Annotated in this window: 53 protein-coding genes and 6 pseudogenes (1 of these 59 cut by a window edge); 31 read left to right on the top strand and 28 right to left on the bottom strand. The window is 59.6% G+C overall.

The window, feature by feature from the left end; genetic code table 11:
* Window positions 1-68 precede the first annotated feature (68 nt).
* Complete coding sequence (locus U5A08_RS08215; protein WP_253394135.1) at window positions 69-1,532, bottom strand: glyceraldehyde-3-phosphate dehydrogenase; 1,464 nt, start codon at window positions 1,530-1,532, stop codon at window positions 69-71.
* 340 nt (window positions 1,533-1,872) lie between these two features.
* On the opposite strand from U5A08_RS08215, the gene mfd reads away from it, so the two are divergent.
* From mfd to U5A08_RS08200, 3 genes and pseudogenes are all read left to right on the top strand, one after another.
* Window positions 1,873-5,322, top strand: a complete 3,450-nt coding sequence (gene mfd, locus U5A08_RS08210; protein ID WP_321851090.1) for a transcription-repair coupling factor — start codon at window positions 1,873-1,875, stop codon at window positions 5,320-5,322.
* 11 nt (window positions 5,323-5,333) lie between these two features.
* Window positions 5,334-5,900, top strand: coding sequence for a CsiV family protein (locus U5A08_RS08205; RefSeq protein ID WP_321851088.1), 567 nt, complete (start codon window positions 5,334-5,336; stop codon window positions 5,898-5,900).
* Window positions 5,901-5,909: 9 nt separating this feature from the next.
* Window positions 5,910-8,602, top strand: a pseudogene (locus tag U5A08_RS08200) (DEAD/DEAH box helicase).
* A 49-nt stretch (window positions 8,603-8,651) separates the two neighbouring features.
* Here U5A08_RS08200 and nagZ read toward each other — a convergent pair.
* On the bottom strand, window positions 8,652-9,662 hold the full coding sequence (nagZ, locus tag U5A08_RS08195; protein WP_321851086.1) for a beta-N-acetylhexosaminidase: 1,011 nt from the start codon (window positions 9,660-9,662) through the stop codon (window positions 8,652-8,654).
* A 143-nt stretch (window positions 9,663-9,805) separates the two neighbouring features.
* Window positions 9,806-10,513 carry a TetR/AcrR family transcriptional regulator gene (locus U5A08_RS08190; protein ID WP_253394130.1) on the bottom strand — a complete coding sequence of 236 codons (708 nt, stop codon included), beginning with the start codon at window positions 10,511-10,513 and terminating at the stop codon, window positions 9,806-9,808.
* Between the two features lie 263 nt (window positions 10,514-10,776).
* Between U5A08_RS08190 and lexA the strand changes: the two genes are divergently transcribed.
* Together lexA and sulA are read left to right on the top strand one after the other, a co-directional pair.
* A complete protein-coding gene (lexA, locus tag U5A08_RS08185) occupies window positions 10,777-11,385 on the top strand; it encodes a transcriptional repressor LexA (RefSeq protein WP_003172575.1) in 609 nt (202 codons plus the stop codon).
* Window positions 11,386-11,395: 10 nt separating this feature from the next.
* Window positions 11,396-11,869 carry an SOS-induced cell division inhibitor SulA gene (gene sulA, locus U5A08_RS08180; protein WP_253394126.1) on the top strand — a complete coding sequence of 158 codons (474 nt, stop codon included), beginning with the start codon at window positions 11,396-11,398 and terminating at the stop codon, window positions 11,867-11,869.
* 117 nt (window positions 11,870-11,986) lie between these two features.
* On the opposite strand, the gene U5A08_RS08175 is transcribed toward sulA, so the two are convergent.
* The 6 genes from U5A08_RS08175 to fadB all read right to left on the bottom strand — a co-directional run bounded on the left by U5A08_RS08175 (window position 11,987) and on the right by fadB (window position 19,533).
* Window positions 11,987-12,220 (bottom strand): hypothetical protein, encoded by a 234-nt coding sequence (locus U5A08_RS08175; protein WP_053255041.1) that lies wholly within the window; start codon window positions 12,218-12,220, stop codon window positions 11,987-11,989.
* A gap of 177 nt (window positions 12,221-12,397) precedes the next feature.
* The gene (locus U5A08_RS08170; RefSeq protein WP_253394124.1) at window positions 12,398-12,919 is read right to left on the bottom strand and encodes a DUF6586 family protein; all 522 of its coding nucleotides are present in this window, start codon (window positions 12,917-12,919) and stop codon (window positions 12,398-12,400) included.
* A gap of 191 nt (window positions 12,920-13,110) precedes the next feature.
* Window positions 13,111-15,732 (bottom strand): type I DNA topoisomerase, encoded by a 2,622-nt coding sequence (gene topA / locus U5A08_RS08165; RefSeq protein WP_247402001.1) that lies wholly within the window; start codon window positions 15,730-15,732, stop codon window positions 13,111-13,113.
* A gap of 114 nt (window positions 15,733-15,846) precedes the next feature.
* Entirely contained in the window at window positions 15,847-16,083 is a 237-nt protein-coding gene (locus tag U5A08_RS08160; protein WP_010563748.1) for a DUF1653 domain-containing protein, read from the bottom strand.
* Between the two features lie 97 nt (window positions 16,084-16,180).
* Window positions 16,181-17,356 carry an acetyl-CoA C-acyltransferase FadA gene (fadA, locus tag U5A08_RS08155; protein ID WP_253394122.1) on the bottom strand — a complete coding sequence of 392 codons (1,176 nt, stop codon included), beginning with the start codon at window positions 17,354-17,356 and terminating at the stop codon, window positions 16,181-16,183.
* A gap of 29 nt (window positions 17,357-17,385) precedes the next feature.
* Entirely contained in the window at window positions 17,386-19,533 is a 2,148-nt protein-coding gene (fadB, locus tag U5A08_RS08150; protein WP_017848773.1) for a fatty acid oxidation complex subunit alpha FadB, read from the bottom strand.
* A 17-nt stretch (window positions 19,534-19,550) separates the two neighbouring features.
* On the opposite strand from fadB, the gene U5A08_RS08145 reads away from it, so the two are divergent.
* A complete protein-coding gene (locus tag U5A08_RS08145) occupies window positions 19,551-19,916 on the top strand; it encodes a hypothetical protein (protein WP_321851082.1) in 366 nt (121 codons plus the stop codon).
* Window positions 19,917-20,027: 111 nt separating this feature from the next.
* Here U5A08_RS08145 and U5A08_RS08140 read toward each other — a convergent pair.
* Window positions 20,028-20,464 (bottom strand): annotated as a pseudogene (locus tag U5A08_RS08140) (hypothetical protein).
* A 105-nt stretch (window positions 20,465-20,569) separates the two neighbouring features.
* Here U5A08_RS08140 and U5A08_RS08135 point away from each other — a divergent pair.
* Entirely contained in the window at window positions 20,570-21,007 is a 438-nt protein-coding gene (locus tag U5A08_RS08135) for a universal stress protein (protein WP_253394115.1), read from the top strand.
* A 118-nt stretch (window positions 21,008-21,125) separates the two neighbouring features.
* Here U5A08_RS08135 and U5A08_RS08130 read toward each other — a convergent pair whose 3' ends face one another.
* On the bottom strand, window positions 21,126-23,045 hold the full coding sequence (locus tag U5A08_RS08130) for an ATP-binding cassette domain-containing protein (RefSeq protein WP_253394114.1): 1,920 nt from the start codon (window positions 23,043-23,045) through the stop codon (window positions 21,126-21,128).
* Window positions 23,046-23,258: 213 nt separating this feature from the next.
* Here U5A08_RS08130 and U5A08_RS08125 point away from each other — a divergent pair.
* A pseudogene (locus U5A08_RS08125) lies at window positions 23,259-25,185 on the top strand (transglycosylase SLT domain-containing protein).
* Between the two features lie 147 nt (window positions 25,186-25,332).
* Here U5A08_RS08125 and U5A08_RS08120 read toward each other — a convergent pair.
* The 4 genes from U5A08_RS08120 to U5A08_RS08105 all read right to left on the bottom strand — a co-directional run bounded on the left by U5A08_RS08120 (window position 25,333) and on the right by U5A08_RS08105 (window position 27,974).
* Complete coding sequence (locus U5A08_RS08120) at window positions 25,333-25,854, bottom strand: hypothetical protein (RefSeq protein WP_321851127.1); 522 nt, start codon at window positions 25,852-25,854, stop codon at window positions 25,333-25,335.
* Window positions 25,851-26,879 (bottom strand): hypothetical protein, encoded by a 1,029-nt coding sequence (locus U5A08_RS08115; RefSeq protein WP_321851125.1) that lies wholly within the window; start codon window positions 26,877-26,879, stop codon window positions 25,851-25,853. The genes U5A08_RS08120 and U5A08_RS08115 overlap by 4 nt, the downstream gene beginning before the upstream one ends.
* Window positions 26,880-26,990: 111 nt before the next feature.
* Window positions 26,991-27,431 (bottom strand): hypothetical protein, encoded by a 441-nt coding sequence (locus U5A08_RS08110; protein WP_321851123.1) that lies wholly within the window; start codon window positions 27,429-27,431, stop codon window positions 26,991-26,993.
* Window positions 27,432-27,557: 126 nt separating this feature from the next.
* Entirely contained in the window at window positions 27,558-27,974 is a 417-nt protein-coding gene (locus tag U5A08_RS08105) for a helix-turn-helix domain-containing protein (RefSeq protein WP_321851122.1), read from the bottom strand.
* A gap of 101 nt (window positions 27,975-28,075) precedes the next feature.
* Between U5A08_RS08105 and U5A08_RS08100 the strand changes: the two genes are divergently transcribed.
* Window positions 28,076-28,324, top strand: a complete 249-nt coding sequence (locus U5A08_RS08100) for a hypothetical protein (RefSeq protein WP_321852193.1) — start codon at window positions 28,076-28,078, stop codon at window positions 28,322-28,324.
* A gap of 40 nt (window positions 28,325-28,364) precedes the next feature.
* Window positions 28,365-28,838: a YmfL family putative regulatory protein gene (locus tag U5A08_RS08095; RefSeq protein WP_321851121.1), complete on the top strand. Its 474-nt coding sequence runs from the start codon at window positions 28,365-28,367 to the stop codon at window positions 28,836-28,838.
* Between the two features lie 10 nt (window positions 28,839-28,848).
* Here U5A08_RS08095 and U5A08_RS08090 read toward each other — a convergent pair whose 3' ends face one another.
* Window positions 28,849-29,064 (bottom strand): hypothetical protein, encoded by a 216-nt coding sequence (locus tag U5A08_RS08090; protein ID WP_321851120.1) that lies wholly within the window; start codon window positions 29,062-29,064, stop codon window positions 28,849-28,851.
* Between U5A08_RS08090 and U5A08_RS08085 the strand changes: the two genes are divergently transcribed.
* The 11 genes and pseudogenes from U5A08_RS08085 to U5A08_RS08035 all read left to right on the top strand — a co-directional run bounded on the left by U5A08_RS08085 (window position 29,063) and on the right by U5A08_RS08035 (window position 34,876).
* Window positions 29,063-29,254, top strand: coding sequence for a hypothetical protein (locus U5A08_RS08085; protein ID WP_169921912.1), 192 nt, complete (start codon window positions 29,063-29,065; stop codon window positions 29,252-29,254). The genes U5A08_RS08090 and U5A08_RS08085 overlap by 2 nt on opposite strands.
* 12 nt (window positions 29,255-29,266) lie before the next feature.
* Window positions 29,267-29,560 (top strand): Ogr/Delta-like zinc finger protein, encoded by a 294-nt coding sequence (locus U5A08_RS08080; protein ID WP_141605783.1) that lies wholly within the window; start codon window positions 29,267-29,269, stop codon window positions 29,558-29,560.
* Entirely contained in the window at window positions 29,557-29,931 is a 375-nt protein-coding gene (locus U5A08_RS08075) for a hypothetical protein (RefSeq protein WP_321851113.1), read from the top strand. The genes U5A08_RS08080 and U5A08_RS08075 overlap by 4 nt, the downstream gene beginning before the upstream one ends.
* 70 nt (window positions 29,932-30,001) lie before the next feature.
* The gene (locus tag U5A08_RS08070) at window positions 30,002-30,247 is read left to right on the top strand and encodes a hypothetical protein (protein ID WP_079443088.1); all 246 of its coding nucleotides are present in this window, start codon (window positions 30,002-30,004) and stop codon (window positions 30,245-30,247) included.
* 11 nt (window positions 30,248-30,258) lie between these two features.
* Window positions 30,259-33,056: pseudogene (locus tag U5A08_RS08065) on the top strand (toprim domain-containing protein).
* 62 nt (window positions 33,057-33,118) lie between these two features.
* Window positions 33,119-33,430, top strand: a complete 312-nt coding sequence (locus U5A08_RS08060) for a hypothetical protein (protein ID WP_321851111.1) — start codon at window positions 33,119-33,121, stop codon at window positions 33,428-33,430.
* Between the two features lie 58 nt (window positions 33,431-33,488).
* Window positions 33,489-33,752 carry a hypothetical protein gene (locus tag U5A08_RS08055; RefSeq protein ID WP_321851109.1) on the top strand — a complete coding sequence of 88 codons (264 nt, stop codon included), beginning with the start codon at window positions 33,489-33,491 and terminating at the stop codon, window positions 33,750-33,752.
* On the top strand, window positions 33,752-33,961 hold the full coding sequence (locus U5A08_RS08050; protein ID WP_321851107.1) for a hypothetical protein: 210 nt from the start codon (window positions 33,752-33,754) through the stop codon (window positions 33,959-33,961). Before U5A08_RS08055 ends, U5A08_RS08050 begins: the two co-directional genes overlap by 1 nt.
* Window positions 33,962-34,023: 62 nt before the next feature.
* On the top strand, window positions 34,024-34,341 hold the full coding sequence (locus U5A08_RS08045; protein WP_321851106.1) for a hypothetical protein: 318 nt from the start codon (window positions 34,024-34,026) through the stop codon (window positions 34,339-34,341).
* The gene (locus tag U5A08_RS08040; protein WP_321851105.1) at window positions 34,338-34,589 is read left to right on the top strand and encodes a hypothetical protein; all 252 of its coding nucleotides are present in this window, start codon (window positions 34,338-34,340) and stop codon (window positions 34,587-34,589) included. The genes U5A08_RS08045 and U5A08_RS08040 overlap by 4 nt, the downstream gene beginning before the upstream one ends.
* Window positions 34,590-34,600: 11 nt before the next feature.
* Window positions 34,601-34,876: a pyocin activator PrtN family protein gene (locus tag U5A08_RS08035; protein WP_126589590.1), complete on the top strand. Its 276-nt coding sequence runs from the start codon at window positions 34,601-34,603 to the stop codon at window positions 34,874-34,876.
* Here the strand turns inward: U5A08_RS08035 and U5A08_RS08030 are convergent.
* Complete coding sequence (locus U5A08_RS08030) at window positions 34,851-36,002, bottom strand: tyrosine-type recombinase/integrase (RefSeq protein WP_321851102.1); 1,152 nt, start codon at window positions 36,000-36,002, stop codon at window positions 34,851-34,853. The two genes, U5A08_RS08035 and U5A08_RS08030, sit on opposite strands and share 26 nt — an antisense overlap.
* Window positions 36,003-36,105: 103 nt before the next feature.
* On the opposite strand from U5A08_RS08030, the gene dusA reads away from it, so the two are divergent.
* Complete coding sequence (dusA, locus tag U5A08_RS08025; RefSeq protein WP_321851101.1) at window positions 36,106-37,116, top strand: tRNA dihydrouridine(20/20a) synthase DusA; 1,011 nt, start codon at window positions 36,106-36,108, stop codon at window positions 37,114-37,116.
* A 208-nt stretch (window positions 37,117-37,324) separates the two neighbouring features.
* Entirely contained in the window at window positions 37,325-38,251 is a 927-nt protein-coding gene (gene tal / locus U5A08_RS08020; RefSeq protein ID WP_253394150.1) for a transaldolase, read from the top strand.
* A gap of 162 nt (window positions 38,252-38,413) precedes the next feature.
* Here tal and rssC read toward each other — a convergent pair whose 3' ends face one another.
* The gene (gene rssC / locus U5A08_RS08015; protein WP_017848891.1) at window positions 38,414-38,896 is read right to left on the bottom strand and encodes an anti-sigma factor antagonist RssC; all 483 of its coding nucleotides are present in this window, start codon (window positions 38,894-38,896) and stop codon (window positions 38,414-38,416) included.
* Window positions 38,896-40,076, bottom strand: a pseudogene (gene rssB / locus U5A08_RS08010) (two-component system response regulator RssB). The gene rssC and the pseudogene rssB overlap by 1 nt, the downstream one beginning before the upstream one ends.
* 277 nt (window positions 40,077-40,353) lie before the next feature.
* On the opposite strand from rssB, the gene U5A08_RS08005 reads away from it, so the two are divergent.
* Window positions 40,354-40,650, top strand: coding sequence for a PilZ domain-containing protein (locus U5A08_RS08005; protein ID WP_253394148.1), 297 nt, complete (start codon window positions 40,354-40,356; stop codon window positions 40,648-40,650).
* Window positions 40,651-40,710: 60 nt separating this feature from the next.
* Here the strand turns inward: U5A08_RS08005 and U5A08_RS08000 are convergent, their stop codons facing one another.
* A complete protein-coding gene (locus U5A08_RS08000; protein WP_425262844.1) occupies window positions 40,711-41,349 on the bottom strand; it encodes an MlaA family lipoprotein in 639 nt (212 codons plus the stop codon).
* 238 nt (window positions 41,350-41,587) lie between these two features.
* Here U5A08_RS08000 and pcrP point away from each other — a divergent pair, with 238 nt between their 5' ends.
* Window positions 41,588-42,196, top strand: a complete 609-nt coding sequence (pcrP, locus tag U5A08_RS07995; protein ID WP_247402239.1) for an HAD superfamily inactivated hydrolase PcrP — start codon at window positions 41,588-41,590, stop codon at window positions 42,194-42,196.
* A 110-nt stretch (window positions 42,197-42,306) separates the two neighbouring features.
* On the top strand, window positions 42,307-42,573 hold the full coding sequence (locus U5A08_RS07990; RefSeq protein ID WP_247402236.1) for a DUF4404 family protein: 267 nt from the start codon (window positions 42,307-42,309) through the stop codon (window positions 42,571-42,573).
* 135 nt (window positions 42,574-42,708) lie between these two features.
* Here U5A08_RS07990 and queF read toward each other — a convergent pair whose 3' ends face one another.
* Both queF and copI read right to left on the bottom strand, forming a co-directional pair.
* Window positions 42,709-43,539 carry an NADPH-dependent 7-cyano-7-deazaguanine reductase QueF gene (gene queF, locus U5A08_RS07985; RefSeq protein WP_321851098.1) on the bottom strand — a complete coding sequence of 277 codons (831 nt, stop codon included), beginning with the start codon at window positions 43,537-43,539 and terminating at the stop codon, window positions 42,709-42,711.
* Window positions 43,540-43,625: 86 nt separating this feature from the next.
* Complete coding sequence (copI, locus tag U5A08_RS07980; RefSeq protein ID WP_321851096.1) at window positions 43,626-44,183, bottom strand: copper-resistant cuproprotein CopI; 558 nt, start codon at window positions 44,181-44,183, stop codon at window positions 43,626-43,628.
* A gap of 156 nt (window positions 44,184-44,339) precedes the next feature.
* Here copI and U5A08_RS07975 point away from each other — a divergent pair, with 156 nt between their 5' ends.
* Both U5A08_RS07975 and U5A08_RS07970 read left to right on the top strand, forming a co-directional pair.
* Entirely contained in the window at window positions 44,340-45,020 is a 681-nt protein-coding gene (locus U5A08_RS07975; protein WP_253394144.1) for a heavy metal response regulator transcription factor, read from the top strand.
* Complete coding sequence (locus tag U5A08_RS07970; protein ID WP_321852191.1) at window positions 45,017-46,372, top strand: heavy metal sensor histidine kinase; 1,356 nt, start codon at window positions 45,017-45,019, stop codon at window positions 46,370-46,372. The genes U5A08_RS07975 and U5A08_RS07970 overlap by 4 nt, the downstream gene beginning before the upstream one ends.
* Before the next feature lie 105 nt (window positions 46,373-46,477).
* Here the strand turns inward: U5A08_RS07970 and U5A08_RS07965 are convergent, their stop codons facing one another.
* From U5A08_RS07965 to U5A08_RS07955, 3 genes are read right to left on the bottom strand one after another with little or no spacing between them, the layout of a single operon-like run.
* Window positions 46,478-47,722 carry a lipoprotein-releasing ABC transporter permease subunit gene (locus U5A08_RS07965; RefSeq protein ID WP_321851093.1) on the bottom strand — a complete coding sequence of 415 codons (1,245 nt, stop codon included), beginning with the start codon at window positions 47,720-47,722 and terminating at the stop codon, window positions 46,478-46,480.
* 59 nt (window positions 47,723-47,781) lie between these two features.
* Window positions 47,782-48,465 carry a lipoprotein-releasing ABC transporter ATP-binding protein LolD gene (gene lolD / locus U5A08_RS07960; protein ID WP_017477213.1) on the bottom strand — a complete coding sequence of 228 codons (684 nt, stop codon included), beginning with the start codon at window positions 48,463-48,465 and terminating at the stop codon, window positions 47,782-47,784.
* 7 nt (window positions 48,466-48,472) lie between these two features.
* Complete coding sequence (locus U5A08_RS07955; protein ID WP_321851092.1) at window positions 48,473-49,723, bottom strand: lipoprotein-releasing ABC transporter permease subunit; 1,251 nt, start codon at window positions 49,721-49,723, stop codon at window positions 48,473-48,475.
* 94 nt (window positions 49,724-49,817) lie between these two features.
* Here U5A08_RS07955 and U5A08_RS07950 point away from each other — a divergent pair, with 94 nt between their 5' ends.
* Window positions 49,818-50,402 carry a PilZ domain-containing protein gene (locus U5A08_RS07950; protein ID WP_253394140.1) on the top strand — a complete coding sequence of 195 codons (585 nt, stop codon included), beginning with the start codon at window positions 49,818-49,820 and terminating at the stop codon, window positions 50,400-50,402.
* Between the two features lie 44 nt (window positions 50,403-50,446).
* On the top strand, window positions 50,447-51,169 hold the full coding sequence (locus U5A08_RS07945) for a glycerophosphodiester phosphodiesterase (protein WP_247399974.1): 723 nt from the start codon (window positions 50,447-50,449) through the stop codon (window positions 51,167-51,169).
* Window positions 51,170-51,211: 42 nt separating this feature from the next.
* Here the strand turns inward: U5A08_RS07945 and sthA are convergent, their stop codons facing one another.
* Both sthA and U5A08_RS07935 read right to left on the bottom strand, forming a co-directional pair.
* Window positions 51,212-52,606, bottom strand: coding sequence for a Si-specific NAD(P)(+) transhydrogenase (sthA, locus tag U5A08_RS07940; RefSeq protein ID WP_247399972.1), 1,395 nt, complete (start codon window positions 52,604-52,606; stop codon window positions 51,212-51,214).
* 188 nt (window positions 52,607-52,794) lie between these two features.
* Window positions 52,795-53,804 (bottom strand): annotated as a pseudogene (locus tag U5A08_RS07935) (FAD:protein FMN transferase).
* Window positions 53,805-53,868: 64 nt separating this feature from the next.
* Here U5A08_RS07935 and U5A08_RS07930 point away from each other — a divergent pair.
* The gene (locus U5A08_RS07930; protein ID WP_253394137.1) at window positions 53,869-54,402 is read left to right on the top strand and encodes a chalcone isomerase family protein; all 534 of its coding nucleotides are present in this window, start codon (window positions 53,869-53,871) and stop codon (window positions 54,400-54,402) included.
* A gap of 196 nt (window positions 54,403-54,598) precedes the next feature.
* On the opposite strand, the gene U5A08_RS07925 is transcribed toward U5A08_RS07930, so the two are convergent.
* Window positions 54,599-55,278, bottom strand: the 3' end of a protein-coding gene (locus tag U5A08_RS07925) for a glyceraldehyde-3-phosphate dehydrogenase (RefSeq protein ID WP_253394135.1). Its footprint extends 784 nt past the window's final position; 680 of the gene's 1,464 nt are visible here — the last part of the coding sequence; the start codon falls outside the window, past its right edge; the stop codon is at window positions 54,599-54,601.

Genomic DNA, 55,278 nt, shown 5'->3' with positions numbered 1-55,278 from the left:
AACAACATAAATCCCCAGCCAGAAAAAAGCCCCGAACCAGTCGGGGCTTTTTCATTCAACCTGAACGCTTAGCGCGGGAATGCAGGCGGGTTGACCCCAGCCATGTCTTCCATCACGCGAACGACCTGGCAGCTGTAGCCGAACTCGTTGTCGTACCACACGTACAGCACAACGCGGTTATCCTGGGAAATGGTCGCTTCCGCGTCCACCACGCCGGCGTGGCGCGAGCCAACGAAGTCGGTGGAAACCACTTCCTGCGAGTTGACGAAGTCGATTTGCTTATGCAGATCGGAGTGCAGCGCCATGTAGCGCAGGTACTCGTTCATCTCTTCACGGGTAGCGGCTTTCTCAAGGTTCAGGTTGAGAATCGCCATCGACACGTTAGGCGTCGGCACGCGGATCGCGTTACCGGTCAGCTTGCCGGCCAGCTCAGGCAGGGCCTTGGCGGCAGCGGTGGCGGCACCGGTCTCGGTGATCACCATGTTCAACGCGGCGCTGCGGCCACGGCGATCGCCCTTGTGGAAGTTGTCGATCAGGTTCTGGTCGTTGGTGTACGAGTGAACGGTTTCGACGTGGCCGTTGACGATGCCGAACTTGTCATTGACGGCCTTCAGCACCGGCACGATGGCGTTGGTGGTGCAGGAAGCGGCAGACACGATCTTGTCGTCAGCGGTGATTTCCGCGTGGTTGATGCCGTGAACGATGTTCTTCAGCTTGCCTTTACCAGGCGCAGTCAGGACAACGCGGGCAATACCCGGGCAGGTCAGGTGCTGGCCCAGGCCTTCGGCATCGCGCCATACGCCGGTGTTATCCACCAGCAGGGCGTCCTTGATGCCGTACTGGGTGTAATCCACCTCAGTCGGGTTCTTCGCGTAGATCACCTGGATCAGGTTACCGTTGGCGGTGATGGTGTTGTTTTCTTCGTCGATGACGATGGTGCCGTTGAACGGACCGTGTACCGAGTCGCGACGCAAGAGGCTCGCGCGCTTGGCCAGGTCGTTCTCGGCGCCTTTGCGCACCACGATGGCGCGCAGGCGCAAGCCGTCGCCGCCACCGGTTTTGCCGATCAGGATGCGTGCCAGCAAGCGGCCGATACGACCGAAGCCGTAAAGCACAACGTCAGTGCCTTTGCGGGCGGAAGCGTTCTGCTTGCCCACCACGTCGGCCAATTCTTCACGCACGAACTGCTCGACGGAACGGCCGCTGGCTTGGGCGCGGAATTTGGCGGCCAACTTGCCCAGGTCTACCGAGGCCGCGCCGAGCTTGAGCTCGCTCATGGCTTTGAGCAGAGGGAATGTTTCGTGGACGGAGAGTTCGCTGTCGTTGGCAGAACGATGGCGAGCAAAGCGATGCGCCTTGAGAATCGCGATGACTGATTGGTTGATCAGGCTGCGGCCATAGATCGAGCTCACCACATTGTTATTGCGGTACAGCTGACCGATAAGCGGGATCATCGCTTCAGCGAGTGCTTCACGGTCGATCCATTCACCAAGACACTGGTCGGGCTTCTGAGTCACGGGAACCTTCCACATGTAGGGGCTGAAAAAAGGGGCTACATTATGCCGCCAGGCCGCCCCAGGAGCAATGCGCGTCCCACAACAAAAAGCTCTCATCCAAAAAAGCCACCCCGCTGCAGCCCAGTAAATACGCGGGTTCCAGAAGGCCACTAGTGGAGCAGGCGGGGCGACTTGTCCGTAACCCTCCGAAAACTATGTGCATTTCAGCACTACATACTGAGTCAAAACACGCCATTGTTTGTCTTAGCCACTACATTTCCCACAAACCGTAATAGGCTCAGTCAGCAACTGACAGGCGGCACCTCGGGCCGTTACAATTACCGACTTTGTCGCAACGCTTGGAGCTCAACCTTCCGTGCCCGTTCTGCGTCTACCGCTACTCCCTGCCGCGGCAGGTAAACAGCACTGGGGTAACTTGCCCGGTGCCGCCCTGAGCCTGGCCATCGCCGAGGCTGCCAGCGCAGCCAAGCGCTTTACCCTGCTGCTTACCGCCGACAGCCAAAGCGCCGAACGGCTGGAGCAGGAGCTGAGCTTCTTCGCCCCCGATTTGCCGGTGCTGCACTTTCCCGACTGGGAAACCCTGCCCTACGACCTGTTCTCGCCGCACCAGGACATCATTTCCCAGCGCATCGCCAGCCTGTACCGCCTGCCGGAACTGGCCCACGGCGTGTTGGTGGTGCCGATCACCACGGCGCTGCATCGCCTGGCGCCGACCAAGTTCCTGCTGGGCAGCAGCCTGGTGCTGGATATCGGCCAGAAGCTCGACGTCGAGCAAATGCGCACGCGCCTGGAAGCCAGCGGCTACCGCTGCGTCGACACGGTCTATGAGCACGGCGAATTCGCGGTACGCGGCGCGCTGATCGACCTGTTCCCGATGGGCAGCAAGTTGCCGTACCGCATCGACCTGTTCGACGACGAAATCGAGACCCTGCGCACCTTCGATCCGGAAAACCAGCGCTCCATCGACAAGGTCGAGTCGGTCAAACTGCTGCCGGCGCGGGAGTTCCCGCTGCAAAAAGACGCGGTGACACGCTTCAAGGCGCGCTTTCGCGAGCGCTTCGACGTGGACTTCCGCCGCTGCCCGATCTTCCAGGACTTGAGCAGCGGGATTACCCCCGCCGGTATCGAGTACTACCTGCCGCTGTTCTTCGACGAAACCTCCACCCTGTTCGACTACCTGCCCCAGGACACCCAGGTGTTCTCGCTGCCGGGCATCGAGCAAGCGGCGGAAAACTTCTGGAACGACGTGCGCAACCGCTATGAAGAGCGTCGCGTCGATCCATCCAGGCCTTTATTACCGCCCGCCGAACTGTTCCTGCCGGTGGAAGACTGCTTCGCCCGCCTGAAAAACTGGCCGCGCGTGGTCGTCAGCCAAGAGGATGTGGACGCCGGCACGGGCCGCGCGCGCTTCCCGGCGCAAAACCTGCCGAACCTGGCGATTGAAGCCAAGGCCAGCCAACCGCTCGAAGCGCTGTCCAACTTCCTCGGCGATTTCCCCGGTCGCGTGCTGTTTACCGCCGAATCGGCCGGGCGCCGCGAAGTGCTGCTGGAGCTGCTGGAACGCCTGAAGCTGCGCCCGAAAACCGTCGACAGTTGGCCGGACTTCATCGCCAGCAAAGAGCGCCTGGCGATCACCATCGCGCCGCTGAATGAAGGCCTGCAGCTGGACGATCCGGCCCTGGCGCTGATCGCCGAAAGCCCGTTGTTCGGTCAACGGGTGATGCAGCGTCGTCGCCGCGATAAACGCGCCGACGCCAACAACGACGCCGTGATCAAAAACCTCACCGAGTTGCGCGAAGGCGCGCCAGTGGTGCATATCGACCACGGCGTCGGCCGCTACCTCGGCCTGCAAACCCTGGAAATCGACAACCAGGCCGCCGAATTCCTCACCATGGAATACGCCGAAGGCGCCAAGCTGTATGTGCCGGTGGCCAACCTGCACCTGATCGCCCGCTACACCGGCAGCGACGATGCCCTGGCGCCGTTGCACCGCCTCGGTTCCGAGACCTGGCAGAAAGCCAAGCGCAAGGCCGCCGAACAGGTGCGCGACGTCGCCGCCGAGCTGCTCGACATTTATGCCCGGCGTGCAGCGCGCGAAGGTTACGCCTTCGCCGACCCGAAAGCCGACTACGCCACTTTCAGTGCCGGCTTCGCCTTCGAAGAAACCCCGGACCAGCAAACCACCATCGACGCCGTGCGCGCCGACATGCTCGCGCCCAAGCCGATGGACCGCCTGGTGTGCGGCGACGTGGGCTTCGGCAAGACCGAAGTGGCGATGCGCGCAGCCTTCATCGCGGTGCATGGCGGCAAGCAAGTGGCGATCCTGGTGCCGACCACCCTGCTCGCCCAGCAGCACTACAACAGTTTCCGTGACCGCTTTGCCGACTGGCCGGTGACCGTGGAAGTGATGAGCCGCTTCAAGTCCGCCAAGGAAGTGAATGCCGCCGTCGCCGACCTGGCGGAGGGCAAGATCGACATCGTGATCGGCACGCACAAGCTGCTGTCGGACGATGTGAAGATCAAGAACCTGGGCCTGGTGATCATCGACGAAGAACACCGCTTCGGGGTGCGCCAGAAAGAACAGCTCAAGGCCCTGCGCAGCGAAGTCGACATTCTGACCCTCACCGCCACGCCGATTCCGCGCACGCTGAACATGGCGGTGTCGGGCATGCGCGACCTGTCGATCATCGCCACCCCGCCGGCGCGGCGCCTGTCGGTGCGCACCTTCGTGATGGAGCAGAACAACAGCACGGTCAAGGAAGCGTTGCTGCGTGAATTGCTGCGCGGCGGGCAGGTGTATTACCTGCACAACGACGTGAAGACCATCGAGAAATGCGCCGCCGACCTCGCTGCATTGGTGCCGGAAGCGCGCATCGCCATCGGCCACGGGCAAATGCGCGAGCGCGACCTCGAACAGGTGATGAGCGACTTCTACCACAAGCGCTTCAACGTGCTGATCGCCTCGACCATCATCGAGACCGGCATCGACGTGCCAAGCGCCAACACCATCATCATCGAGCGCGCCGACAAGTTCGGCCTGGCACAACTGCATCAACTGCGCGGCCGCGTCGGACGCAGTCACCACCAGGCCTACGCCTACCTGCTGACGCCACCGCGCCAGCAAATCACCGGCGACGCGGAAAAACGCCTGGAAGCCATCGCCAACACCCAGGACCTGGGCGCCGGCTTTGTGCTGGCCACCAACGACCTGGAAATCCGTGGCGCCGGCGAACTGCTCGGCGACGGCCAGAGCGGGCAGATCCAGGCCGTGGGCTTCACCCTGTATATGGAAATGCTCGAACGTGCGGTGAAAGCCATCCGCAAGGGCGAGCAACCGAACCTCGACCAACCGCTGGGCGGCGGCCCGGAGATCAACCTGCGCTTGCCGGCGTTGATTCCCGAAGACTACCTGCCGGACGTCCACGCACGGCTGATCCTGTACAAACGCATCGCCTCGGCCACCGACGAAGAAGGCCTCAAGGACTTGCAAGTAGAGATGATCGACCGCTTCGGCCTGTTGCCGGAACCGACCAAGAACCTGGTGCGCCTGACCCTGCTCAAATTGCAGGCTGAGCAACTGGGCATCAAGAAGGTCGACGCCGGGCCGCAGGGCGGGCGCATCGAGTTCGAAGCGCAGACGCCAGTGGACCCGCTGGTGCTGATCAAGCTGATCCAGGGCCAGCCCAACCGTTACAAGTTCGAAGGGGCTACGCTGTTCAAGTTCATGGTGCCGATGGAACGCGCCGAAGAACGTTTCAATACCTTGGAGGCGCTGTTTGAGCGCCTCATCCCGAAATCTGCTTGAAGGACGCCCCAATGCGCGTGTTCCGCATTCTGAGCTTGTTATTAGTGGTACTCGCACCCTCGGCGTTTGCCGACAGCCTGTACCAAGTGGAAATGGTTCTGGTGCGCCAGAACATGGAGCCGGTGATCAACAGCCGCGCCGCGCCGGAAGACTGGGATGCCGGCGCCATGCGCCTGGGCGACAGAAAGAGCCCGCCGCGCCTGGGCACGATCGTCGACAAACTTCGCGCAGACGCCAACTACACCGTGCTCGCACACAAGGCCTGGGAACAGAACCTCGGCGAGCAACCGGTAAAGATCGCGATCACCGACGGCCAGGAGCAGTTCGGCCAGTTTCCCATCGAGGGCGTGCTGAACCTGCAACTGGGCCGTTTTACCGATATCGACGCCGACTTCTGGATCAACCAGTTTGACGGCAACGGCAGCGTCATCGCCAGCGAGCACCTCGCGCAGAAAGACGTGCGCACCAAGAACAACCAGCTCAACTACCTGGATGGCGGCCACCTCGCGCTGCTGATCAAGATCACCTCGTTGACCGCCAAGCAGCCCAGCGCACCGCCCACCGACCTTCAGGACTGATCCAGCGCCATGCCCCTGACGTCGCCGCTGACCAAGCCCTTGGCCCCTTCGTGGGCCAATCGCTTCAAAGAACAAAGCCTGGAGCGCGGGCGGCGCTATGCCCTGGAAAACCGCGTGCGCATCGTCGAGTCGGGCGACAGCACCATCATCGCCAGTTGCGAAGGCTCGGGCAGCAACGTCTACCGGCAGACCATCTCGTTGCGCGAATCGGCCAAGGGCACGCTGATCCTGGTGGACAGCCGCTGTACCTGCCCGGTACACACCAACTGCAAACACATCGCGGCGGTGCTGCTCAAGGTCCAGGAAACCCTGGCCTACCCGGCGGCGGCCCAGGACGCCGAACTGCTGGAAAAACTCCAGGCCGTGCTGGACAACCGCGTGGTGTTGCCGCAAGTGGTGATGGACGATGTGCTGCCCGTGCCGCGCTTGTGGCTGGCGAGTGTCGAGTTCAGCGCGTTCGAGCCGCGCAACGGCAAGATGCAGCGCTATATCCAGCACCGTGCGGCGCTGTCGTTCAATTATCTGGGCAACTACGTCAGCGGGCAAAAGAACGCCGACATCATCGTCCGCCAGGAAACCCAGAGCCTGCGAATCAAGCGGCACCCCGAGCAGGAACAACGCTATCGCGAGCAACTGCGCCTGCTCGGCTTCAAGATCGCCACGCGCCAGAGCAAAGCGCTGCCGGAAAGTGCCGGCGAGCTGTTCGAGATGGTCAATGACAGCGCCTGGCTGAACTTCACCCTCAACGCATCGCCGACACTGCGGGCAGAAGGCTGGGAGTTGCAGATCGACGACGACTTCGGCTTCGACCTGAGCCCGGTGGACGACTGGTATGCCACCGTCGACGAAGGGCCGGAGCGTGACTGGTTCGATCTGGAACTGGGGATCATCGTCAACGGTGAGCGCCTGAGCCTGTTGCCGATCCTGCTCAACCTGATGCGTTCGCACACCGAGATCCTCAACCCGGAAAAACTCGCGCGGCGCCGCGATGACGAACTGATCCTGGTCAACATCCCCGGCCTGCCCAACGGTGGCCATGGCCCGCTGCAAGTGGCGCTGCCCTACGGCCGCTTGAAACCCGTACTGGCCACCCTCGGCGAGTTTTACCTGCAGGAACCCGGCACCACCACGCTGCGCCTGGCCAAAGCCGACGCGATCCGCCTCAACCCGCTGGAAGACCTGCCCCTGCAATGGGAAGGCGGCGAGAAGATCCGCAACTTCGCCCAGCGCCTGCGCGACATCAAGGATTTCACCTGCGTCGCGCCCGAGGGCTTGAACGCGACCTTGCGCCCCTATCAGTTGGAGGGCTTGAGCTGGATGCAGTCACTGCGCCAACTGGATGTGGGCGGCATTCTTGCGGACGACATGGGCCTGGGCAAAACCCTACAGACCCTGGCGCATATTCTCAGCGAAAAGATCGCCGGGCGCCTGGACCGCCCGTGCATGGTGGTGATGCCCACCAGCCTGATTCCCAACTGGCTCGACGAAGCCGCGCACTTCACGCCGCAACTCAAGGTCCTGGCGCTGTATGGCGCCACGCGCAAAAAGCACTTCGCGAACTTGCAGGACTACGACCTGCTGCTGACCACGTATGCGTTGCTGCCCAAAGACATCGAGCAGCTCACCGCCCTGCCCTTGCATGTGCTGATCCTCGACGAAGCGCAGTACATCAAGAACCCTTCGAGCAAGGCGGCCCAGGCGGCGCGTGAGCTCAACGCACGGCAGCGCCTGTGCCTGAGCGGCACGCCGTTGGAAAACCACCTGGGCGAGCTGTGGTCGCTGTTCCACTTCCTGTTGCCGGGCTGGTTGGGCGACGTGAAAAGCTTCAACCGCGACTACCGCGTGCCCATTGAAAAACGCGCCAGCGATGTACGATTGCAGCACCTGAACGGTCGGATCAAACCCTTCCTGCTGCGCCGTACCAAGGAACAGGTGGCGACGGAATTGCCGCCGAAAACCGAGATCATCCACTGGGTCGAGCTCAATGAAGCCCAGCGCGACGTGTACGAAACCATGCGCCTGGCCATGGACAAAAAGTCCGCGACGAGATCACCCGCAAAGGCGTGGCGCGCAGCCAGATCATCATTCTTGAAGCGCTGCTCAAGTTGCGCCAGGTGTGCTGCGACTTGCGCCTGGTCAACGATGCCACCCTACCGGCGCGCGGCAGCAGCTCGGGTAAGCTCGACAGCTTGATGGAGATGCTCGAAGAGCTGTTTGCCGAAGGTCGCCGGATTTTGTTGTTTTCCCAGTTCACCTCGATGCTGAGCTTGATTGAAGTCGAGCTGAAAAAACGCGGCGTCGCCTACGCGCTGCTGACCGGCCAGACCCGCGATCGGCGCACGCCGGTGAAGGACTTCCAGAGCGGCAAGCTGCAGATCTTTCTGATCAGCCTGAAGGCAGGTGGCGTGGGCCTGAACCTGACCGAAGCCGACACCGTGATCCACTATGACCCGTGGTGGAACCCGGCCACGGAAAACCAGGCCACTGACCGTGCGTATCGCATCGGCCAGGAAAAGCCGGTATTCGTGTACAAGATGATTGCGCGGGGCACGGTGGAGGAGAAAATCCAGCACCTGCAGAAGGAAAAGTCCGACCTGGCAGCAGGCGTGCTGGACGGGCGGACCACCGGGGATTGGCAGTTGGGCAACGAGGATATCGAGGCGCTGTTTGCGCCGTTGCCCAATAAGCAAGAAAAGCGCTGACGGTTAGATCGCCTATCGCGGGCCTGCCCGCGATAGGCGCGCCGCCGCCTTAATCGATCAACTGCGCCTCGCGCAGTGCCCTGAGCGCCACCAGCCAACGCGGATCTTGCTTATAGTCCGTCGACGCAATCGCTTGCCCACGCATCCGCGCAATCCGCGCCGATGGCGTGACCTTCATGCGCTGGGCCGCACTCAGCGCCAGTTCGGCAGCCGCCCGATCATTGCACACCAGGCCCATGTCGCAACCTGCCGTCAGTGCGGCTTCAATACGGCTGGCCGCATCCCCGACCACATGGGCACCGGCCATGGACAGGTCGTCGCTGAAAATCACCCCGTCAAACTGCAGCTCGCCGCGCAGGATGTCCTGCAACCAGCGGCGCGAGAAACCGGCAGGCTGGGCGTCGACTTGCGGGTAAATGACGTGTGCCGGCATCACCGCCGCCAATTGCTGACTCAGGCGTGCGAAAGGCACCAAGTCATTGGCGCGAATCTGTTCCAGGCTGCGTTCGTCATTGGGAATCGCAACGTGGGAATCGGCCTCAGCCCAACCGTGCCCCGGGAAATGCTTGCCGGTGGCGGCCATGCCGGCGCTGTTCATGCCGCGGATAAACGCACCGGCAAGCACTGCGGCGCGCTCGGGGTCGCCCTCGAAGGAACGGCTGCCGACCACCGCGCTGCGCTGGTAGTCCAGGTCCAGCACGGGGGCGAAGCTCAGGTCCAGGCCAACGGCCAGGACTTCAGTGGCCATGATCCAGCCACACTGTTCGGCGAGGTATTCGGCATTGGGGTGACCCGCCAGCGCGCGCATGGCCGGCAGACGCACAAAACCCTGGCGCAAGCGCTGCACGCGACCGCCCTCCTGGTCGACCGCCAGCAGCAGGTCCGGGCGCACGGCACGAATCGCCGCGCTCAATTCCCGCACCTGGCGCGGATGCTCGATATTGCGTGCAAAAATGATCAGGCCGCCCACCTCAGGCTGGCGCAACAGGTGGCGATCCTCGGCCGTCAGCCAGGTGCCGGCAACGTCGACCATCAAAGAACCTTGCAGGGCAGCAGTCATAAACCTTCCTTAAATAACGCACACAACCCGTTGCTCTCGCGGCGCGACGGGGGCGGCGAGAACAACGGGTTGCGAGTCAATAGCTGAATTCGGCATGGGCGGCTAGCTTAGCGGATGCCAGCGGCCGCGCACACCCGGGGCGGTCAAACCTTCGCGGGGATTGGCGTGGATTTGCTGCGCGGACGCAATTGGGCGGCGGCCATGGCCTGGTCGGTCACGCCGGTTTCGGCGCGCATGCCCGCAGCGAGGAACGGCACCATCAGGCGCATCACCTGTTCGATGGAGGTGTTGACGCCAAAGTCAGTCTCGGCAATTGCCCGCAACGCTTTGATCCCGGACATGCTGAATGCCGCCGCGCCGAGCATGAAATGTACGCGCCAGAACAATTCGATCGGCGGAATGCGCGGGGCGGCTTCGTTGACCAGCAACATATAGCGGCGGAATACCTTGCCGTACATGTCTTCCAGGTAGCGGCGCAGGTGGCCTTGGCTCTGGCTGAACGCCAGGCCCAACAGGCGCATGAAGATCGACAGGTCGTTGCCGCTGCGGGGCTGCACCACCAGCGCTTGCTCAACGAGGATTTCCAGCAGTTCTTCCAGGCTCGGCTTATGGTCGGCCTTGGCCTGGCGGCGTTCGAGCTCACGGTCGAGACTGGCGCAGAACGGCCCCAGGAAACGCGAGAACACCGCCTGGATCAGGGCTTTTTTTGAGCCGAAATGGTAGTTCACGGCGGCGAGGTTGACCCCGGCCTTGCTGGTGATCAGCCGCAATGAGGTTTCAGCAAATCCTTTTTCCGCGAACAATTGCTCGGCAGCATCGAGAATGCGTTCAACGGTTTCCGACTGGGCCATGGCTACTCCGCCTGACAAACACTTGTTTGAAACATACGTTTCAGGTTGTGTCTTGTCAAGCCTGCGGGTTCGCTTTCCGGCTGGGCAGTCATCTATTTGAAGGCTATTTAATCACATCCTTTCAACTCTGTAGGCAGCGCTGTCTTTGCGTTGTAGGAGGGCTGACGAATGACCGTCCAGCGGACGCGCAAAAAAGGATGATTGCCAAGCGCAGTCCACTGTATATAATCCCAGTCACTGTATAAAAAGACAGAGCGATCAACATGCTAAAACTGACGCCACGCCAAGCTGAGATTCTGGCTTTTATCAAGCGCTGCCTCGACGACAACGGCTACCCGCCGACGCGTGCGGAAATTGCGCTGGAGCTGGGGTTCAAATCCCCCAACGCCGCCGAAGAACACCTCAAGGCCCTCGCTCGCAAAGGCGCGATCGAGATGACCCCGGGCGCTTCGCGGGGCATTCGCATCCCCGGTTTCGAAGCCAAGGCCGACGAATCGACCCTGCCGATCATCGGCCGCGTCGCTGCCGGCGCGCCGATCCTGGCGCAGCAGCACGTCGAGGAATCCTGCAACATCAACCCGACCTTCTTCCATCCTCGCGCCGACTACCTGTTGCGGGTGCATGGCATGAGCATGAAGGACGTGGGCATTTTCGACGGCGACCTGTTGGCTGTCCACACCACTCGCGAAGCCCGTAATGGCCAGATCGTCGTCGCCCGTATCGGCGACGAAGTCACCGTCAAACGCTTCAAGCGCGAAGGCAGCAAGGTCTGGCTCCTGGCCGAGAACCCTGAGTTCGCCCCGATCGAAGTCAACCTGAAAGACCAGGACCTGGTGATCGAAGGCCTGAGCGTCGGCGTCATTCGCCGCTAAAGGAGGCATCATGCAGCTCGTGCACACACCCCAACACACACAACTGTCGCTGTTCGAGGCCTTTATGGCCCAACCCCTTGCGCCCATCCTCAAGGAAACGGTCGAGGCGCCCTGGAGCGCCGAGCCTGAGGCGTTCAGTGAACTGTCGTTGCGCGGTGCGGCCGGGAGCTGCCTGAGCCTGCTGGCGCCGATCCTGCGCGAACTGAGCGAGGAACAGGATGCACGCTGGTTGACGCTGATCGCCCCGCCCGCCAGCCTGACCCAAGCCTGGCTGCGGGACGCCGGTCTCAACCGAGAGCGCATCCTGTTGCTACAACCACGCGGAGCGCAAAGCGCGCAACAGTTGACCTGCGAAGCCCTGCGCCTGGGCCGCAGCCATACAGTGGTGAGCTGGTTGAACCCGCTGAATGCCAACGCCAAGCAGCAGTTGATCAGTGCAGCGCGCACTGGCGATGCACAGAGCTTGAATATTCGTTTGGGGTAAATGCAACAGTCAGACTCGCGGCTAGCTGACCTTGGTCAGTGCCCGCGATCGACGCGAGGCTTCTTCAGGCTGAGAAGCCGATCTGCAACATACAGCCAAAAAAGCGACCAGCGAGACTCAGTGCAGAACCCGTGGACCGTCGTCCTTCTCCGGTTCGCCTTCCGCCAAGCGGCCAGCCATCTGCACACCAACGCTCAACATGGCTTTAGCCACTTCCACGTGCTGGCCTTGCAGGAATGCCTTGGCGTCCTCGGAAAAGTCCAAGATAACCAGAGAACCCTCGTCCTCAGCCCGGCGCAGCTCGATTCGGCCGTCAGGCAATTCAACAATTTCCAGAAAGGACGTCGGCATAAAAGTCTATTCTCCACGAAAGGCCGGGATTATATCAGTCATCTGCCGGGCCTCGCAGAGGATCTGGCGAGGTTTCTTTACGGCTGGATGAATGGTGTCCGTTGGATCACCGCTGCTGCGGTGGGAGCTGGTTTGCCTGCTCCCACATTGCCCAGAGCAATTGGCAGATAACTTAGCTCAGCACTCGTTCAAACCTTCGCGAAAACGCAGCGCCATCTTTTTCAGCTCTTGGCGCCAGCCTTCTAGCTCTTCGCGGCTCAACGGCTTCGGTTCATCCTCTTCCAGCGCCAGCGCCACGATCAACGGCTGGGTCACATCGCCCTTGGGGACATGAGGAACACGTGGCGGCTGGAACATATCGGCATGCGCTTTGAGCAGGCGCGCTACCCAACTGTCGGGGCTTTGCGCCATTTCCACCAGCTCGGCGAGCTCAGGGATCGCCATGGCGTCCAGCACTTCGCGATTCATGATCATTTCCGCACGCGGCGAACCGGCCTGGGGTAAACGGTAGAACCCGGCGATTTCATGACACAACCCCAGCAAGGCACCGTAGAGATGAAACAAGGCCGCCTCACGTCCCGCCTGGACCAGCGCGATGGCGTTCATCTCCTTCCCTGCCTCGGCGCGGCCAAGGGCTTCCAGGGACAAACCCGCAAAGTAAATTTTCTGATTGGTACGGGTATAGAGTTCGTTGGCCATGACGGCAATCTCCACAACGAATAGGCGTGATGCTGGTATGTAGGAGCGGACTTGCCCGCAAAAAAAACCGGGAGCGCCGTGGGGCATCAGGTTTTTCGCGTAATCGTTAACGACCTTCGCGAGCAAGCTCGCTCCTACAGCAAGCAAAAGCCGTCTATGCAGACGGCTTTTAGCGTTATCAGATTAACCGATCAAGCGCCCTGGCGCTTGTCCTCGACCTTCCACTTGCCGCCGTCGTAGAACGCCTTCCAACCAGTAGGTTTACCGTCCACTTCGGACTGAACGTACTGTTCCTTGGTCTTGCGGCTGTAGCGGATCACGGCCGGGCGACCGTCCGGGTCCTTCTTCGGCGCTTCACACAGGAAGTGGTACTTCGGATCGATCTCATCCTTGTGCGGCACGATCTCCAGCACCAACGGCGCACGGGTCTCGCGGTTTTTCGGGAACTGGCTGGCAGCCAGGAACAGCCCCGAAGCGCCATCACGCAGGATGTAGGTGTCGTTGACCTTCTCGCACTTGAGCTCGGGCATCTTCACCGGGTCCATCTTCGGTGGTGCCGCATCACCGCTTTTCAGCAGTTTGCGGGTGTTCTTGCACGTCGGGTTGGTGCAACCGAAGAACTTGCCGAAACGGCCGGTCTTGAGCTGCATCTCGCTGCCGCACTTGTCACATTCCAGGCTCGGGCCTTCGTAGCCCTTGATGCGGTAGCTGCCCTCTTCGATCTCGTAGCCGTCGCAATCCGGGTTGTTACCGCAGATGTGCAACTTGTGCTTCTCGTCCAACAGGTAGGCATCCATCGCCGTGCTGCAGATCGGGCAACGGTGCTTGCCACGCAGGACCAGCGACTCGGATTCACCCTCGTCGTCGGCGGCGATTTCATCGCCCGGCACCAGGTTGACGGTGGCCTTGCAGCGTTCTTTCGGCGGCAGGCTGTAGCCCGAGCAACCGAGGAATACGCCGGTGGACGCGGTACGAATCTGCATCGGCCGGCCGCAGGTCAGGCACGGGATGTCGGTCATCACCGGCTGGTTGGCACGCATGCCGCTGTCCGGGCTTTCGGCCACTTCGAGCTTCTTCTTGAAGTCGCCGTAGAACTCGTCGAGTACGTTCTTCCAGTCGCGCTCGCCGTGGGCCACGTCGTCGAGGTTCTCTTCCATGCCGGCAGTGAAGCCGTAGTCCATCAGGTTGGAGAAACTCTCGGACAGACGCTCGGTGACGATGTCGCCCATCTTTTCCGAATAGAAACGACGGTTGTGCAGCGCCACGTAGCCACGGTCCTGGATGGTGGAAATGATCGCCGCATAGGTCGAAGGACGACCGATACCGCGTTTCTCCATTTCCTTCACAAGGCTGGCTTCCGAATAACGCGCCGGCGGCTTGGTGAAATGCTGGGACGGGTCGAGCTTGATCAGCTTCAACGTGTCGCCCTGGGCCATGTCCGGCAGCACATCGTCGTCGCCTGGCTTGGCGATTTGCGGCATCACGCGAGTGTAGCCGTCGAACTTGAGGATACGGCCTTTGGCACGCAGCTCGAAGTCGCCTGCGCCCACACTGACGGTGGTGGACAGGTATTGCGCCGGCAGCATCTGGCAGGCCAGGAACTGGCGCCAGATGAGCTCGTAGAGACGCTCAGCGTCACGCTCCATGCCGGTCAGCTTACTCGGCTCGGTGTTGGCGTCGGAAGGACGAATCGCTTCGTGAGCCTCTTGGGCGCCTTCTTTGCTGCTGTAGACGTTCGGGTTTTCCGGCAGGTACTTCTTGCCGAACTCGCTTTCAATATACGTGCGCGCCATCGCCACCGCGTCTTGCGACAGGTTGGTGGAGTCGGTACGCATATAGGTGATGTAGCCGGCTTCGTACAGACGCTGGGCCATCATCATGGTTTTCTTCACGCCGAAGCCCAGGCGGTTACTGGCGGCCTGTTGCAGGGTGGACGTGATGAACGGCGCCGACGGCTTGCTGCTGGTCGGTTTGTCTTCGCGCTTGACGATGCTGTAGCTGGAAGACTTGAGCTTCTCCAGCGCAGCCATGGCCTGGGTTTCGTTCAGCGGCTTGAAGGCCTCGCCTTTCTCACGGGCCACTTCGAAACGCACGTTATTGCCCTTGGCGGTACCGAGGTCCGCGTGGACTTCCCAATACTCTTCGGGGTTGAACGCACGAATTTCACGTTCACGCTCTACCACCAGCTTGACCGCTACCGATTGCACACGGCCGGCGGACAGGCCACGGGCAATTTTGGCCCACAGCAGTGGCGAAACCATGTAACCCACGACGCGGTCGAGGAAACGCCGGGCCTGCTGGGCGTTGACACGGTCGATATCCAGTTCGCCCGGCTTGGAGAAGGCTTCCTGGATGGCTTTCTTGGTGATTTCGTTGAACACCACACGCTTGTAGCGGCTGTCATCGCCGCCGATGGCTTCCCGCAGGTGCCAGGCAATGGCTTCCCCTTCGCGGTCCAAGTCCGTTGCGAGATAGATGGTGTCGGCATCTTTGGCGAGCCGGCGCAGCTCTTCGATGACCTTTTCCTTGCCCGGAAGGATTTCGTACTTGGCCTTCCAGCCATGTTCCGGGTCCACACCCATGCGCGAGACCAGTTGCTTGCGCGCTTTCTCTTTAGGCGTGAGTACCGGACCTTCGCCCGCAGCCGCCTTGCCGCGCTTGGCGGCTGGCTCCTTGCTGGCGCTAGCCGAACCGCTGGTGGGCAGGTCTCGGATATGGCCGATACTCGACTTCACCACGTACTCGTTGCCCAAGTACTTGTTGATGGTCTTGGCCTTAGCCGGGGATTCCACAATGACCAGCGATTTGCCCATGGATCGGAAAATTCCTGAATTCGAGAAGTGAAAGGCAGTTGGCGCCTGACGCGGCAACGCTATATATAGTGGCAACCGGGTGAGGTCAAGCGCAGCATTCTGCGCGGCCTGCCGTTATTGCCCTGAAAAAAGACTGGGTTCGGCCTGTACCAAAGCAAAGCGCGGGACCTGTTCGCCGTCAACTTCGACGGATTCGAGGAACATGCTCAAAGGGCGCACCCAAAAGCCGTAATCGCCATACAGTGCTTGGTAGAACACCACTTCTTCTTCGGTCTCGGAGTGCCGCGCCACATTAAAAACGCGGTACTGCGGACCTTTATAATGTTGGTAGAGCCCTGGTTCGACTTTCATGCTCTGGCCGCCTTACAAAATTTGTTAAAAAAAAATAATAAACCTACCGAAAAACAAAAACCGGGGCACTGGGCCCCGGCTTCCGTCAACCAAACGCTTAGAGGCGTTCGAAGACGGTGGAAATGCCTTGGCCGAGACCAATGCACATGGTTGCAACCCCAAGGTTGCCGCCATTTTGCTTCATCACGTTGAGCAAAGTGCCGGAGATACGCGCACCGGAGCAACCGAACGGGTGGCCCAGGGCAATCGCGCCGCCGTGCAGGTTAACCTTCTCGTTCATCTTGTCGAGCACTTTCAAATCTTTCAGCACTGGCAGGGCCTGTGCGGCGAACGCTTCGTTGAGCTCGAAGAAGTCGATATCGGCGATAGTCAGACCTGCGCGCTTCAAGGCTTTTTGTGTAGCCGGTACTGGACCATAGCCCATGATCGCCGGGTCCACACCCGCAACGGCCATCGAACGAATCACGGCCATTGGCTGGATACCCAGGTCCTGGGCACGCTGCGCCGACATCACGATCATGCACGAGGCACCGTCGGTGATTTGCGACGAAGTACCGGCTGTCACGGTGCCGCCCTTGGGATTGAACGCCGGTTTCAAGGCGGCCAGGCTTTCCAGGGTGGTGTCCGGACGAATGGTTTCGTCGTAGTCGAACAGTTTCAGGAAACCGTTCTCGTCGTAGCCGTTCATCGGGATGATTTCATCCTTGAACTTGCCTTCCACGGTCGCCTTGTGGGCGAGTTGGTGGGAGCGCACGCCGAACGCGTCCTGGGCTTCACGGGTAATGCCGTGCATCTTGCCGAGCATTTCTGCGGTGAGGCCCATCATGCCCGAGGCTTTTGCCGCGTACAGCGACATGTGCGGGTTAGGGTCGACGCCGTGCATCATGCTGACGTGGCCCATGTGCTCCACGCCACCGATCACGAATACATCACCGTTGCCGGTCATGATCGCCTGGGCGGCCGTGTGCAGTGCGCTCATCGACGAGCCACACAGGCGGCTGACGGTCTGGGCGGCCGCAGTGTGCGGGATCTGGGTCAGCAACGAGGCCATGCGGGCGATGTTCCAGCCCTGCTCCAGGGTCTGGTTGACACAGCCCCAGATCACGTCTTCGACTTCGTTCGGGTCGACCTTGACGTTACGCTCCAGCAATTTGCTGATCAGGTGCGCCGACATGTCTTCGGCGCGGGTGTTGCGGTGCATGCCGCCCTTGGAGCGGCCCATCGGCGTGCGACCGAAGTCGACAATCACGACGTCTCTTGGATTCAAGCTCATAAATATTCTCGCTCAAGTGTATGGGACGCTTAACCGAAGAAGCTCTGGCCATTCTTGGCCATCTCACGCAGCTTCGCGGTCGGGTGGTACAGCGGGCCCAAATCAGCGTATTGATCAGCCAGGGCAACGAACTCGGCCACACCGATCGAGTCGATGTAACGCAGCGCACCGCCACGGAATGGAGGGAAACCAATACCGTACACCAGGCCCATGTCGGCTTCGGCGGCGGTTTCAACGATGCCGTCTTCCAGGCAACGCACGGTTTCCAGGCACAGGGCGATCATCATCCAGTTGATGATGTCCTCGTCGGACACCTCACGCTGCTCGTAGATGACCGGCGCGAGTACTTCGTGAACCGACGGGTCGGCCACTTTCTTCTGCTTGCCCTTCTTGTCGGTCTCGTAGGCGTAGAAACCCTTGCCGTTTTTCTGGCCCAGGCGCTTGGCCTCGTAGAGCGCGTCGATCGCCGAACGGCGGTCGTCTTTCATGCGGTCCGGGAAGCCTTCAGCCATCACGTCGCGGCCATGGTGGCCGGTGTCGATGCCGACCACGTCCATCAGGTACGCCGGGCCCATGGGCCAGCCGAATTTTTCCATGACCTTGTCGATACGCACAAAGTCCACACCGGCGCTGACCAGCTTGGCGAAACCGCCGAAGTACGGGAACAGCACGCGGTTGACCAAGAAGCCCGGGCAGTCGTTGACCACGATCGGGTTCTTGCCCATTTTCTTGGCGTAGGCAACGGTGGTGGCGACGGCCAGCTCGCTGGACTTCTCGCCACGGATCACTTCCACCAGCGGCATCATGTGTACCGGGTTGAAGAAGTGCATGCCGACGAAGTTTTCCGGACGCTTGAGGGCCTTGGCCAGCAGCGTGATGGAAATGGTCGAGGTGTTGGACGCCAGGATAGTGTCGTCTTTGACCTGGGCTTCCACTTCAGCCAGCACCGCTTGCTTGACCTTCGGGTTTTCGACAACCGCTTCGACCACCAGGTCGACGTGGCCGAAATCGCCGTAGGACAGCGTAGGACGAATGCCGTTAAGCACTTCAGCCATTTTCGCAGCGGTCATACGACCTTTATCAACGCGACCCACCAGCAGCTTGGCCGCTTCCGCCAGGCCTTGCTCGATGCCGTGCTCGTTGATGTCTTTCATCAGGATCGGCGTGCCTTTGGACGCCGACTGATAGGCAATACCGCCGCCCATGATACCGGCGCCAAGTACGGCGGCCTGTTTCACGTCTTTGGCGACTTCATCGTAGGCCTTGGCCTTTTTCTTCAGTTCCTGATCGTTCAGGAACAAGCCAATCAGGCTCCGGGCAGCAGAGGTCTTGGCCAGTTTGACGAAACCCGCCGCTTCCACTTCCAGGGCTTTGTCGCGACCGAAGTTCGCGGCTTTCTGGATGGTCTTGATCGCTTCAACCGGCGCCGGGTAGTTCGGGCCGGCCTGGCCTGCCACGAAACCTTTGGCGGTTTCGAACGCCATCATTTGTTCGATGGCGTTGAGCTTGAGTTTTTCCAGCTTCGGCTGACGCTTGGCCTTGTAGTCAAATTCGCCGCTGATGGCGCCCTTGATCAGGTTCAGTGCCGCTTCGGCGAGTTTGTCCGGAGCAACCACGGCATCGACAGCACCGACTTTCAGCGCGTCTTCAGCCTTGTTTTCCTTACCGGCGGCGATCCACTCGATGGCGTTATCGGCACCGATGATGCGCGGCAGGCGCACGGTGCCGCCAAAGCCTGGGTAGATGCCCAACTTGACTTCCGGCAGGCCGATTTTCGCAGTGGCCGACATGACGCGGAAATCCGCGGCCAGGCACATTTCCAGGCCGCCGCCCAGCGCGATGCCGTTGATCGCGGCAACGGTCGGCACGTTGAGGTCTTCGAAATCGCTGAAAATCTTGTTGGCTTCGAGGTTGCCAGCCACCAGCTCGGCATCGGGCAGCTTGAAGCTCTCGACGAATTCGGTGATGTCGGCGCCGACGATAAACACGTCCTTGCCGCTGGAGACGATCACGCCCTTGACCGAAGCATCTGCTTTGATGGCGTCTACGGCCTGACGCAGTTCGTTCAGGGTTAGACGGTTGAACTTGTTGACGGACTCACCCTTGAGGTCGAATTTCAGTTCGACGATGCCACTTTCAAGAGCCTTAACCGTGATGGCTTTACCTTCGTAAATCATCAACTGATCTCCACGATATGGAAGCTGAACAGTACACATTGGACGCTGGCCTCTGGATGGACATTGAAAATTTCGTCAATGCTCACCCCAATGCGCCAGGCACACCCGCCAATGCGATAGTCGGGATTCTGTATGAGACATCTGACAGACAAACGCTCAATTCATACGCCCGTTTGATTTGGGTACGCCACCTTCATCCAATTCCGGGCAATTGTCAATCGCTCGAAAGCGCTAGGAAAAACGCGACTTTCCAGTCATTTCAGAACCTCAACCGGCGGCCCACGCTTCGCCAATATTCGATTATTCACAAAATCAATAATGAACACGATGTTGAAAAAGGCTGTACAGATCCGGATATCCGGCTAGGCTTGCGGCAACCATGACAGAATAGTCAAAACGCCTGGATGAATACCCGGCGTGGAACACACAGAGTTACCGGCCTGCCTGGCCAACCCCGCCCGATGATGATGTCGGGCTTTTTTATTGCCTGGCGTTCAGGCCAGGGCCTTGAGCAACGTATCAATGGCCTGCAGATCACTCACCTCGCCCTTCTCGCCCCAGCACAATGCGATCATTTGCCGGTCCGCCTCGACTTTGTAGACGTTGGCCGGCAGCGTCGCAAAATGCGCCAACAACGTCTCATCCACGCACGGTTCCTGCCATTGATTGACCCACACCCCAGGCTCCAACTGCCAGTAACTCCATAGCGCAGGAACCTTGCCGCGCCGTGGCCGGTGGTATTGCGCACACGGGCTCGGCGGCTCCTGCTTGAGCCAGTGCGGCCACTCCTGAGGCGACAGTTGCATCGCCAGGCCCATACGGCGCGCCTCCATGCGCAGGGCCATGCGCCCGCTCTGATGACGCGACGGGCGCAGCCATGCCAGGGGCTCAAAACCACCGCGAGGATTGACACCACTATCCAGACCGTCATATGTGTACTCCCGAATTTCTAGATGAGCGGATTTGACCTGACGCAACCCCATCCGCCTGAAAGCAGCCATACTGAACTTATTGCAGTCCCCTGGAGGAACGCCCCATGTCATACGAACATATTCTGGTCGCCGTCGACCTGACCGAAGAGTGCGATCCAGTGATCAAGCGCGCCGTGGATCTGGCTGGCGACACGGCCAAGCTGTCCCTGGTGCATATCGTCGAACCGATGGCCATGGCCTTTGGCGGCGACGTGCCGATGGACCTGTCTCAATTGCAACAGCAGCAATTCGATCAAGCCAAGGAACGCCTTGAGCGCCTGATCGCCAAGTACCCGACCCTGAAAAAAGATCAGAGCCACCTGACCTATGGTCAGCCGCGCCAGGAAATCCATCACCTGGCCAAAGAACAGGGCTGCGACCTGATCGTGGTCGGCAGCCATGGCCGTCACGGGCTGGCACTGCTGCTGGGTTCCACCGCCAATGACGTACTGCACGGCGCACCGTGCGATGTGCTGGCGGTGAAGCTGGTAAAAAGCTCGTAAGACCGATGGAGATCCAATGTGGGAGGGGGCTTGCTTGCTCCCACATTTGAACTCATCTCCTATAAAAAACCCGGTGTTCATCAGATGAACACCGGGTTTTTTAATGCATTGGAATCAATCAGGCATCCAGCTCGGCCCAACGCTCAACCAACCCTTCCAGCTCCTGGTTCAATGTTTCCAGGGACGCGATGACCTTGGCAGTTTCCGCCGCCGGACGCAGGTAAAAACCCGCGTCAGCCATTTCCGCTTCGACCGCGGCGATCTGCTGCTCCTTGGCGTCGATTTCACCCGGCAGGGCTTCCAGCTCACGCTGCAGCTTGTAGCTGAGTTTCTTCTTCGCGGCAGGCGCGGCTTCCGCAGCCGGTGCAGCGGCGGCCACAGGGGCCACGACGGCGGAGCTCAAGTCGGCCTTGCCGGACTTGCTCTCGGTCACGCCCAACAGGCGCGGCGAGCCGCCCTGGCGCAGCCAGTCCTGGTAACCACCGACGTACTCGCGCACCTTGCCTTCACCTTCGAAGACCAGGGTGCTGGTGACCACGTTGTCGAGGAATGCCCGGTCGTGGCTGACCATCAGTACGGTGCCGTTGAAGGTCAGCAGGACCTCTTCCAGCAGCTCGAGGGTTTCCACGTCGAGGTCGTTGGTCGGTTCGTCGAGGACCAGCAAGTTGGCCGGCTTGCTGAACAGCTTGGCCAGCAGCAAGCGCGCGCGCTCACCACCGGACAAGGCCTTGACCGGCGTTCGGGCGCGCTGCGGGCTGAACAGGAAGTCGCCCAGGTAGCTCAGTACATGGCGGCTCTGGCCGTCGATATCGATAAAGTCGCGGCCTTCGGCGACGTTGTCGATCACGGTTTTTTCCAGGTCCAACTGGTGACGCAACTGGTCGAAGTAGGCCACGTCGATGCGCGTACCCTCTTCCACTTTACCGCTGGTCGGCTGCAGGCCGCTGAGCATCAGCTTGAGCAACGTGGTCTTGCCGGTGCCGTTGGCGCCGAGCAGGCCGATGCGGTCGCCGCGCTGCAGGACCATGGAGAAGTCCTTGATCAGGAACGGACCGTCCGGGTGATGGAAGCTGACGTTATCCAGCACCATCACCTGTTTGCCGGACTTATCGGCGGTTTCCAGCATGATGTTGGCCTTGCCGGTGCGCTCGCGACGCTCACCGCGCTCAACGCGCAGGGCTTTGAGTGCGCGTACACGGCCTTCGTTACGGGTGCGGCGCGCCTTGATGCCCTGGCGAATCCACACTTCTTCCTGGGCCAGACGCTTGTCGAACAAAGCGTTGGCGGTATCTTCGGCGGCCAGGGTGGCCTCCTTGTGGACCAGGAAGCTGGCGTAGTCGCCGTTCCAGTCGATCAGGCCACCACGGTCCAGTTCAAGGATGCGTGTCGCCAGGTTCTGCAGGAAGGATCGGTCGTGCGTGATGAACAGCACGGCACCCTGGAAATCCTTGAGGGCTTCTTCGAGCCAGGCAATCGCACCGATGTCCAAGTGGTTGGTCGGTTCGTCGAGCAGCAGCAGGTCCGGCTCGGACACCAGGGCCTGGGCCAGCAGCACGCGACGACGCCAGCCACCGGACAATTCGGCGAGGGTCTTGTCGGCCGGCAGTTGCAGGCGGCTCAGGGTGCTGTCCACCAACTGCTGCAGGCGCCAGCCGTCACGGGCTTCGAGGTCTTGCTGGACGTGCATCAGCTTGTCCAGATCTTCTTCGGTGACGCAGTTCTGCGCCAGGTGATGGTACTGGGCGAGCAACGCGCCAACGCCGTCGAGGCCTTCGGCGACCACGTCGAACACTGTCCGTCCGTCGGCAACCGGCAATTCCTGCGGCAATTCACCAATCTTGAGGCCGGGGGCACGCCAAACAGAGCCTTCATCGGGCTTCTGGTCGCCCTTTACCAGCTTCATCATGCTGGATTTACCGGTGCCGTTGCGGCCGATGATGCACACCCGCTCACCACGGGCGATCTGCCAGGACACCTTGTCCAACAACGGCATAGCGCCGAAAGCAAGGGACACATCGCTGAATTTGAGCAGGGTCATACGCTTCTCCAAAAACTGGGCGCGCATTCTACCTGAGTTGAGGGTGGGATGCGGTCGGCATTTTCGCTACTGACGCGTTCTGTAGGACAATTTCGGCGAACTTGAACGAACCGGTCAGCAAAGCTTTCACCGGCCGCTGGCAAAAGGCTAAGCTAGAGGCAATGAGTGTCGGCGATGCCGGCGCTAGTCGTGATTTCTCTGCACGGACGTCTCATGCGCAGTCGCCTTTTCAACTTTTTATCTTGTCTGCTTCTTACCGCCACTGCCGCTCAATCCGCCCTGGCCGTGGACATCACTACCCAACGTCAATATTACGATGAGGCCAAACGCGCCCTGGCCAAAGGCGATACCGGGCCGTACATGCAATACAGCCAGGCCCTGGCCGATTATCCGCTGACGCCGTACCTGGCCTACGACGAGTTGACCGCCCGCCTGAAGACCGCCAGCAACGAGGAAATCGAACAATTCCTCGCTAAAAACGGCGACCTGCCCCAAGCCAACTGGATGAAGCTGCGTTGGTTGCGCTGGCTGGCCGACCGTGGCGACTGGCAGACCTTTGAAAAGTACTACGACCCCAAGCTCAACTTCGTCGAGCTCGATTGCCTGCATGGCCAGTTCCAGCTCACGCACAATCTGAAGGCCGAAGGCTACAAGACCGCCGAGAAACTCTGGCTGACTGGCAAATCCCAACCGGCGGCCTGTGATGCCACCTTTGCGCAGTGGGCCTCAGATGGCCAACTCACAGAGCAGAAAATCTGGGACCGCGCCAAGCTCGCCGCCGAAGCCCGCAACTACGCGCTGGCCAACAGCCTGGTGAAAAGCCTGCCGACCCTCGGCGCCCAAGGCCGCCTGATGGTGGACGTGGCGCAAAAGCCCGAGATGCTCAGCGACCCGTCGCGCTTCCTGCCGGCCACCGAGGCGATGTCTGACGCCGTGGGCCTGGGCCTGCGCCGTCTGGCGCGCCAGGACCCGGACAAGGCCATGGCCATGCTCGACGGCTACGCCACCAGCATGCACTTCTCCCGTGACGAAAAAGTGGCGATTGCCCGCGAGATTGGCCTGACCCTGGCCAAGCGCTTTGACCCACGCGCCCTTGAGGTGATGACCAAGTACGACCCCGAACTGCGCGACAACACCGTGTCCGAATGGCGCCTGCGCCTGCTGTTGCGCCTGGCTCGCTGGGAAGACGCCTACCAACTCACGCGCAAACTCCCACAAGACTTGGCCACCACCAACCGCTGGCGCTACTGGCAGGCCCGCAGCCTTGAATTGGCCGAGCCGAAAAACCCGCAAGCCCTGGTGCTGTACAAGAACCTGTCGCGGGAGCGGGATTTCTACGGTTTCCTCGCCGCCGACCGCTCCAGAGCCCCGTACCAGTTGATCAACAAGCCGCTGCTGATGAGCCAGGCGCTGATCAACAAAGTGCGCAACACCCGGCGTGCGCCGCGCCCTGGAGTTCTATGCGCGTGGCCAGGTGGTCGATGGCCGCCGCGAGTGGTACCACGTCAGCCGTCACTTCAACCGCGACGAAATGGTCGCCCAGGCCAGGTTGGCCTACGACATGAAGTGGTACTTCCCGGCGATCCGTACCATCAGCCAGGCGCAGTACTGGGATGACCTCGACATCCGCTTCCCGATGGCCCACCGCGACACCCTGGTGCGCGAAGCCAAGGTACGCGGCCTGCATTCGAGCTGGGTGTTCGCCATCACCCGCCAGGAAAGCGCGTTCATGGACGACGCCCGCTCCGGCGTCGGCGCCAGCGGCCTGATGCAACTGATGCCCGGCACTGCCAAAGACACTGCGCGCAAGTTCAGCATCCCGCTGGCCTCCCCGGCCCAGGTGCTCGACCCGGACAAAAACATCCAGCTCGGTGCGGCTTACCTGAGCCAGGTGCATAGCCAATTCAACGGCAACCGCGTCCTCGCTTCCGCCGCCTACAACGCCGGCCCCGGCCGCGTGCGCCAGTGGCTGCGCGGTGCCGATCACCTGAGTTTCGACGTGTGGGTGGAAAGCATCCCGTTCGACGAAACCCGCCAGTACGTGCAGAACGTGCTGTCTTATTCGGTGATCTACGGGCAGAAGCTCAATTCGCCACAGCCGTTGGTGGACTGGCATGAGCGGTATTTCGATGATCAATAAAGCCTGACGCACACACAAAAATGCCCGCATCGAAGGGCAGGGCATGTTTTATGCGCGGTGATTTCAGGCAGCCTGTTCCTCCGACGCCATCGCTGAACTGCAACGCCGGGAATTTAGAAGGTTAAGTAAATTTAAAGCATAAAACACTTACTCTTTTGAACTCTGCTTCGAATATCCTTCAAGTAGCCTTTTGCGCTCATCCTCTCTATCGGTCATAGTCTTTATGACATCAGCCGGCACCAAGGTTAGAACAATAGTCCAAAGTTGCCACAGTGTTAAAGCCACAAGCGCGCCATATGAAAGTCCGCGCAGCAAGTCTTTATACTCTAAAGCGAATGGAAATATTTTTATCAGCGGCGCCACCACACCTATAACTAAAATAATGCACAAAATTGCGGTTGAATGAACGACAGGAGAGAACAACCTACTCAATCCAGTTTGGCTACCTTCACCTGACGCCTTTTCGTCTACAAATGATAACTTTAGCCTTTCTGGATAGACTATCGCAATCCACGCACCAACAACCGCAAAAATAATAGACGCAGTGGTACGCAGAGCCTCAAAAAGAGGCCACTGCTTTTCGAAAGGAACTTCCCTTCCCAGCCAGCAAGACACCCCAACAAAAGAAACTGAGGTTATCCAAGCCACAACCTTTAGCAACTTTCTCATAGTAACATTTTAAGTATTGCTGCTTTACGCTTATCTAGTGCAGCCAACAAAGAGTCCGTATTAAACACCTCATCATTATCCTTCTCAACATCCAATTCAAATTCTCCTCTAGCTGTAGCGTGACTTAACCAGTGAGTTTTCGGATCACCTTTTATTTTAAACCCATAATCGTCCCATTGTCTTTCGGTATTTTCTTTGTACTCATCAATAATTCCGCTCATATCACTTTCGGTTATATGAGTACCAATCTCATATTGCAAATTAATAAAATCAGCCGGCTTTTTTTCTGGTTCCGAAATTTTCGTCCAGCGCAGAACCTGCTGCCAGACCTTAAGATCATCTTTACGATTAAGCTGAAGTCTAGTTTTGCGAATAGCACGAGATATTTTTTCGACATTTTTGAGTAAAAAATCAAACTCTCCCGATTTACGGTACAAGCCCGTCTGAAATTTCGGGTAAAGCTTTTGCGGCCTATCCTTTTCGCTTTCCCTATAGCCAAGCAATTCAATATCAGCCCCAGCACTAGCATTTTTTGCATGCACTACAAATTTCGAAAAAAGCTCCATATAAGACTTAATGTATTGCTGAAAAGCCGGCTGACCGGTAATAAGATGCTGGAAGCCAATACTTGCAAAAACATTTTTATCAGGCACCACCCAGAAATACGTTGCAAAACCAGGAATACTTCCCTTCTGGATTTTGTTAGCAATTACTGTAGGATGACCAACACTGGAACTCCCCACGACAGAATGAACGCTTCCTTCTGACGCGGGAGTCTCATTCCATATTTTAACAAGCCAATTACCGTTCTTCTTTTTTATATCCAAAATATATGCAGGGCACAACTCAGTAAACTCGGACTGCTGATAAGTCTTAGTTTGACTTAACGGCTTATCCTTACTCCAACCCCCAAGATCTTGCAGAATTTCCTCTATGCTTCCAAATTCAGAATCTGCGCCACGCCAAGTATAATACCCACACTTCGATATATCATAAATTCCGACTCTAGCCTTTTGCACCGGCATACTAACGCTCCCCAAACCCCAAAATTTTAAACCACCAAAAACATTGCAAATCAGTTAAAACCCATCAATCTCAAAAATACCAGACGCTTTGAGAGATCAAGCGCTTACAAATCACTTAAATGTCAGCAAACAAGTACTCATAACACAAGCCCCACTTAAAGAAAGACCATTCGCAAAAGTGCGGCTTTTATAAATCGCCCCATCCATAACCCTTTCAACTTCGACACCGCTCCCCTGCGTCAATGCAATCACCGCCCTTTGCGCGAGCTGCGCAGCATATTGGCTACGTGAAACATTCTGAGGCTCCCTTGAACCATTCCATGCGACATTGATTCGGTCGCACTTGAACTCAAGTTTCATCGCAAAGATCTCGTCGCCAAATGTATATCGAGTTGCTATGCAGCCTGGCGCGTCTTCTTCGTGGGCCTTTTTGAGTACTGGATCACCGACGGCATTAACAAGGAGGCCCTCGTCTATCTGGCGGATATCAGCAGACGCGATCGAAATTAACGTAATGAACAGACAGACAAAGGCCGATATTGCTTTGAACATGGACCACATCCTTATGTTGATTCAAGACAGCGCCGGTCGGCGGGCCTGTTAGCTCTGTTTGTCGAGCTTTAGCGGCGACGATCATCAGCGTCCCTGCGCAATTGATACGTTCTTAATAGGTACAGATTATGCTGGCCGTTTGGTATCAGCAAGGGCTTCCGTCAAATCCTTTAGGCGCTGCTCTATGTCCCTTATGCGTTTCTTTTCTTCAGCAGCGCTCTGTATCTCCCGCCTATCGGTCTCTTCTAATGAACGGAATAGCGCCAGGATTGCGTCCTCTTGCGGGCTAATAGGAGGCGATACGGCCGGCACCACTGACATACCTCGCAACATTGCCCCCTCCCCCGTGAGCAACCAATCCAGAGAAACGCCTTCAGCCTCGCTCACGTTTACGCATAACGCATAAGGAATGGATTGCCGGCTGCGCCAACTCCCCAGCGTCTGTCGATTCACGTCCAGCTTACGTGCCAACTCACTGTCGCTATCAACGGCAAAGACCGTCATCAAGCGGTCAAGCACGGCGTCCAAAGACTTTTTCTGCATTTTGAGTAAATACCGCTTGATTTATTTAAATAGAATAAATAGGCTTATGCGCAATGAGTACATCTTAACCAACTAGGAACACATCAACCATGAGCCAAGCCATGGAAAAGCGCCACATCCAAGCACGGCTGATTGAGCGCGGCAGCAACTTCCGTCAGTTCGCCCTGAGCCACGGCTATGAGGTCCGCACGGTGACGCAAGTGGTTCAGCGCTGGGCAGGGCACGACAAGCTGCCCCGTGGCCGGTTGACGTTCCAAATCCTGCGCGACCTTTCTCGGGCAATCGGCAAGGAAGTGCTGCCGGGAATCCTTGCGGAAAGCGCCGAGCAAATCACAGCACAGGCTGTATGAAATGACTGTAGGGGCGATGACTCCAGGGAGAAACCAGAAGATGAAACGCCCAGTTCTAGCGACCAAGCGCCAGGTAATGAGCGCAGTGATCAACGACTACGAAGGTGGCCGGGAATGCGCAGCTGCGCGCCTGGGGTACGAACTCAAGAAGTTCGATAACCACATCTACGAAAACGCCGGCAGCCGGCCTCTGAGCGATGAGCAGATCCATCTGCTAGAGCAAGACATGGGCACCACCTACCTGCCGGAATACATCGCGGCCATGTATGGCGGCATGTTCGTGCCCCTGGCCAAACCTGAAACGCTGGACAACATCGACCTCTACAACCGTTCGGTAAGGGCCGCAGCCAAGCGCGGTGTGGTCGATCAGATCATTGCAAAGGCGTTGGACGACGGCGTTATTGAGCGGGACGAAGCGGAGGCAATTCTGCGCGCTCACAGCCATTACATGGCGGCTCGCCACTCCGAGGTCCTGGCAACGATTCTGCTGCACAGCCGGGGGAAAAAACAGTGAGCGCCTGCAGTCAGCCCTTGCCTAGACGTGCCTTGATCTCTTTCAGCGCGGTGGCTACGTCGTCGACAGCAAAGCGGATGTCTTCGGCACTGACTACCAGTCCGGGCTCTTCCCTGTCAGTCAGCTTTGTCGCATCACGACCACGCATGACTTTCGCTAGTGCTTCATGCCGCTCCTGCAAACGTTGCAGCAAGCGTTCGACCTCTTTTTTTGAGTGATTACCCATGACCTACATCCTTGAAGAAGAAAGGAAACATCTATCGGATCTGCTGGTGATAGCTCAACAGCGACTGAACACATTAAAAGAAATCGTCGCCACCACCAATCACGACTGTTCTGGCACTGACATCCGCCTGGCCATCGGTGACGCAATCACACCGCTGAACATTGCCCACGAAGCTGCGGAAGCGTTGTAAAGGACACTGTTTATGAGCACTTACAAGCTGGTTTGCCCTCACTGTCACGGCCGCATGCGTATTCGCACCAGCGAAGGCCAACATATTTTCCTGCGCATCACCTACCTGCAATGCACGAACGAAGCATGCGGCTGGGCTGGCCGCGCCGAATTTCAAATGACCCACGAACTGAGCCCCAGCGGCATGCCCAACCCGGCGGTAAAGCTGCCGATTGCGGACGTAGTCATTCGTCGCCAGGCAATGAAAACAGCCAACGATCAACCCGATCTGTTGGACCAGCTGGAAATGGAGGCCACAACCGTATGAAAACTATCGCCCTCACTACAAACCCCACCAGTGACTACCGCGCTGCGATGCAACAAGCAGCAGTGGCCTACCTCTACCGCCACCGTTGCGAGCATCTGGCCGGTGACAGCCAATTGCTCGACAATTGCGCCCGGTACCTGACGCTGTCTCTTGAAGTCCCTCAGCATCTGGTGCAGCGCATCGCTGAGTTGGCCGTCTCTGAGTTCGAGAGCATGACCTGCAAGCGTATTGCCTGGCTTGGCGTTCACCCCAACAGCGGCGCGTACCGCCCGGTCATCTGGCTGCTCGATAACTGCACCCAACAGCGACACCCCGTTTCAGCACGTTTGCTCCCCACACGGCTGCTGCTTACTCGCAACCTCCCGCACTAATCCGAACCCCACTCCTGATTGATGCCCGCACCGCGTGGGTAGGGAAATTTGCAACTTACTGGTGGCCGAAATGAGCAAAATCACCATAAAACTGGAGCTGGACGAACAGCAGGCGCAGCAATACCTGCTGTGGTTGACCACTCAGTACGAAGTCACCATGGCTGATATTTGGTACTCCGATCGCTACCGGAATGTGCCGAGCGGTCAGCGGGCACCGAAGGTGCTTGAGGACTTGCCCTACCTGGCCGGCATCTGCAAGACGCGCAGCGAGCTGAAAAAGCAGCTCGTCGTGGCTGTTGCGGAGCATGCGCAGTGAATCGCAAGCCCATGGAGCAACAGATCCGCGCTGATGTACTTCAGCGCCTGGAATCTGATTACGGCCTGCAGCACATGGTCGGCACGCACTACATGCGCAAGGGCACCTGCCCGCAGTGCAATCAGAAACGCCTGTTTTCCCGCCACGACGAACCTTGGTTCATACGCTGTGGCCGCGAGGAAAAATGCCGGTATATGGCTCCGACCAAGGAGCTGTACCCGGACCTGTTCGACGACTGGAGCAAGCGTGCGCCGGCCACCAGTGATCAGCCTGCTGCCAGTGCCAAGGCGTACCTGTCGTTTGCCCGAGGTTTTCGCGTCGAGCTGATTGAGGGCTGGTACACCCAGGAGAGCTACTTCGATCGCGACCTGAACATCGGCTCAGCAACCGTCCGCTTTCCCTGGAGCATGGTGGGTACTGGGAGCGCTTGATTGACCAGCCTTCCCGCTTCGGCAAGAAGAAGGCCCGCTTCCAGCCTCTCAAGAGCTACAGGGGGCATTGGTGGTGCCCCCCGTGCCTGGACCTGCTGGAGGTAGACGATCTGTGGATTGTTGAAGGCATTTTCGATGCCATCGCGCTCGTTCAGAACGGTATATCTGCTGTTGCCGCCCTGTCGTCAAACGCGTTTCCAGAAGAGTCGCTGAAGGCACTCGTCACCGCGCGCGGCGGTAAAACACCCAAGTTGGTTTGGGCCTTGGACAACGAGCCAGGCGCTCACAAATACACACGTAGTTGGGTGAAACGTGCCCGCGAACTCGGCTTCACCTGCGACGCCGCCCAGGTATCGCAGCCGGATGCGCGCAAGGTCGACTGGAACGATCTGCATCAGCGATGGGCGTTTATCGACGACGAGAAAGCCCGTGCCGAGCGTATCGACAAAGACCTGAAAGAAGCCCGTCACCAGGGCGCCCTGCTCATTGCTGAGAGTGCTAGCGACAAGGCATTGCTCATGTACCAGTGGCGAGAGCGGGAGGAGTTTCACTTCTGTTTCGACTCCCGCCTGTATTGGTGGAAATTGGATCTCGCGAAATACAACAGCGCCAAACAAGCGCTGGAGAAAAGCGATGACCAGGAAGCCCAAGTGCTGAACGAAAAGCAGCTCAGGGAGAAAGCGCTGAACGTGGCCGGCTGCGTCGTCGAAATCGCCAACTGCTACCCCAAGGCCCTCTATTTCCAACGCAACGAGATCACCGACGAGTCCTGGTACTTCTTCCGCGTCGACTTCCCGCACGACGGTGGTTCCGTGAAAAACACCTTCACCGGCGGTCAGGTCGCCGCCGCCAGCGAGTTCAAAAAAAGACTTCTCGGCATGGGCGCTGGGGCCGTGTTCACCGGCAGTGGACAACAGTTGGACAAACTCATGAAAGACCAGCTTTTCGGCATCAAGACCGTTCAGACCATCGACTACGTGGGCTACAGCAAGGAATACCACTGCTACGTGTTCAACGACGTCGCCGTCCGCGAGGGCCAGGTCATCCACATCAACGAAGAGGAGTTTTTTGAGATGGGCAAGCTGAAACTCAAGACCCTGCAAAAGGGCGTGAAGATCGATCTGGAGAAGGATGGCAAAAAATACGATCAGCAGTGGTTGGGACTTCTGTGGCAGTGCTTCGGCGCGCAGGGCATCGTCGCACTGACTTTCTGGTTTGGCTCACTGTTCGCCGAACAGATCCGCGCTCGGTACCAGTCGTTTCCGTTTCTTGAAGCCACGGGCGAAGCCGGCGCCGGCAAGACCACCTTGCTCACCCTGCTCTGGAAACTGGCGGGACGGGACGGTTACGAAGGGTTCGACCCGTCCAAATCCACCAAGGCCGGCCGCAGCCGCTTGATGGGCCAGGTCTCCGGCATGCCCATCGTACTGCTGGAATCTGACCGCAGCGGCGACGACAAGGCCCACGCCAAGACCTTTGAGTGGGACGAACTTAAGGACTACTACGGCGGCGGGACGCTCGCGACCAAGGGCGTTAAAACCGCCGGCAACGAGACCTACGAGCCCCCATTTCGCGGCACGATCGCCATCAGCCAGAACGCCCCTGTCGTGGCGTCTGAAGCGATCATGACCCGGATCGTGAAACTGCATTTTGTGCGCCCGAACGTGACGCCTGAGAGCCGCGCGGCGGCAGACCGACTAAACGCCCTGGAAGGCTCGACACTCAGCAATTTTGTTCTACAGGCCGTTCGCAAAGAGCTGGAAGTGATGGACCTATTCGCCCAGCGCATCCCTGGCTACGAGGCGAAATTGCGCAATCTGCATTCGCATTGCTTCGCCTGCGAGACCCCGTTTCACGACGAGCAAAGCGATTGCCACCAGTGCGGCAACAAGCTGCGCGGTTACATCCGCGTGGAGCGGATCAACAAGAACCACGCCCAGTTGCTCGCCCTGCTCGACTGCCTGTGCATGGTGGTCCCTCTGACTGAACCGCAGATCAGCCACACCCGCACGCAGATTATTCGCATGGCGATCGAGCGCCAGTCTTCGATCAGCTCCGACCACCCGGTAGTGGCTGAATTCTGGGAAGTGTACGAGTACCTCGAAGGTCTCGACGCCGACGGCCCGGTGGTCAACCACAGCAAGAAAGACAACATCATCGCCATCAACCTCAACGACTTTGTGAAGTGCGCGGCCGAGCATCGCCAGAAGATCGCCGACGTCAGCGAGCTGCGCGAGCGCCTGAAAGACTCCCGCTCCCGGAAGCTGCTCGACATCAACAAAGCCACTGACAGCGCGGTACGGGCTCACCAGGCCAAGACCAGCAACGCAGTCATCACCAAGCAACCCATCGTGAAGTGCTGGCACTTCCAGGCCTGACCAATCAACAGCAACACCCGCCAGGCGCTGCAACGCCGGCCACCACCCAAAGGAGAAGCACCATGCACGTACAAGTCATCACCGGCGACGGCGAAAAGGGGGAAACCAACCGCCTACGACATCTTAAAGAGCTGAAGGCCTGGTTCAACGAGTCCGGGAAGATTGTTCACGCCGAAGCCTACGACCCCGCTGGGTTGGTCGCGATCCTGGAGGTTCGTGCGGCAAGCGATAAAGAAATCCTCGTGCTGGAGTGCAGCCGGGAACAGATCCAGGCAGTCCTGGAATGGCAGTCAGCAACTGATGAGGTTGTTGAGTTTGAGAACCTGCTGCTGCACCTGGTGCGCAAGCAAAACCCAACCGGCGAAAGCCGATAAGAAGGTGGTGTCGAGGGGCTGCAACCCCTCGACACCGACCACCCAAAGGAGAAGCACCATGCAAGTGAATCAACCCCAAGGCGGCGCTGTAGAGGCTACCACAACCCCGCTGGCTATCGGCGACACGGTCAGCTACGTCGCAATGAGCGGCGGCGGTCGGGAATATCGTTTGAGCGCTCGTACAGGCGTGATCGTCGCCATCGACGGCAATGTTGCAACTCTGCGCGCCGGGAACGGCCGCAGTGTCACACAACCACTCGACAAGCTGACTCCAGATGGCCAGCCCAATGCACTGACGCGCATGCTCATGGGAGGGAACTGATGGACCCAAGAATCCGAACCCGCCCCGCTATGGCGAGCCACCGGTTGGACTTGCCCAGCCGCTGCGACATCTGCGGCAAGGCACGCTCCACCCGCAAGCATGGTGCCTGTAGCCGCATCCGTCAGCAGAGCAAATCGGCGGAATGGGCTGCATTCATGGCCGAGCGCGAAGCAGCCAAACAAAACAAACCGCGTCGATACGCGCGCTGATACCCAACACAAACGGGACACGGGGAGCTGCAACTCCCCAACCGCCAGAAAGGAGAAGCACCATGCATTCAAATCAAAATTCGAGCGACACCCGCACTTTTTACTCTTTTGAGCCAGTGACACCAGTATCGGCACCATTGGAACTGACCGCTGACCTGCGCTACATCCTTGGTATTCCTCACACCAAATTAGCCAGTACAGCCCAGCTACTGCGGCAGCAAGGGCACTGTATTGGGGAGCGTAGTGAAGATGAGCAAGCCGCTGTCATCCATTGGATGCTCGGCCACTACCTTCGTCGCGGTATCCATTGGAGGGTGTTCGCTTACGCAGAACTCGACGCCAACGATGACTTTCCAGGGTTTCCGGGAGACGAGTCATGACCGTATTCCTGCTGCTGTACCTGTGCGCGGATGCGTCACGAACGGATTGCCAGGTGGTGAAGGCTGATAGCTGGAGCGGCCCCCACGCCTACGAGCAATGCACCGACGTCGTGCCTAGCTTGACCGAGGCGCTGACTGCGCCCAACCAAAAGCGGCATCAGTTCGTTTTCGAAATCCAGGGCGCCATGGCGAAACCCGCAGAACATAAGGCTCAGCCGGTGTTCATTCACCAATCGTTTCGGATGTGAGGGGGTCCATCATGAACACAGCCTTTATCCTGATGGCCCAATACGACGGCCAGGCAATCATCTCGCTGGAGCAGGTTTGCCGGGATTACTTCACGCACCTTACGCCGGAAATGTTCCAGCGCAAGGTGATGAGTGGTCAGATCAAGATTCCCATCACACGCCTGGAGCCGAGCCAGAAGTCGGCCAAGGGCGTTCATCTCACTGACCTGGCCGCATATCTAGATCGACAGCGCGCCGCCGCGGTTAAAGAGCACAACCAGCTCAACGGGTTAAAACACGCCTTTTAAGCCACTTCTGTGATGCGGCGCCCAGTTGGACGGGCGCCCTCAGGATTTTCTCGTGCCATTCCCAGCCCACATAGCGGTCACCCTTGCCGCGCAGGTGGGTGTATCGACGCATCGAATTCCAATCCCTGTGGCCGGAAACACTAGCCACACGCGGAATGTCCCAGTCCATCTCAAACAGGCGGCTGACGCCTTCATGTCGAAGGTCGTGAAAGTGCAGGTCCGCGATGTTCAAAAACTTGCAGGCTTTCGCCCAGGAGGTGGATATAGATTCAGGGCTGTAGGGGAATATGTCTTCGCCGGCCTTCGGCATTGTTTGGAGGATCTGCCACGCCTCATCCGGCAGGTAGCACCAAACGTCGTTGCCGATCTTCTGCCCGGGGTTCTTCATGTCGCGCACCAGCACCCGCTGGCCAGGCTCGTCGACGTCCGCCCAACGGATACGGGTTATTTCATCCAGCCGTCGCGTGGAGAACAGGGCAAAACCCACGACCTTCAGCATATTAGTGACGCTCGGGCGCCTCGCCTGCATGGCTTGGTAGTGCGTCAGCACCATTCCCAGTTCGTCCAACGTCGGCCGGCGGTCACGCTCGCGGCTTTTGAGGTTGTAGCCGAGTTTCCGTAGCACTCGTCGGGCGCCGCTCATCGCGAGTGGATCGACCTGGTAACCCCATGCGTCTTTGGCAATCGCCAGAACAGCGCCGAGGTGCGCCAGGTCGTTGCCGGCGGTCTGGGGTTGGACCCCGCCGCCCGCCTTGCTCATGCGCCAAAGGGCAAAGTCGACCAGGCGTTGGGTATTGATGTCTGTATCGTTCAGCTTGCCGATGTCCATCTTGCCGATGGCTTCGAGCGTGGCCTTCTTGGTTTTGCCCAGCGGACGGGCCTTCTCCACTTCCAACAGATACTGCTCGATCATTTCTTTGACGGTGACGTCCTTACGGTTTGCCCGCTCGATCGCACCAGGCTCATCCAGCTCAGACTCGCGCTTACGCGCCCAGGCCTGGGCGGCCTGTTTTCGGGCGAAGGTCTGGCTCTCTTGGTAGACTTGCACTCCGTCGCGCTTGATGCGGATCTGAGCCGTGTAGCTCACAGTCCCATCCGCCAGTTTTCTTGCCCTGATAGTCGCCATATCGAAAGTGGTACGCGTCAGTTTTTGGGTGGTACATCGTACCACCGAGCCTTAAAAAAGGCCTGAAAACGCCCTAAAACCTGCCGAATACACGTTGAGTAAAATGATTCAAAAACAGAGCTTTAGCCCAGCAGAATCAAGCCCCGCACTGTCTCGGCGCTTTAGCGTTGCACCCATGATGGACTGGACCGACCGCCACTGCCGGTTCTTCCTACGCCTGCTCTCCAAACACGCCCTGCTCTACACCGAGATGGTCACCACCGGCGCGATCCTCCACGGCGATCACGAGCGCTTCCTGCGCCACAGCGAGGCCGAGCACCCGCTCGCCCTCCAACTGGGCGGCAGTGTTCCCGCCGATCTGGCCGCCTGTGCCCGTATGGCCGAGGCGGCCGGTTACGATGAAGTGAACCTCAACGTCGGCTGCCCCAGCGATCGGGTGCAGAACAATATGATCGGCGCGTGCCTGATGGGCCATCCGGCGTTGGTCGCCGATTGTGTGAAGGCGATGCGCGATGCGGTGTCGATTCCGGTGACGGTGAAGCACCGGATCGGGATCAATGGGCGGGACAGTTATGCGCAACTGTGCGATTTCGTCGGGCAGGTGAAGGACGCGGGGTGTACCAGTTTTACCGTGCATGCGCGGATTGCGATTCTGGAGGGGTTGTCGCCGAAGGAGAATCGCGACATTCCGCCGTTGCGTTATGACGTGGCGGCGCAGTTGAAGCGGGATTTTGCCGAGCTGGAGATTATTCTCAACGGCGGGATCAAGACGCTGGAACAATGCCAAGAGCATCTGCAGACGTTTGACGGGGTGATGCTGGGCCGGGAGGCTTATCACAATCCGTATGTGCTGGCGGAGGTGGATCAGCAGTTGTTCGGCAGTGCACGGCCGGTGATCAGTCGGGCAGAGGCGTTGGCGCAGTTGCGGCCTTATATCGCGGAGCATTTGGCGAGCGGTGGCTCGATGCATCACATTACGCGGCATGTGCTGGGGTTGGGCACGGGTTTCCCTGGGGCGCGCAAGTTCAGGCAGTTGTTGTCGGTGGATATTCATAAAGCGAGTGATCCGTTGGCGTTGCTGGATCAGGCGGCCGGGTTGCTGGAGGGCCGGTAAAACCGGCGCCCACGTGTTTATCGCGGTGTTCATTGGGCTGTTGGGTTGAACCTGCGGGCGATCTTGCCCTCCTATTTAGCAGCAAGGCCAGTCATTCAAACGGCTGTTTTCAGGTTGTTGCCCTCGCAAACGATCGAACGCATTTGCGCCCTTGAGCGCCTGCCAGCGCTCGGGTAATGTCATCAGACCCATAGGACAGAGCACGCCCATGACTTCCAAGCTGGAACAACTCAAACAGTTCACCACCGTCGTCGCCGATACCGGCGATTTCGCGGCCCTCGCCAATCTCAAGCCGCAAGATGCCACCACTAACCCTTCCCTGCTGCTCAAAGCCGCGTCGATTCCGGGCTATGCCAAGTTGCTGGATGAATGCGTGAAGGACTGCAACGGTGATGTTGGCCTGGCCAGTGACCGTTTTGCGGTGGCGGTGGGTCAAGAAATCTTGAAAGTGGTGCCCGGCCGTATCTCTACCGAGGTGGATGCACGCCTGTCGTTCGACACTGACGCCGTACTCAAGCGTGCGCACCGTCTGATCGACCTGTATGACAAAGCCGGGGTTGGCCGTGATCGCGTACTGATCAAGATCGCGTCCACCTGGGAAGGTATCCGCGCGGCGGAGAAGCTGGAAAAAGAAGGCATCCAGACCAACCTGACCCTGCTGTTCTCCTTCGCCCAGGCCGTGGCCTGTGCCGAAGCGGGTGTGTTCCTGATTTCGCCGTTCGTGGGCCGTATCTACGACTGGTACAAGAAAGCCAACGGCAACGACTACACCGGCGCCGATGATCCCGGCGTGCAGTCGGTGACGCGCATCTACAACTACTACAAGGCCAATGACTACAAGACCGTGGTGATGGGTGCAAGCTTCCGCAACCTGAGCCAAATCGAAGAGCTGGCCGGCTGTGATCGCCTGACGATCAGCCCGGACCTGCTGGAGAAACTGGCGGCCGATACCGGCAAGCTGGAGCGCAAGCTGTCGCCAGGCCATGCCGGTGAAGCGCGGATGCATCTGACTGAAGCGCAGTTCCGTTGGGAGTCCAACGAAGATGCGATGGCGACTGAGAAGCTGGCCGAGGGGATTCGTCAGTTTGCTCGGGATCAAGAGAAGCTCGAAGCGTTGTTGTCTGCCAAGCTGTAACAGCGGCGGCAGCAAAAAGGGCGGCACCTGTGAGGGTGCCGCCCTTTTTTTCAGTGTCAAATGTGGGAGGGGGCTTGCCCCCGATGGCGGTGCATCAGTCAGCAAATCTGTAGCTGGCCCACCGGCATCGGGAGCAAGCCCCTCCCCACTTGGAGAGTGAGGTCAGTGACGTTCGAGGGCGTTGACGAGGTCGTGGAAGGCTTCGCGATTGGACTCGTTCAAACCCATCAGGATTTTGTGCGCTTCCAGCACCTTGATCCGCACGATTTCCTCGGACTGATCCTGGGACGGCAGGTCGGTCAGGCATTCCGGGCAGGGGATCGGGCGGTCAACGATGTTGAACACTTGATCGAAGCCCATGGACTGCAGCAGACGGGTGATGTCTTCGTGGGTGGTGACGACGGTGGGCAACAGGCCGACCTTCTGCCGAGACAGAATGGACAACTTGGCCAACAACCCAAGGGTGGTGCTATCGATGCTGCGGGTTTCGGTCAGATCGATCACGATCGCCGAGAAATTCAGTGCTGTGAAAATCCGCTCAATCGTTGCATCCAGCGCCGAACACAAGGTCAGGCGCACTTCACCGACAAACTTCAGGACGAAGGTCCCGTCTTGCTCGGCGAATTGGATTCTTCCGGTACTCATCAAAGATTCCTGCTCAACACCAATAGGGCGATATCATCCGGCATCTCCCCTAGCGTGGCCAATCCAAAAACCTGCCGCAGGCCATCCAGGCTGCCGCCCGCCGACTTGACCCGTTGGGGCAAGGCGGCTTCTTTCTCTTTGAGTGTAGGCTCTGGAAGAAGGTCGAGGATGCCATCGGACATCAGCGTCAGGCTGAAGGTCGGCGGCAGCTCCAGGATGTGGTCTTCGTAGGTGGCTTCATTGAACAAGCCGACGGGCAGACCACGCCCTTCCAGTAGCGCACACTGTCAGGAGTGTACAAAACCGGCATCGGCAGGTGACCGCCGATGCTGTAGGTCAAAAGACCGGTTTCTTCATCAATCACGCCACCCACCATCGTCACGTGCTTGCCCAGCTTGCAGCTGATCAGACCTCGGTTGATGTGGCCCAGCACCTCGGAGGGGGTGAACTCCGGCAAGGTGCCATTGCGCTTGGATTCGAACAACAGCCGTGTGGTCATGAACTTCAACAACACGGTGACAAATGCCGAGGATGCGCCGTGGCCGGACACGTCGGCCAGATAAAACGCCACCCGCCGCTCATCTACGCGGAAATAGTCGACAAAATCACCCGACAGGTACAGCGACGGGATGATCTGGTGCGCAAACTTGAACTCATCGATGGTCCACGGGCTGACCGGCAGCATGTTCATCTGCACCTGGCGACCGGCGTTCTGGTCTTCCTGGAGCAGGTTCAGGCTGGCTTCGAGTTCGCGGTTGGCGGTTTCGAGCTTTTCGCGGTAGCGCTGGTTTTCCACCAGTAGGCGTGCACGATCCAGGGCTCGGCGCACCGAGTGCTCCAGCACCGCCAGGTCTTGCAGGGGCTTGATCAGGTAGTCGGCGGCGCCCAGGCGCAGGGCCTCGACGGCATCGTTCATCACCCCGGCACCAGACACGACGATCACCGGCGTCTGCGGAGCAAGCTCGGTCACCTGGCGAATCAGCTCGAGGCCGCCCATCTGGGGCATGCGCAGATCGCAGATCACGAGGTCGGGCTTATCGCGCTCGAATACCTGAAGACCCTGTTGGCCATTGCTGGCCTGCAGGACGCTGAAGCCACTGTCTTCCAAATAGGCCGCAAGGCTTGCGCGCACTACTTCGTCGTCATCGATTATCAGCAGCGTGGCACTGGTTTTTGGCATGTGGGCAAACGGCGCCAGAATTAGGTTGGCGTAGGCGGCTCGGCAATGGCCGTGCTCACGCTACTGGATTCGCTTTCTAGCCTCTCTGTCCTACAAAGCATAGGCTTTTTGCCCACGCACAACGGTAAAGCAGAGGTGCCCTTCTAAGGCGCAGACGGTACTCCCATCCGCCAGGGGTTTCAAGCTCATGCCGATGGTCGCCGGGCGTCTTTACATCGCAAATCACAGGGAGTTATAAGAACAGCCATCACCACAACACAAAGTAAGGATGGAAGCTGTGAGCGAACACGAGCGCGACTACGCTGAAAAGCGCGATTTCATCCGCATGCGAGTGAATGCCGATGTCTCTTTGATCCACGCCGGGCAGGAAATTGACGGGGTTTGCGTGGACCTTTCCAGCTCCGGCATGCAAGTGCAGGCACCTCGCCAGTTCACGGTGGGCGATCTGCTGACCGTGCGCATCGAGTCGGAACATGCCGCCCTCACGGGCCTGGAAGCGGACACCCAGGTGGTATGGGCGAAGAACGAGGGCGAAAAACAACATTTGGGGCTGAAGATCCTGAAAATGCGCTAATACCCGCGCACAAAAAAGGCGACCACGCGGTCGCCTTTTTTCGTTTCAAGACGTCTGGACTTAGAAGTCGTCGACGACCTTCCCATCCTTGACCTTGAACTCGCGGTTCTGCAGGTAGGCGTTGCGGATGAAGGTGTACTTGTCGCCGGTGATCAGCTTCTCGCTGTCGAGCAGGCTGGCACGGGTGTCGACGATGTTCAGGCCGAAGGTGCTGTTGCGCCAGCCGATGTCGTTCATGTAGCGGTACGGTTGGGTGTAGCTGTCCACGTATTTGGACGGCGCGTCGCGCAAGGTGCTTGGACCCAGCAGCGGCAGCATCACGTAAGGACCGCTGCCGACGCCCCAGTAACCAAGGGTCTGGCCGAAGTCTTCATCGCTGCGTTGCAGCCCCATTTTGGTGCCTACGTCGACGAAGCCCAGCACGCCGAAGGTGGTGTTCATCAACAGGCGGGCTGTATCCACACCGGCGGCGTGCGGCTTGAGTTGCAGCACGTTGTTGGCCAGGTTGCCGACATCGCCGATATTGCGGAAGAAGTTGTGAACGCCGTCCTGCACGAATTGCGGGGTCACAAACTGATAGCCTTGGGCCAATGGTTTGAGGGCGTAGGTATCAACGGTGTCGTTGAAGGTGAAGATCGGGCGGTTGACGCTTTCCCATGGATCATCTTCCGACGCGGCCTGTGCGGCGAAAGGGGTCATCAGGATAGCGGCACACACCGAAAACTGAGCGAAGTAGTGGCTCCAGCGCATAGCTTTTGCTCCTTGAATAGTCTGTCATGGGCGCTATGCCCTGAATAAGGCGCCAGTATATGACGGAAGTGTCCTTCTTGGGCAGATGCTAAGAAACGACATACAGAGAATGTACAAAAACCCTACAAAGTGTCATGGACTTGTCACGCCACTCCGATAGCGTCACAGCTATTTCAGGGATGTCGAAATGCCTCATGCCGAGATAGCCATCGCCACTGCCCCCACCTTGACCGCCGTGTTGTTTGGCCTGAGTGGCTGCCTGGTGGATTTTGGTTCCCAGGCGCGCACCGATTCACCCTCCCCGCATTCCGAAGCCACGCCAGGAGCATTGAAGATCCTGCGCAGCCTCAAGGAACAAGGCGTGCCCTGCGCCTGGCTGGATGAGCTGCCGCCCTCGGTGACAACCCCGCTGGCCGCTGCGCTGCCCGATTGGCTCAAGGCGGCGTCGCCGTCTTCCATCCGCTGGCCCGCCCCCCATGCGTGCTGGCAAGCCTTGATGGAATTGAACATCGAACGCCTGGAAGGCTGCGTACTGGTCAGCGGCGAGCCGCGCCTGCTGCAATCGGGCCTGAACGCTGGGCTGTGGACTATCGGCCTGGCGTCCTGCGGTTCGCTGTGCGGCCTGGCGCCAGAGCAATGGCAGGCATTGACCGAGCAACAGCGCGAATACAAACGCGGCAAGGCCACCGTGGCGCTGTATGGGTTGGGGGTGCATTCGGTGATCGATCACCTCGGCGAGCTCGGTACCTGCCTGGCGGACATCAGCCTGCGCCAGCTCAAAGGCGAAAAGCCCTGATTGAGATCATGCACAGACGGCGCCGGTAGATTAATCTACAGCTCCTCTCGTAGACCTTTCTCGGCGTGCCGTGGTCTACGCCAGTGCCTATCGATAAAAGGAAGAACACCATGCCTGCCCGCGAAAAACTGCAAGAACAGGTCAACATCCTGCGCGAGCAACTGGAACAAGAACCACCGCTGCCGTCCGAAAAACGTGAAGCGCTGGAAGCCTTGCTTGCCAAGTTTGAAGTGCAACTTGAACTGGAACCGGCCACTCAGCCGCCGAGCATCGCTGATGATGTGAACCGGGCGGTAGAAAGTTTCGAGTTGGACCATCCGGGCATTGCCGGGACATTGCGCAATATTGTGATCACCTTGGGCAACATCGGCATTTAACCCGAGCCCAAGCCAAGCAGAGAACCAAAATGGGAGGGGCTTGCCCCCGATAGCGGAGTGTCAGTCACAGTCTCTGTGCCTGACCCACTGCAATCGGGAGCAAGCCCCCTCCCACATTTTGGTTTGTGTACAAGGTTACTGGCGCGCCAGGCGCAGGTTTTGGAACTGCACATCCTCAGTACTGCGATACGGGTTGATATCCAGCCCACCCCGCCGCACATAACGCGCAAACACCGTCAACTTCTCCGGTTTCAGCAAGCGCTGCAAGTCCAGGAAGATCCGTTCCACGCACTGTTCATGGAAGTCCGAGTGCTGGCGAAAGCTCACCAGGTATTCCAGCAGGCTGGCGTGATCCAGCTGTGCGCCGCGGTATTGCACCGCCACGCTGCCCCAGTCGGGCTGGCTGGTGACCGGGCAGTTGGATTTGAGCAGGTGGCTGTGCACGCTCTCCTCGACAATCCGCGAGTCATCGCAACGCAGCAGTTCCGGACGCGGGTGTTCGTAGTTGCTGACGCTGATATCCAGGTCATCGATGCACACACCCGGCAACGCCATCACGCCTTCGGCCTCAACCTCGGCCAGGCTGCGGATGCGCACACCCACCGGCTTGCCGGCAGCAGCGCTGAGGTCGTTGCGCAACGTCGCCTCCAGGCTTTGCGTATCGGCAAACGCAGTCTGGTTCAGCGAGTTGAGGTACAGTTTGAAGGACTTGGACTCGATGATATTCGGCGAGTCGGCCGCAATGCTGAACTCACCGATGGCCACCACCGGCTTGCCCGACGGCAGCAGCCAGGACAGTTCGAAGCAGTTCCAGAAATCCACGCCCGTGTACGGCAGGGTCTCGGCGCTCAGGCCCAGTTCGGCCCATTTCGCGGCGCGCGGGATCGGGAACAGCAACGAGGGGGTGTAGGTGCTGATGTATTCACTGGACTTGCCCAGCGGCGAATGTTCGGCTGCGGGATGCATGGCGGAAACCTGGCTAAATAAACCCGAGCATTCTACCAGCCTTTGCCCCCGCCCCTAAGAAACACAGCACGCGCCCTCTCGCAGGCTCAATGGACGTTGAGCTTGCCGACCATACCCGCCTGGTAATGCCCGGGAATATTGCAGGCAAACTCAAGGCCGGAAGCCTTGGTGAACGTCCAGGTCAACTCGGCGGTTTTACCGGGTTCTACCAGTACGCTGTTGGGGTCATCGTGCTTCATCCCGCCCATATTGCCCATATTGCCCATATTGCCCATATTGCCCATAGCATCGTGGTCCATAGCGCCGTGGTCCATCTTGCCCATACCGGTGGCGTTCAGCATGCCGCTCGACTGCATCTGCATCATTTGCTTCTGATGCTCAGCATGCATGGCCGCATCGCCCAGGTTGAACTCGTGGAGCAACTGGCCTTTGTTGACCAGCACAAAACGCACGGTCTCACCGGCCTTTACATCCAGGGACTTGGGCGAAAAGGACATATCCTGCAGCACCACTTCCACGGTGCGCGTGGCCTTATCGGCAGATGCCGGCTGGCCGAATGCATAGGTGTGGGCCGTGTCAGCCATTGCCCCGACACTCAACGCCAACAGGCAGCCTGCCAACAACAGGGGGGTACGCAATGCCATCTCAATTCTCCAAAGGTGTGGGATCAGTCTGAGGACAACTCTAAGATTGCCCCCCTGCCAGCTAGCTGACTGCTAGATTACAACTTTGTCAGGTTGCGCCCCTCCCCTGGCCACCACGGTATAAAGCCCGACGTGACCCGCTGCCAAGAGCTGCCCATGAAACTGCTGATCGTCGAAGACCAACCCAAAACCGGCCAGTACCTGCGCCAAGGCCTGGCCGAGGCCGGCTTTACCACTGAACTGGTGGCCGACGGCACCAGCGGCCAACACTTGGCGCTGACCGGCGACTACGACCTGCTGATCCTCGATGTGATGCTGCCCGGCCGCGATGGCTGGCAGATCCTCCAGGCCGTGCGCAGCGCCGGACTCGACATCCCGGTGCTGTTTCTCACCGCCCGCGACGCCGTGGAAGACCGCGTACACGGCCTGGAACTGGGCGCCGACGATTACCTGGTCAAGCCGTTCGCCTTTTCCGAACTGCTCGCACGGGTGCGCAGCCTGTTGCGCCGTGGCAGCAGCGCACCGCAGGAAACCGCCCTGCAACTGGCCGACCTGCGCCTGGACCTGATCCGCCGCCGCGTCGAACGCGACGGCCAGCGCATTGACCTCACCGCCAAGGAATTCGCCTTGCTCGAACTGCTGCTGCGGCGCCAGGGCGAAGTGCTGCCCAAGTCGCTGATCGCGTCCCAGGTGTGGGACATGAACTTCGACAGCGACACCAACATCATCGAAGTGGCGATCCGCCGACTGCGCCTGAAAGTCGACGACAACTTCCCCAATAAGCTGATCCACACCGTGCGCGGTATGGGTTATGTGCTGGAGGAACGATGCAGTTGATCAAGCACCTGTCCCTGAGCAGCCGCCTGGCCCTGCTGTTTGCGGCCTGCACCGCCGTGGTCTCGTTGCTCGCCGGCGTGCTGTTCAACCGGGCCAGCGAGGCGCATTTTGTCGAACTGGACCAGCAACTGCTCGAAAGCAAACTGGTGGCGCTGCGCAGCACCTTGCAGGGCGTCGACTCGCTGCAGTTATTCGCCCAACGCGAAGCGCAACTGCGCGCCGAGCTCAATCGCCAGCCTGACCTCGCATTACGCATCACCGCCGCCGGCCAACGCTGGTTTGACGGCGCACCGAACATCAGCCTGCCCGAATCGCCTGGCCTGCACGGCCTGCAGAACGCCGGCACCGAGTACCGCGTGTACAACGCGCCGTTAAGGCCGGGCCAACCCGACTCGCCGCAACTGAGCCTGATGCTCGACATCACCCACCACCAACACTTCCTGCAACGTATGCAGCATTTGATCTGGCTCACGGTCAGCCTCTCGGCCCTGGCCACCGCGCTGCTCGGCGCCTGGGCGGCGCGCAGCGGGCTGCGACCGTTGCGGCGCATGGGTGAAGTGGCGGCCGGCGTGTCGGCCCATTCCCTGACCCAGCGTTTGCCCGAGCAGGGTATGCCGGTGGAACTGGCGGAACTGGCCCAAGCCTTCAACGCCATGCTGGGCCGACTGGACGACGCGTTCCAGCGCCTCTCGGCGTTCTCCGCCGATATCGCCCACGAACTGCGCACGCCCCTGTCGAACCTGTTGACCCACACCCAAGTCATCCTCACCCAACCGCGCCCGCTGGAGGATTACCGCGAGGCGCTGCACAGCAACCTGGAAGAGCTGCAATGGATGGCGCAACTGGTGAACGACATGTTGTACCTGGCCAAGGCCGATCACGGGCTGCTGGCGCCCACGCGCGAACCGTTGAAGCTGGCGGATGAAGTCGACGCGCTACTGGAGTTCTTCGTCTTGCTGGCGGAAGACGCGCACGTCAGCCTGGTGCGCGAGGGTATGGCCCACACCACCGGCGACCGCGGCATGTTGCGCCGGGCATTGTCGAACCTGTTGGATAACGCGCTGCGCTTTACCCCGGCGGGCGGCGAGGTGCGGGTGCATCTGACAGAAGGCGCACACGGCGTGACGCTGACGGTGGAGAACAGCGGGGAAGGCATCCCGGCGGAGGTGTTACCGCGGTTGTTCGACCGTTTCTACCGGGCGGACCCGGCGCGGCATGAAGGCAGCAGTGAACACGCAGGGCTGGGGCTGGCGATTACCCAGTCGATTGTGCGGGCGCATGGGGGGCGGATTTATTGCGAGTCTGAGCCGGGGTGGACGCGGTTTGTGATCGAGTTGCCACAGGGAGTTTGATGCAAGCAGTGCCGGCGCTATCGGGAGCAAGCTCCCTCCCACATTTTGAATGTATTCACAGATCAAAATGTGCGAGGGAGCTGCTCCCGATAGCGGTCTTAAATCCTACGAATACCTGAGGGCATGCGCCGGCTCAATCTTCGCCGCCCGATACGCCGGATAAATAGTCGCCAAAAAGCTCAACACAAACCCGGCCGAGCAAATCAGCAGCACATCCCCACCCTGCAATTGCGAGGGCAGGTTGCTGACGAAGTACACGTCCGAACTGAAGATATGCTGCCCGCTCACCCGCTCCAGCCACCCCACCAGCTCACTGACGTTCAGCGCCGCAATCACGCCCAGCACGCCGCCGATCAGGGTGCCGACGATACCGATCACCGTGCCCTGCACCATGAAGATCGCCATGATCTGCCGTGGCGTGGCGCCGATGGTACGCAGGATCGCGATGTCCGCGCCCTTGTCGTTCACCACCATGATCAGCGTGGCGATGATGTTGAACGCCGCCACCGCGACGATCATCAGCAACAGCAGGCCGATCATGGTTTTTTCCATCTTCATCGCGCTGAACAGGCTGCCCTGGGTGTGGGTCCAGTCATCCGCCTTGTAGGCCGCACCGAGGCTGGCAGCGATATCCGCCGAAACCTTGGGCGCCGCGTACAAGTCTTTCACCGCCAGGCGCACGCTCTGCACCTGGCTCGGCTGCCAATGCTGAATTTCTGCGGCGTCGGCCATATGGATCAACGCCATGGAGCCGTCCAGCTCGGCGCCGACCTTGAAGATACCGACCACGTTCAATCGCTGCATACGCGGGGTGATGCCACCCGGCGCGCTGCTGATTTCCGGGACGATCAGGGTCAGCTTGTCGCCCACGTTCAGGCGAAAGCGCCGCGCGGTGATTTCGCCGACCACCACGCCGAACTCGCCGGGCTTCAAGTCTTCGAGTTTGCCCTGGACGATATGCTGGGCCACGATCGACACCTTGCCTTCCTGGGCCGGGTCGACGCCGCTGATCTCGATCGGCTGCATCGCGCCCTTGTAGGAGAACATGCCGTCCATCTGCGTGAACGGTACTGCGGCGGTCACTTCGGGATTCTTCATCGCCGCCGCGGCTACCGGCTGCCAATCGTCGATCGGGTTCACACCGACGATGGTAGCGTGAGGCACCATGCCGAGGATGCGCGAGCTCATTTCGCGTTGAAAGCCATTCATCACCGACAACACCACGATCATCGCCAGCACGCCCAGGGCGAGGCCGATCATCGAGGTCATCGAGATAAACGAAACAAAACGGTTACGGCGCTTGGCGCGGGTATAGCGCATGCCGATGAAAATCGATAACGGTCTGAACATTCGCGTGCACCGCCTGAAAAATGAAAAAGCCCGGCGTCATGCCCCGGGCTTGAAACAGGTCAGATGGCGACCAGATGACCTTCCTGCAGGTGCAATACGCGGTCCATCTGCCGGGCCATGCTCATGTCATGGGTCACCACCAGGAACGCGGTGCGCATCTGGGTGCTCAGTTCCAGCATCAAGTCCTTGATGCCCTGGGCGGTGTGGGAATCGAGGTTGCCGGTCGGTTCGTCGAGCATCACCAGGCCCGGGTTGTTCACCAGCGCGCGGGCAATCGCCACACGCTGGCGCTCACCGCCGGACAATTCGGCCGGTTTGTGCTCCAGGCGGTGACCGAGGCCGACGCGCTCCAGCAAGGCTTTGGCACGCTGGCGCGCCTCCGGGATCGCGGTCTTGCCGATCAGCAGCGGCATGCACACGTTTTCCAGGGCGGTGAACTCCGGCAACAGGTGGTGGAACTGGTACACGAAACCCAACGAACGGTTGCGCAGTTGGCCACGGGCCTTTTCACCGAGGGCCGACAGTTCTTCGCCCGCCAGCCACACGCTGCCCTGGGACGGCGTATCGAGGCCGCCCAACAGGTTGAGCAAGGTACTTTTGCCGGAACCGGAACTGCCGACGATCGCCACGCGCTCGCCGGGGTGCAGCTCAAGTTGCAGGTTGGACAACACCACTACCGATTCCGGGCCTTCCTCGTAGGATTTGCCCAGGTTGCGGCAGCTCAGGATTGCTTTTTCACTCATGCCCGATTCACTCATAACGTAAGGCCTGTGCTGGCTGGGTACGTGCCGCGCGCCAGGCTGGATACAGGGTGGCAAGGAAACTCAGGACCAACGCGGCGCCGCCCACCATCAGCACGTCCTGGGCCTGAACCTGGGACGGCAAGTAGTCGATGAAGTAGACGTCGGCGTTGAGAAACTTGTGGCCGATCAGGGTTTCGAGGCCAGCGATGGCCGCGCTGACATTGAGCGCAGCCAGAATGCCCACTGCGGTGCCGATCAAGGTGCCGACCACGCCGATCACCGTCCCCTGCACCATGAAGATCGCCATGATCTGCCCAGGCGTAGCACCCAGGGTGCGCAGGATGGCGATGTCACCCTTCTTGTCGTTCACCACCATTACCAGCGTGGAAATGATATTGAAGGCCGCCACCGCGACGATCAGCAACAACAGCAGGCCGATCATGGCTTTTTCCATGCGGATGGCCTGGTACAGGTTGCCGTGGGTACGGGTCCAGTCGCGGGCGTAGAACTGGCTTTCACCCAGGTGCTGGGCGATTTCCCAGGCGCCGCGCGGGGCGTCGAACAAGTCGTTGAACTTCAGGCGCAGGCCCTGCACCTGGTCCGGCTTCCAGCGATGCAGGCGCGCGAGGTCGGTGAGGTTGGTCAGGCCAAGGTAGCCGTCGATCTCGCCGGCGCCGACGTGGAAGGTGCCGACCACGGTAAAGCGTTTCATGCGCGGGAACATGCCGGCCGGGGTCACGGTGACTTCCGGGGCGACGAAGGTCAGCTTGTCGCCGATGCCCACGCCGAGCTTGGCCGCGGCTTTGTCGCCGATCACGATGCCAAAGCTGCCGGGCGCCAGAGCGTCGAGTTTGCCCTGCAGCATGAACTTGTCGATGATCGAGACCTTGCGCTCCTGGACCGGGTCGATGGCATTGAGCAGGATTTTCTGCACCTTGCCGTCATGGGTCAGCAACCCTTGCATCTGGGTGAACGGCGCTACAGCCACGACCTTGGGGTTGTGCTTGACCTTGTCGGCCAGGCTTTGCCAGTCGCTGATCGGTTCACCCGACTCGATGGTCGCGTGGGGCACCATGCCCAGCACGCGGGTGCGCATCTCATGATCGAAGCCGTTCATCACCGACAGCACCACGATCATCACGACCACGCCAAGGGCGAGACCGATCATCGAGGTCAAGGAAATGAACGACACAAAATGATTGCGACGCTTTGCACGGGTATAACGCGTGCCAATAAATACGAAGAGAGGTCTGAACATGTCGGGGCTTGTTCGGAGGAAAAGAAGACGTCCCGGTGGCGGGGTCTGGTAAGCAGCCTTACACTCAGACCATTACCGCTACTTTGGGTTCGCCATGTCGACATTAGATGAAGAAGAACGCCGCGAATACTACCGTATCGACGACATGATCGCACTTCAAATCAAAAGCCTGTCCGCCCCCGAAGCGGCGAGCAAGGAAGTGCTACTGGATGATTCGCCGCTGTTCAACCTGCTCAGTGAACTGCACCTGAGCGAATTCGAAGCCCAGCACCTGTTGCGCCAGCTCAGCGAGAAAGATCGCAGCCTGGCAGCCCTCCTCAGAGTCCAGAACAAACGCCTGGATCTGCTCAGCCAGATCATGGCGCGCGGCCTGCTGGACGAAGTCGGCGCCCCGCAGCCGGTGATCATTTCCGAAGGTGGCATCGACTTCCAGCACCCAACCGCCCTGGCACTTGGCGCCCACCTGGCGGTCAAGCTGGTGCTGATGCCCCAGGCGCTGGGCCTGTTGCTGCGGGCCCGGGTCACCCATTGCGATGCCAAGGGCGCCGCGTTTGCCATCGGCACGGAATTCGAATCCATGACCGACGCCCAACGCCAATTGCTGGCGCGCTACATCCTGCAGAAACAGGCGCAGGAACGGCGTCTGGCGCGGGAACAGAGCGACGCCCCAGACACCTGAATTCGTATTCACCCCGCCAGACGACCTGGCGTAAAGGAGCAACTGTGACCCTGATCTACGGCCACCGCGGTGCCAAAGGCGAAGCACCGGAAAACACCCTGACCAGCTTCCAGCAGTGCCTCAAGCACGGTGTACGCCGTTGCGAACTGGATTTGCACCTGTCCATGGACGGCGAACTGATGGTCATCCACGACCCGACCCTCAAGCGCACCGCCGACCGGCGCGGCAAAGTCGTCGAGTATTCGGCAGCGGACCTGATGAAGATGGACGCACGCAAGGGCGGCCCTGGCTGGGTCAACCCCTGCCCGATCCCGCGCCTGGAAGAGCTGTTCGAAAAGTGCGACTTCGATCACTGGCAACTGGAAGTCAAAAGCGCCTCGCGCACCCGCGCCGCGACCACCGTGCTGGCGATTCGGGAAATGGCCGTGCGTTTCGGCATCATGGACAAGGTCACAGTGACCTCAAGCTCACGGGAAGTGTTGAAAGCGGCCGTGGAACTCACCCCGGACCTGTCGCGCGGGCTGGTAGCCGAATACGCCTGGCTCGACCCGCTGAAGGTCGCGCAAAACTATGGCTGTGAGTATCTGGCGTTGAACTGGACGCTGTGTACCCCCGAGCGTCTGGAAAAAGCCCAGCGCCAGGGATTGCACGTGTCGGTGTGGACAGTCAACGAACCTGCACTGATGCGCAGGCTCGCCGACTTCGGCGTAGATAGCCTGATTACAGACTTTCCCGGTTTGGCCACTGCCACCCTCGAGAATTACTGAAATCGGTCTCCCCGGCCGGCTCAGGCCACCGGCCGGAGCCGCTCAAAAAAGCCGGTTGAGGCCGTCGTAGGCCGCGACCCGATAGGCTTCCGCCATGGTCGGGTAGTTGAACGTGGTGTTGACGAAATACTTGAGGGTATTTTGCTCGCCCGGCTGGTTCATGATGGCCTGGCCGATGTGGACGATCTCCGAAGCCTGGTAGCCGAAGCAATGCACGCCGAGGACTTCCAGAGTTTCACGGTGGAACAGAATCTTCAGCATGCCTTGCGGCTCACCGGCGATCTGCGCACGCGCCATGCTCTTGAAGAACGCCTTGCCCACTTCGTAAGGCACCTTGGCCTTGGTCAGTTCGTGTTCGTTCTTACCGATCGAGCTGATCTCCGGAATCGTATAGATACCGGTCGGCACGTCGTTCACATAGCGCCAGCTGCCATTGTCGACAATGCTGCCAGCGGCCGAACGGCCCTGGTCATGAGCAGCGCTGGCCAGGCTTGGCCAGCCGATCACGTCACCGGCACCGTAGATATTCGGCACACAGGTACGATAGTTCTCGTCCACTTCGATCTGGCCACGGCTGTTGACCTTGACCCCGACATTTTCCATACCCAGCTTGTCGGTGTTACCGGTACGGCCGTTGCACCACAGCAAGGCATCGGCCTTGATCTTCTTGCCGGACTTGAGGTGCAGGATCACACCGTTGTCCAGGCCTTCGACGCGCTCGTACTCTTCGTTGTGGCGCACGGTGATGTTGTTGTTACTGAAGTGGTAACTCAACGCCTGGGAAATTTCCGAGTCGAGGAAACTCAGCAACTGCTCGCGATTGTCCACCAGCTCTACCAGCACACCCAGGCCGCTGAAGATCGAGGCGTATTCGCAGCCGATCACGCCGGCGCCATAGATGATCAGTTTGCGCGGGGTGTGGCCCAGGCTGAGGATGGTATCGCTATCGTAGATACGCGGGTGGTGGAAATCGAGATCCACCGGGCGATACGGGCGCGACCCGGTGGCGATGATGATGTGCTTGGCCACCAGCTTCTCGACCACACCGTTGGGGCAGACCACTTCGATGGTTTGCTCGTCGGCGAAGCTGCCGGTGCCGAAGAACAGGTCGACACGGTTACGGGCGTAATAGCCGGTCCGCGACGCCACCTGTTTGGAGATGACTTTTTCCGCGCTTTTCAGCACGTCCGGGAACGAAAACCAACGCGGCTCGCCAATGGCCCGGAACATCGGGTTGGTGTTGAACTGCATGATCTGGCGTACTGAGTGACGCAAGGCCTTGGACGGGATGGTACCCAGGTGGGTGCAGTTACCGCCGACCTGACGACGGCTATCGACCATCGCCACCTTGCGCCCTGCCTTCGCGGCATTCATCGCCGCACCTTCTCCAGCCGGGCCGGAACCCAGTACTACCACGTCGTAGTTGTAGACAGCCATGCATACTCCTCAGAACAGGCCAGGCCCACGGTTGGACGCCTGGCTAAATCATGCCGCGGCCAGCGGTCATGAAGGACAATTTGGCTCAAGTGTGTGAACCGGGGCACAGTCTATATAAGGCTCAACGCCGCGCACATTAACCCTTGGTCGCGTCGTAGGCCAGTTTTGCCTTTACTACACGGCGCGGATTACGGTTTCACCGCAGTCAGTTGCTCGAACGCCTGATTACTGCGTGTGACGAAAGCATCGCCCTCGCGCAGCACAAAAACGCAGCGATCTGGTGCTGCTCAGCGTAATCCCAGCCTTGCTCCGGCCCAAGGATCAACAGCAACGTCGACACCCCATCAGCCATCAGCGCCGACGGATGCAACACCGTCACCGATGCCAACTGATGAGTAATCGGCGCACCGGTCCGCGCATCCAGGGTGTGGGAATAGCGCCGACCATCCTGCTGGAAATAATTACGATAGTCACCCGATGTGGACACACCAAAGCCGTCGACGTTGATGACTCTTTCGGCGACCCGTTGATCGTCACGGGGTTCTTCCAACGCCACGCGCCAGGGCGAACCGTCAGGTTTGTGACCGGCAGCCTTGAGTTCGCCGGTGGCTTCGGCGAGGTAGTGGTGGATACCCAGGCCGGTCAACAGTTCGGCGATGCGATCCACCGCGTAACCGGCAGCAATGCTGTTGAAATCGACTTCGACGGCGGCGTCCTTGCACAGTTGCTCACCGTCGATACGCAGATGCTGGTGACCGACCCGCTGACGCACCTGCGCCAGCGTCGCGGCGTCCGGCACCCTGAGTTGCCGGGCCTGGGGCCCGAACCCCCACAGGTTCAGCAGCGGTTCCACCGTCAGGTCAAACGCACCCGCGCTGGCCTCGGACAGTTGCTCGCCGGTACGCACCAGTTGCAGAACCGGCGCCGGCATCGGCTGGCAACTGTTGGCCGGCAGGTTATTGAAACGTTCGATATCGGAGTCGCTGCGGTAGGTCGACATCTGTCGGTCGACGTCGCCCAGGATATTTTCCACCTGGCGTTGGAGCTCTTTCGGCGCGGGTGCCGTCGAGCTTCTGACATACTGAATTGAATAGGTGCTGCCCATGGTCGGGCCACCAAACTGCTCCAACGTATCGCCGCCACAGCCGGCCAGCGCCGCAAAACCGCACACCATCGCTATCTGTCGCAGGTTGCTCATAAACCTAATCGCCGTCGAAAATTGAATTAACCTGTAGGCACACACCTTGGCAGGCCCCACCATTATGCGGCATGCGGTTGTCTGTTTATGGCTGATGTTCTCGGTGCCGGCATTCGCCAATGAGGTGGATCGTCTCACCCAGGCGAATTTCCCGGCGCAATCCCAGCAGTTGGCGCTGAAAAACCAAGCGCTGCTGACTTACCTCTGGGCGGATGTGTATGCAGCGGCGCTGTATGCCCCGGCCGAGGTCAGCGCGAAGCAGTCCTGGGATCGGCAAAAAGACCTGCGCCTGGTGCTGTATTACTTTCGCGATATCGACCGCAACGATGTGATTAAAGCCGCGAACACCACCCTTGAACGCCAGCAGACCAGCGCCCGCCTGAAACCAGAGCTTGCGCAACTGCATGGGCGTTTTCGCAACATCCGCAACGGTGATCGCTACGCCCTGGATTTTCGTCCAGGACGCGGCCTGAATCTGGAGATCAATGGCCAGGTGGTGTTCAGCAGTCGCGATGAGGAACTGGCGAGGGCGTACCTGGGCCTCTGGCTGGCGCCGAAGGGGCTGTCCGATAGTTTGCGTGACGAGTTGCTGGATTGAGGGTGTCGGGGCCGCGGCAAAGGCGGCGACTGATCCAGCGCTATCGCGGGCAAGCCCGCTCCCACATTTGACAGCGTACCGCCTGACGCCCCTGTGGGAGCGGGCTTGCCCGCGATGAAGCCGGCGCAAACAACATAAATCCCCAGCCAGAAAAAAGCCCCGAACCAGTCGGGGCTTTTTCATTCAACCTGAACGCTTAGCGCGGGAATGCAGGCGGGTTGACCCCAGCCATGTCTTCCATCACGCGAACGACCTGGCAGCTGTAGCCGAACTCGTTGTCGTACCACACGTACAGCACAACGCGGTTATCCTGGGAAATGGTCGCTTCCGCGTCCACCACGCCGGCGTGGCGCGAGCCAACGAAGTCGGTGGAAACCACTTCCTGCGAGTTGACGAAGTCGATTTGCTTATGCAGATCGGAGTGCAGCGCCATGTAGCGCAGGTACTCGTTCATCTCTTCACGGGTAGCGGCTTTCTCAAGGTTCAGGTTGAGAATCGCCATCGACACGTTAGGCGTCGGCACGCGGATCGCGTTACCGGTCAGCTTGCCGGCCAGCTCAGGCAGGGCCTTGGCGGCAGCGGTGGCGGCACCGGTCTCGGTGATCACCATGTTCAACGCGGCGCTGCGGCCACGGCGATCGCCCTTGTGGAAGTTGTCGATCAGGTTCTGGTCGTTGGTGTACGAGTGAACGGTTTCGACGTGGCCGTTGACGATGCCGAACTTGTCATTGACGGCCTTCAGCACCGGCACGATGGCGTTGGTGGTGCAGGAAGCGGCAGACACGATCTTGTCGTCAGCGGTGATTTCCGCGTGGTTGATGCCGTGAACGATGTTCTTCAGCTTGCCTTTACCAGGCGCAGTCAGGACAACGCGGG

Origin of the sequence: Pseudomonas paraveronii (assembly GCF_963681955.1) — a bacterium.
Classification (GTDB): domain Bacteria; phylum Pseudomonadota; class Gammaproteobacteria; order Pseudomonadales; family Pseudomonadaceae; genus Aquipseudomonas; species Aquipseudomonas paraveronii.
Note: the sequence above shows the minus strand (reverse complement) of the source record. Positions and strands in the feature narration are given on the sequence as shown.

What these genes read in the sequence shown, in the direction of transcription:
- U5A08_RS07975 (WP_253394144.1), top strand. Translation starts at nt 44,340, where the DNA reads ATGAAACTGCTGATCGTCGAAGACCAACCCAAAACCGGCCAGTACCTG.
- U5A08_RS08080 (WP_141605783.1), top strand. Translation starts at nt 29,267, where the DNA reads ATGAGCACTTACAAGCTGGTTTGCCCTCACTGTCACGGCCGCATGCGT.
- U5A08_RS08110 (WP_321851123.1), bottom strand. Translation starts at nt 27,431, where the DNA reads ATGTTCAAAGCAATATCGGCCTTTGTCTGTCTGTTCATTACGTTAATT.
- lexA (WP_003172575.1), top strand. Translation starts at nt 10,777, where the DNA reads ATGCTAAAACTGACGCCACGCCAAGCTGAGATTCTGGCTTTTATCAAG.
- U5A08_RS08160 (WP_010563748.1), bottom strand. Translation starts at nt 16,083, where the DNA reads ATGAAAGTCGAACCAGGGCTCTACCAACATTATAAAGGTCCGCAGTAC.
- copI (WP_321851096.1), bottom strand. Translation starts at nt 44,183, where the DNA reads ATGGCATTGCGTACCCCCCTGTTGTTGGCAGGCTGCCTGTTGGCGTTG.
- dusA (WP_321851101.1), top strand. Translation starts at nt 36,106, where the DNA reads ATGATTCAAAAACAGAGCTTTAGCCCAGCAGAATCAAGCCCCGCACTG.
- U5A08_RS08130 (WP_253394114.1), bottom strand. Translation starts at nt 23,045, where the DNA reads ATGACCCTGCTCAAATTCAGCGATGTGTCCCTTGCTTTCGGCGCTATG.
- U5A08_RS08045 (WP_321851106.1), top strand. Translation starts at nt 34,024, where the DNA reads ATGCATTCAAATCAAAATTCGAGCGACACCCGCACTTTTTACTCTTTT.
- U5A08_RS07930 (WP_253394137.1), top strand. Translation starts at nt 53,869, where the DNA reads ATGCGGCATGCGGTTGTCTGTTTATGGCTGATGTTCTCGGTGCCGGCA.
- U5A08_RS08035 (WP_126589590.1), top strand. Translation starts at nt 34,601, where the DNA reads ATGAACACAGCCTTTATCCTGATGGCCCAATACGACGGCCAGGCAATC.
- tal (WP_253394150.1), top strand. Translation starts at nt 37,325, where the DNA reads ATGACTTCCAAGCTGGAACAACTCAAACAGTTCACCACCGTCGTCGCC.
- U5A08_RS08050 (WP_321851107.1), top strand. Translation starts at nt 33,752, where the DNA reads ATGGACCCAAGAATCCGAACCCGCCCCGCTATGGCGAGCCACCGGTTG.
- lolD (WP_017477213.1), bottom strand. Translation starts at nt 48,465, where the DNA reads ATGAGTGAAAAAGCAATCCTGAGCTGCCGCAACCTGGGCAAATCCTAC.
- U5A08_RS08205 (WP_321851088.1), top strand. Translation starts at nt 5,334, where the DNA reads ATGCGCGTGTTCCGCATTCTGAGCTTGTTATTAGTGGTACTCGCACCC.
- U5A08_RS08070 (WP_079443088.1), top strand. Translation starts at nt 30,002, where the DNA reads ATGAGCAAAATCACCATAAAACTGGAGCTGGACGAACAGCAGGCGCAG.
- sthA (WP_247399972.1), bottom strand. Translation starts at nt 52,606, where the DNA reads ATGGCTGTCTACAACTACGACGTGGTAGTACTGGGTTCCGGCCCGGCT.
- U5A08_RS07990 (WP_247402236.1), top strand. Translation starts at nt 42,307, where the DNA reads ATGCCTGCCCGCGAAAAACTGCAAGAACAGGTCAACATCCTGCGCGAG.
- U5A08_RS08085 (WP_169921912.1), top strand. Translation starts at nt 29,063, where the DNA reads ATGACCTACATCCTTGAAGAAGAAAGGAAACATCTATCGGATCTGCTG.
- U5A08_RS07965 (WP_321851093.1), bottom strand. Translation starts at nt 47,722, where the DNA reads ATGTTCAGACCGTTATCGATTTTCATCGGCATGCGCTATACCCGCGCC.
- U5A08_RS08040 (WP_321851105.1), top strand. Translation starts at nt 34,338, where the DNA reads ATGACCGTATTCCTGCTGCTGTACCTGTGCGCGGATGCGTCACGAACG.
- U5A08_RS08055 (WP_321851109.1), top strand. Translation starts at nt 33,489, where the DNA reads ATGCAAGTGAATCAACCCCAAGGCGGCGCTGTAGAGGCTACCACAACC.
- U5A08_RS08030 (WP_321851102.1), bottom strand. Translation starts at nt 36,002, where the DNA reads ATGGCGACTATCAGGGCAAGAAAACTGGCGGATGGGACTGTGAGCTAC.
- topA (WP_247402001.1), bottom strand. Translation starts at nt 15,732, where the DNA reads ATGGGCAAATCGCTGGTCATTGTGGAATCCCCGGCTAAGGCCAAGACC.
- fadB (WP_017848773.1), bottom strand. Translation starts at nt 19,533, where the DNA reads ATGATTTACGAAGGTAAAGCCATCACGGTTAAGGCTCTTGAAAGTGGC.
- U5A08_RS08000 (WP_425262844.1), bottom strand. Translation starts at nt 41,349, where the DNA reads ATGACCCCTTTCGCCGCACAGGCCGCGTCGGAAGATGATCCATGGGAA.
- U5A08_RS08060 (WP_321851111.1), top strand. Translation starts at nt 33,119, where the DNA reads ATGCACGTACAAGTCATCACCGGCGACGGCGAAAAGGGGGAAACCAAC.
- U5A08_RS07955 (WP_321851092.1), bottom strand. Translation starts at nt 49,723, where the DNA reads ATGTTCAGACCTCTCTTCGTATTTATTGGCACGCGTTATACCCGTGCA.
- fadA (WP_253394122.1), bottom strand. Translation starts at nt 17,356, where the DNA reads ATGAGCTTGAATCCAAGAGACGTCGTGATTGTCGACTTCGGTCGCACG.
- U5A08_RS08075 (WP_321851113.1), top strand. Translation starts at nt 29,557, where the DNA reads ATGAAAACTATCGCCCTCACTACAAACCCCACCAGTGACTACCGCGCT.
- U5A08_RS08090 (WP_321851120.1), bottom strand. Translation starts at nt 29,064, where the DNA reads ATGGGTAATCACTCAAAAAAAGAGGTCGAACGCTTGCTGCAACGTTTG.
- U5A08_RS08115 (WP_321851125.1), bottom strand. Translation starts at nt 26,879, where the DNA reads ATGCCGGTGCAAAAGGCTAGAGTCGGAATTTATGATATATCGAAGTGT.
- pcrP (WP_247402239.1), top strand. Translation starts at nt 41,588, where the DNA reads ATGCCTCATGCCGAGATAGCCATCGCCACTGCCCCCACCTTGACCGCC.
- U5A08_RS08105 (WP_321851122.1), bottom strand. Translation starts at nt 27,974, where the DNA reads ATGCAGAAAAAGTCTTTGGACGCCGTGCTTGACCGCTTGATGACGGTC.
- U5A08_RS08100 (WP_321852193.1), top strand. Translation starts at nt 28,076, where the DNA reads ATGGAAAAGCGCCACATCCAAGCACGGCTGATTGAGCGCGGCAGCAAC.
- U5A08_RS08135 (WP_253394115.1), top strand. Translation starts at nt 20,570, where the DNA reads ATGTCATACGAACATATTCTGGTCGCCGTCGACCTGACCGAAGAGTGC.
- U5A08_RS08190 (WP_253394130.1), bottom strand. Translation starts at nt 10,513, where the DNA reads ATGGCCCAGTCGGAAACCGTTGAACGCATTCTCGATGCTGCCGAGCAA.
- nagZ (WP_321851086.1), bottom strand. Translation starts at nt 9,662, where the DNA reads ATGACTGCTGCCCTGCAAGGTTCTTTGATGGTCGACGTTGCCGGCACC.
- sulA (WP_253394126.1), top strand. Translation starts at nt 11,396, where the DNA reads ATGCAGCTCGTGCACACACCCCAACACACACAACTGTCGCTGTTCGAG.
- rssC (WP_017848891.1), bottom strand. Translation starts at nt 38,896, where the DNA reads ATGAGTACCGGAAGAATCCAATTCGCCGAGCAAGACGGGACCTTCGTC.
- U5A08_RS08095 (WP_321851121.1), top strand. Translation starts at nt 28,365, where the DNA reads ATGAAACGCCCAGTTCTAGCGACCAAGCGCCAGGTAATGAGCGCAGTG.
- U5A08_RS08175 (WP_053255041.1), bottom strand. Translation starts at nt 12,220, where the DNA reads ATGCCGACGTCCTTTCTGGAAATTGTTGAATTGCCTGACGGCCGAATC.
- U5A08_RS08145 (WP_321851082.1), top strand. Translation starts at nt 19,551, where the DNA reads ATGGAAGCTGAACAGTACACATTGGACGCTGGCCTCTGGATGGACATT.
- U5A08_RS07950 (WP_253394140.1), top strand. Translation starts at nt 49,818, where the DNA reads ATGTCGACATTAGATGAAGAAGAACGCCGCGAATACTACCGTATCGAC.
- queF (WP_321851098.1), bottom strand. Translation starts at nt 43,539, where the DNA reads ATGCATCCCGCAGCCGAACATTCGCCGCTGGGCAAGTCCAGTGAATAC.
- U5A08_RS08170 (WP_253394124.1), bottom strand. Translation starts at nt 12,919, where the DNA reads ATGGCCAACGAACTCTATACCCGTACCAATCAGAAAATTTACTTTGCG.
- U5A08_RS08215 (WP_253394135.1), bottom strand. Translation starts at nt 1,532, where the DNA reads ATGTGGAAGGTTCCCGTGACTCAGAAGCCCGACCAGTGTCTTGGTGAA.
- U5A08_RS08120 (WP_321851127.1), bottom strand. Translation starts at nt 25,854, where the DNA reads ATGAGAAAGTTGCTAAAGGTTGTGGCTTGGATAACCTCAGTTTCTTTT.